General features: G+C 42.1%; 55 protein-coding genes. 52 read left to right on the forward strand and 3 right to left on the reverse strand.

All coding sequences use genetic code 11. The annotated features are described in order from the left end of the window. The first annotated feature begins 362 nt into the window (after positions 1 to 362). From rpoB to rpsL, 3 genes are all read left to right on the forward strand, one after another. Entirely contained in the window at positions 363 to 3968 is a 3606-nt protein-coding gene (gene rpoB, locus ABFX15_RS08450) for a DNA-directed RNA polymerase subunit beta (RefSeq protein WP_346025010.1), read from the forward strand. Positions 3969 to 4099: 131 nt separating this feature from the next. After that, on the forward strand, positions 4100 to 7738 hold the full coding sequence (rpoC, locus tag ABFX15_RS08455; protein WP_346025011.1) for a DNA-directed RNA polymerase subunit beta': 3639 nt from the start codon (positions 4100 to 4102) through the stop codon (positions 7736 to 7738). Between the two features lie 346 nt (positions 7739 to 8084). Next, positions 8085 to 8495 (forward strand): 30S ribosomal protein S12, encoded by a 411-nt coding sequence (gene rpsL, locus ABFX15_RS08460; RefSeq protein ID WP_034299852.1) that lies wholly within the window; start codon positions 8085 to 8087, stop codon positions 8493 to 8495. Here rpsL and ABFX15_RS08465 read toward each other — a convergent pair. Continuing rightward, on the reverse strand, positions 8488 to 8790 hold the full coding sequence (locus tag ABFX15_RS08465; protein WP_346025012.1) for a hypothetical protein: 303 nt from the start codon (positions 8788 to 8790) through the stop codon (positions 8488 to 8490). The two genes, rpsL and ABFX15_RS08465, sit on opposite strands and share 8 nt — an antisense overlap. A gap of 115 nt (positions 8791 to 8905) precedes the next feature. On the opposite strand from ABFX15_RS08465, the gene rpsG reads away from it, so the two are divergent. The 3 genes from rpsG (at position 8906) to tuf (ending at position 12962) form a co-directional block, all read left to right on the forward strand. Further along, positions 8906 to 9376, forward strand: a complete 471-nt coding sequence (gene rpsG / locus ABFX15_RS08470) for a 30S ribosomal protein S7 (protein WP_091265310.1) — start codon at positions 8906 to 8908, stop codon at positions 9374 to 9376. A gap of 129 nt (positions 9377 to 9505) precedes the next feature. After that, complete coding sequence (fusA, locus tag ABFX15_RS08475) at positions 9506 to 11593, forward strand: elongation factor G (RefSeq protein WP_346025013.1); 2088 nt, start codon at positions 9506 to 9508, stop codon at positions 11591 to 11593. Between the two features lie 184 nt (positions 11594 to 11777). Continuing rightward, on the forward strand, positions 11778 to 12962 hold the full coding sequence (gene tuf / locus ABFX15_RS08480; RefSeq protein WP_346025014.1) for an elongation factor Tu: 1185 nt from the start codon (positions 11778 to 11780) through the stop codon (positions 12960 to 12962). A gap of 835 nt (positions 12963 to 13797) precedes the next feature. Here the strand turns inward: tuf and ABFX15_RS08485 are convergent. Next, positions 13798 to 14121, reverse strand: coding sequence for a hypothetical protein (locus ABFX15_RS08485; protein ID WP_346025015.1), 324 nt, complete (start codon positions 14119 to 14121; stop codon positions 13798 to 13800). A 691-nt stretch (positions 14122 to 14812) separates the two neighbouring features. On the opposite strand from ABFX15_RS08485, the gene rpsJ reads away from it, so the two are divergent. From rpsJ to ABFX15_RS08715, 46 genes are all read left to right on the forward strand, one after another. Beyond that, complete coding sequence (gene rpsJ, locus ABFX15_RS08490; RefSeq protein ID WP_346025016.1) at positions 14813 to 15121, forward strand: 30S ribosomal protein S10; 309 nt, start codon at positions 14813 to 14815, stop codon at positions 15119 to 15121. A 54-nt stretch (positions 15122 to 15175) separates the two neighbouring features. After that, entirely contained in the window at positions 15176 to 15811 is a 636-nt protein-coding gene (rplC, locus tag ABFX15_RS08495) for a 50S ribosomal protein L3 (RefSeq protein WP_346025017.1), read from the forward strand. A 24-nt stretch (positions 15812 to 15835) separates the two neighbouring features. Beyond that, entirely contained in the window at positions 15836 to 16459 is a 624-nt protein-coding gene (gene rplD, locus ABFX15_RS08500) for a 50S ribosomal protein L4 (protein WP_346025018.1), read from the forward strand. Next, positions 16459 to 16749, forward strand: a complete 291-nt coding sequence (gene rplW / locus ABFX15_RS08505) for a 50S ribosomal protein L23 (RefSeq protein WP_346025019.1) — start codon at positions 16459 to 16461, stop codon at positions 16747 to 16749. Before rplD ends, rplW begins: the two co-directional genes overlap by 1 nt. Positions 16750 to 16806: 57 nt before the next feature. Next, positions 16807 to 17643: a 50S ribosomal protein L2 gene (rplB, locus tag ABFX15_RS08510; RefSeq protein ID WP_346025020.1), complete on the forward strand. Its 837-nt coding sequence runs from the start codon at positions 16807 to 16809 to the stop codon at positions 17641 to 17643. Between the two features lie 66 nt (positions 17644 to 17709). Then, complete coding sequence (gene rpsS, locus ABFX15_RS08515; protein ID WP_091265296.1) at positions 17710 to 17985, forward strand: 30S ribosomal protein S19; 276 nt, start codon at positions 17710 to 17712, stop codon at positions 17983 to 17985. Between the two features lie 21 nt (positions 17986 to 18006). Further along, positions 18007 to 18363 carry a 50S ribosomal protein L22 gene (rplV, locus tag ABFX15_RS08520; RefSeq protein ID WP_091265293.1) on the forward strand — a complete coding sequence of 119 codons (357 nt, stop codon included), beginning with the start codon at positions 18007 to 18009 and terminating at the stop codon, positions 18361 to 18363. A 3-nt stretch (positions 18364 to 18366) separates the two neighbouring features. Then, positions 18367 to 19023, forward strand: a complete 657-nt coding sequence (rpsC, locus tag ABFX15_RS08525) for a 30S ribosomal protein S3 (RefSeq protein ID WP_346025021.1) — start codon at positions 18367 to 18369, stop codon at positions 19021 to 19023. Positions 19024 to 19026: 3 nt separating this feature from the next. Beyond that, a complete protein-coding gene (gene rplP / locus ABFX15_RS08530) occupies positions 19027 to 19458 on the forward strand; it encodes a 50S ribosomal protein L16 (RefSeq protein WP_091265288.1) in 432 nt (143 codons plus the stop codon). Further along, positions 19448 to 19639 carry a 50S ribosomal protein L29 gene (rpmC, locus tag ABFX15_RS08535; protein WP_091481963.1) on the forward strand — a complete coding sequence of 64 codons (192 nt, stop codon included), beginning with the start codon at positions 19448 to 19450 and terminating at the stop codon, positions 19637 to 19639. Before rplP ends, rpmC begins: the two co-directional genes overlap by 11 nt. Positions 19640 to 19680: 41 nt before the next feature. Then, positions 19681 to 19944: a 30S ribosomal protein S17 gene (rpsQ, locus tag ABFX15_RS08540; protein WP_091265284.1), complete on the forward strand. Its 264-nt coding sequence runs from the start codon at positions 19681 to 19683 to the stop codon at positions 19942 to 19944. An 82-nt stretch (positions 19945 to 20026) separates the two neighbouring features. After that, positions 20027 to 20395 (forward strand): 50S ribosomal protein L14, encoded by a 369-nt coding sequence (gene rplN, locus ABFX15_RS08545; protein WP_091265283.1) that lies wholly within the window; start codon positions 20027 to 20029, stop codon positions 20393 to 20395. A gap of 34 nt (positions 20396 to 20429) precedes the next feature. After that, entirely contained in the window at positions 20430 to 20735 is a 306-nt protein-coding gene (gene rplX / locus ABFX15_RS08550; protein WP_091265279.1) for a 50S ribosomal protein L24, read from the forward strand. Between the two features lie 29 nt (positions 20736 to 20764). Beyond that, entirely contained in the window at positions 20765 to 21304 is a 540-nt protein-coding gene (gene rplE / locus ABFX15_RS08555; RefSeq protein ID WP_091265277.1) for a 50S ribosomal protein L5, read from the forward strand. 33 nt (positions 21305 to 21337) lie between these two features. Further along, on the forward strand, positions 21338 to 21523 hold the full coding sequence (locus tag ABFX15_RS08560; protein ID WP_091265274.1) for a type Z 30S ribosomal protein S14: 186 nt from the start codon (positions 21338 to 21340) through the stop codon (positions 21521 to 21523). Positions 21524 to 21662: 139 nt separating this feature from the next. Continuing rightward, positions 21663 to 22061, forward strand: a complete 399-nt coding sequence (rpsH, locus tag ABFX15_RS08565; protein WP_091481952.1) for a 30S ribosomal protein S8 — start codon at positions 21663 to 21665, stop codon at positions 22059 to 22061. A 31-nt stretch (positions 22062 to 22092) separates the two neighbouring features. After that, positions 22093 to 22629, forward strand: coding sequence for a 50S ribosomal protein L6 (rplF, locus tag ABFX15_RS08570; protein ID WP_091265269.1), 537 nt, complete (start codon positions 22093 to 22095; stop codon positions 22627 to 22629). A 101-nt stretch (positions 22630 to 22730) separates the two neighbouring features. After that, complete coding sequence (gene rplR, locus ABFX15_RS08575) at positions 22731 to 23096, forward strand: 50S ribosomal protein L18 (protein WP_091265266.1); 366 nt, start codon at positions 22731 to 22733, stop codon at positions 23094 to 23096. Positions 23097 to 23118: 22 nt separating this feature from the next. Next, positions 23119 to 23622 carry a 30S ribosomal protein S5 gene (rpsE, locus tag ABFX15_RS08580; RefSeq protein ID WP_091265264.1) on the forward strand — a complete coding sequence of 168 codons (504 nt, stop codon included), beginning with the start codon at positions 23119 to 23121 and terminating at the stop codon, positions 23620 to 23622. A 14-nt stretch (positions 23623 to 23636) separates the two neighbouring features. After that, on the forward strand, positions 23637 to 23816 hold the full coding sequence (rpmD, locus tag ABFX15_RS08585; RefSeq protein ID WP_346025022.1) for a 50S ribosomal protein L30: 180 nt from the start codon (positions 23637 to 23639) through the stop codon (positions 23814 to 23816). A gap of 37 nt (positions 23817 to 23853) precedes the next feature. Beyond that, entirely contained in the window at positions 23854 to 24294 is a 441-nt protein-coding gene (gene rplO / locus ABFX15_RS08590; protein ID WP_091265260.1) for a 50S ribosomal protein L15, read from the forward strand. Next, positions 24294 to 25592 carry a preprotein translocase subunit SecY gene (secY, locus tag ABFX15_RS08595; protein ID WP_346025023.1) on the forward strand — a complete coding sequence of 433 codons (1299 nt, stop codon included), beginning with the start codon at positions 24294 to 24296 and terminating at the stop codon, positions 25590 to 25592. The genes rplO and secY overlap by 1 nt, the downstream gene beginning before the upstream one ends. 121 nt (positions 25593 to 25713) lie before the next feature. Continuing rightward, entirely contained in the window at positions 25714 to 26358 is a 645-nt protein-coding gene (locus ABFX15_RS08600; protein ID WP_346025024.1) for an adenylate kinase, read from the forward strand. A gap of 172 nt (positions 26359 to 26530) precedes the next feature. Beyond that, the gene (gene infA, locus ABFX15_RS08605) at positions 26531 to 26749 is read left to right on the forward strand and encodes a translation initiation factor IF-1 (protein WP_346025025.1); all 219 of its coding nucleotides are present in this window, start codon (positions 26531 to 26533) and stop codon (positions 26747 to 26749) included. 35 nt (positions 26750 to 26784) lie between these two features. Continuing rightward, positions 26785 to 26898 (forward strand): 50S ribosomal protein L36, encoded by a 114-nt coding sequence (gene rpmJ, locus ABFX15_RS08610; RefSeq protein ID WP_034299928.1) that lies wholly within the window; start codon positions 26785 to 26787, stop codon positions 26896 to 26898. 24 nt (positions 26899 to 26922) lie between these two features. Beyond that, positions 26923 to 27288, forward strand: a complete 366-nt coding sequence (rpsM, locus tag ABFX15_RS08615; RefSeq protein ID WP_091265254.1) for a 30S ribosomal protein S13 — start codon at positions 26923 to 26925, stop codon at positions 27286 to 27288. A 28-nt stretch (positions 27289 to 27316) separates the two neighbouring features. Further along, positions 27317 to 27715 (forward strand): 30S ribosomal protein S11, encoded by a 399-nt coding sequence (gene rpsK, locus ABFX15_RS08620; protein WP_091265252.1) that lies wholly within the window; start codon positions 27317 to 27319, stop codon positions 27713 to 27715. Positions 27716 to 27775: 60 nt separating this feature from the next. Then, complete coding sequence (locus tag ABFX15_RS08625; RefSeq protein ID WP_091265250.1) at positions 27776 to 28720, forward strand: DNA-directed RNA polymerase subunit alpha; 945 nt, start codon at positions 27776 to 27778, stop codon at positions 28718 to 28720. Positions 28721 to 28826: 106 nt separating this feature from the next. Next, positions 28827 to 29243, forward strand: coding sequence for a 50S ribosomal protein L17 (rplQ, locus tag ABFX15_RS08630; RefSeq protein WP_091265247.1), 417 nt, complete (start codon positions 28827 to 28829; stop codon positions 29241 to 29243). A gap of 399 nt (positions 29244 to 29642) precedes the next feature. Then, positions 29643 to 30482 (forward strand): energy-coupling factor ABC transporter ATP-binding protein, encoded by an 840-nt coding sequence (locus ABFX15_RS08635; RefSeq protein WP_091265244.1) that lies wholly within the window; start codon positions 29643 to 29645, stop codon positions 30480 to 30482. Further along, positions 30458 to 31333, forward strand: a complete 876-nt coding sequence (locus ABFX15_RS08640) for an energy-coupling factor ABC transporter ATP-binding protein (RefSeq protein WP_346025026.1) — start codon at positions 30458 to 30460, stop codon at positions 31331 to 31333. The genes ABFX15_RS08635 and ABFX15_RS08640 overlap by 25 nt, the downstream gene beginning before the upstream one ends. Then, positions 31330 to 32127, forward strand: coding sequence for an energy-coupling factor transporter transmembrane component T family protein (locus tag ABFX15_RS08645; RefSeq protein WP_346025027.1), 798 nt, complete (start codon positions 31330 to 31332; stop codon positions 32125 to 32127). Before ABFX15_RS08640 ends, ABFX15_RS08645 begins: the two co-directional genes overlap by 4 nt. Before the next feature lie 676 nt (positions 32128 to 32803). After that, the gene (gene truA / locus ABFX15_RS08650) at positions 32804 to 33583 is read left to right on the forward strand and encodes a tRNA pseudouridine(38-40) synthase TruA (protein ID WP_346025028.1); all 780 of its coding nucleotides are present in this window, start codon (positions 32804 to 32806) and stop codon (positions 33581 to 33583) included. Further along, positions 33580 to 34332, forward strand: coding sequence for a nucleoside/nucleotide kinase family protein (locus tag ABFX15_RS08655; RefSeq protein WP_346025041.1), 753 nt, complete (start codon positions 33580 to 33582; stop codon positions 34330 to 34332). The genes truA and ABFX15_RS08655 overlap by 4 nt, the downstream gene beginning before the upstream one ends. A 154-nt stretch (positions 34333 to 34486) precedes the next feature. Further along, positions 34487 to 35044: a hypothetical protein gene (locus ABFX15_RS08660; RefSeq protein ID WP_346025029.1), complete on the forward strand. Its 558-nt coding sequence runs from the start codon at positions 34487 to 34489 to the stop codon at positions 35042 to 35044. Between the two features lie 110 nt (positions 35045 to 35154). Then, positions 35155 to 36477: a peptidoglycan DD-metalloendopeptidase family protein gene (locus ABFX15_RS08665; RefSeq protein ID WP_346025030.1), complete on the forward strand. Its 1323-nt coding sequence runs from the start codon at positions 35155 to 35157 to the stop codon at positions 36475 to 36477. A 30-nt stretch (positions 36478 to 36507) separates the two neighbouring features. After that, positions 36508 to 37353 carry a prolipoprotein diacylglyceryl transferase gene (gene lgt, locus ABFX15_RS08670; RefSeq protein WP_346025031.1) on the forward strand — a complete coding sequence of 282 codons (846 nt, stop codon included), beginning with the start codon at positions 36508 to 36510 and terminating at the stop codon, positions 37351 to 37353. A 270-nt stretch (positions 37354 to 37623) separates the two neighbouring features. After that, a complete protein-coding gene (locus ABFX15_RS08675; RefSeq protein WP_346025032.1) occupies positions 37624 to 37833 on the forward strand; it encodes an adhesion protein in 210 nt (69 codons plus the stop codon). An 11-nt stretch (positions 37834 to 37844) separates the two neighbouring features. After that, positions 37845 to 38525: a TIGR01906 family membrane protein gene (locus ABFX15_RS08680; protein WP_428830624.1), complete on the forward strand. Its 681-nt coding sequence runs from the start codon at positions 37845 to 37847 to the stop codon at positions 38523 to 38525. 234 nt (positions 38526 to 38759) lie between these two features. Continuing rightward, entirely contained in the window at positions 38760 to 39209 is a 450-nt protein-coding gene (locus tag ABFX15_RS08685; protein WP_346025033.1) for a CopY/TcrY family copper transport repressor, read from the forward strand. A gap of 18 nt (positions 39210 to 39227) precedes the next feature. Continuing rightward, entirely contained in the window at positions 39228 to 41729 is a 2502-nt protein-coding gene (locus ABFX15_RS08690; RefSeq protein ID WP_346025034.1) for a heavy metal translocating P-type ATPase, read from the forward strand. An 87-nt stretch (positions 41730 to 41816) separates the two neighbouring features. Beyond that, a complete protein-coding gene (locus ABFX15_RS08695) occupies positions 41817 to 42440 on the forward strand; it encodes a class I SAM-dependent methyltransferase (protein ID WP_346025035.1) in 624 nt (207 codons plus the stop codon). Positions 42441 to 42519: 79 nt separating this feature from the next. Continuing rightward, on the forward strand, positions 42520 to 42843 hold the full coding sequence (locus ABFX15_RS08700) for a hypothetical protein (RefSeq protein WP_346025036.1): 324 nt from the start codon (positions 42520 to 42522) through the stop codon (positions 42841 to 42843). 198 nt (positions 42844 to 43041) lie between these two features. Then, the gene (locus ABFX15_RS08705) at positions 43042 to 43746 is read left to right on the forward strand and encodes a response regulator transcription factor (protein ID WP_346025037.1); all 705 of its coding nucleotides are present in this window, start codon (positions 43042 to 43044) and stop codon (positions 43744 to 43746) included. Then, a complete protein-coding gene (locus ABFX15_RS08710) occupies positions 43727 to 45097 on the forward strand; it encodes a sensor histidine kinase (protein ID WP_346025038.1) in 1371 nt (456 codons plus the stop codon). The genes ABFX15_RS08705 and ABFX15_RS08710 overlap by 20 nt, the downstream gene beginning before the upstream one ends. Positions 45098 to 45121: 24 nt before the next feature. Beyond that, positions 45122 to 45694: a YdhK family protein gene (locus tag ABFX15_RS08715; protein WP_346025039.1), complete on the forward strand. Its 573-nt coding sequence runs from the start codon at positions 45122 to 45124 to the stop codon at positions 45692 to 45694. An 83-nt stretch (positions 45695 to 45777) separates the two neighbouring features. On the opposite strand, the gene ABFX15_RS08720 is transcribed toward ABFX15_RS08715, so the two are convergent. Next, positions 45778 to 46968 (reverse strand): coenzyme F420-0:L-glutamate ligase, encoded by a 1191-nt coding sequence (locus ABFX15_RS08720; protein WP_346025040.1) that lies wholly within the window; start codon positions 46966 to 46968, stop codon positions 45778 to 45780. Positions 46969 to 47307 lie beyond the last annotated feature (339 nt).

The following is a 47307-nucleotide window of genomic DNA, read 5'->3' on the forward strand; positions in this document are numbered from 1 at the left end:
CAGTGTTCCATTGCCTTCCTCCTACATGCTCGATTTAGAGGCTGCCCTGACGTAAAAAGGGCAAATTCAAACTTGACAACCACTTGCTTTTTGTGTAAACTTAATAGACGCTAAACAAAGTATGAAAATAAAACCCGTACGAAATATTGTCCGGACGCGGTTTTTGGAGCAAAACAAAAGAATGTGTGATGATTCAGGATGATTCTTTCACGACTCTTTTGTATTTTTTTTGGTCAAAAACAGGGTAAACGCCTTGTTTTTAAACGTTTGTTAACAATTGTAACGCAATTGTAATATAAGAAGCGGATGATCAAATACAGCAATTGCTTTTGATTATGACGGCTAGTGATTATTTATGAGGGGTGAAGAGGTTGGCAGGCCAAGATGTGAAATACGGCAAGCACCGTACACGTAGAAGTTACTCACGAATTAAAGAAGTATTGGAATTACCGAACCTAATCGAAATTCAGACAAACTCTTATGACTGGTTTCTTGAAGAAGGATTGAGAGACATGTTCAAGGACATTTCTCCTATCGAAGACTTTTCAGGTAATCTGTCACTTGAATTTACAGACTATCAGCTGCAGGAACCTAAATATTCAGTAGATGAAGCGAGACAGCATGATTCTAACTATTCAGCTCCACTGTACGTCAAACTGCGCCTGATCAATAAAGAAACAGGCGAAGTAAAAGAGCAGGAAGTATTCTTCGGAGACTTCCCACTGATGACCCAACAGGGAACATTCATCATCAACGGAGCGGAACGTGTTATCGTTTCTCAGCTAGTCCGTTCACCTGGCGTTTATTTCAGCCCTAAAGTTGAAAAGAACGGCATGGAAGGATTCGGATCTACTGTCATTCCTAACCGTGGCGCATGGCTGGAGTATGAAACGGATTCTAAAGGCTTGTCCAATGTCCGTATCGACCGTACCCGTAAAATCCCTCTAAGTGTACTTGTTCGTGCACTGGGATTCGGATCGGATGATGAAATTCTGGATATTTTCGGCTCGAACGAAAGTCTGGTAGCTACTCTAGAAAAAGATATTCACAAAAACACTTCGGATTCCCGAGTGGAAGAAGCACTGAAAGATGTTTACGAACGTCTGCGTCCAGGAGAGCCTAAAACGGCTGACTCTTCAAGAAGTCTCCTGACTACACGCTTCTTCGACCCTAAGCGTTATGACCTGGCTCGTGTCGGACGCTATAAAATGAACAAGAAACTGGATCTTAAAATCCGCCTGATGGGTCTGACATTGGCTGAATCACTGGTTGACAGTGAAACAGGCGAACTGCTGGCTAAAGAAGGTACACTGATCAACCGTGAAGTCATGGACCAGCTCGGACCACATCTGGATAACGGACTGAACGCAGTGACGCTTTATCCATCCGATGAAGGTGTCGTGCCTGAACCGATCGATCTTCAGATCGTTAAAGTCTACTCTCCGAATGACAATGACCGTGTTGTCAATGTCATCGGAAATGCGAATCCTGACCGTGAAGTGAAATACATTCTTCCGGCGGACATGATCGCATCCATGAGTTACTTCTTCAACTTACAGGAAGGCATCGGCGAAACAGACGATATCGACCACTTAGGAAACAGACGTATCCGTTCAGTTGGGGAACTGCTTCAGAATCAGTTCCGTATCGGTCTGTCTCGTATGGAACGTGTGGTTCGTGAGCGTATGTCCATTCAGGACACATCTACGACAACACCACAGCAATTGGTCAACATTCGTCCAGTTGTTGCGTCCATCAAAGAGTTCTTCGGTTCTTCACAGCTGTCTCAGTTCATGGATCAGACGAACCCGCTTGGCGAGCTGACACACAAAAGACGCCTGTCTGCGTTAGGACCTGGTGGACTGACGCGTGACCGTGCCGGATATGAAGTCCGAGACGTTCACTACTCCCACTATGGACGTATGTGCCCGATCGAAACACCTGAGGGACCAAACATCGGGCTGATCAACAGCTTGTCCACATACGCTAAGATCAACGAGTTCGGATTTATCGAAACACCTTACCGTCGAGTGGATAAAGAAACTGGACGCGTAACTGGTGAAATCGACTATTTGACTGCAGACGAAGAGGATCTTTATGTTGTTGCTCAGGCCAATGCGCCGCTTAACGACGACGGATCATTCGTCAACGATCTGGTTCTGGCTCGTACGAAGAACAACAACGAAGAACTGGAAGCCTCTCTTGTCGACTATATGGACGTATCACCTAAGCAGGTTGTGTCTGTTGCGACAGCAAGTATTCCATTCCTTGAAAACGATGACTCCAACCGTGCCCTGATGGGTGCGAACATGCAGCGTCAGGCCGTGCCTCTGATCGATCCGGAAGCACCGCTTGTTGGAACAGGAATCGAGCACACAGCAGCGCGTGACTCTGGAGCAGCAGTCATTGCAAGACATTCAGGTACTGTTGAATACGTTGATGCGAAACAGATTCGTGTCAGACGTGAAGATGGTGCACTGGATAGTTACTATGTAGCTAAATTTAAACGTTCCAATGCGGGAACATCCTACAACCAGCGTTCACTGGTACGTCATGGTGAACAGGTTGACAAAGGAGATATTCTTGCGGACGGACCTTCTATGGAAAATGGTGAAATGGCGCTGGGACGCAATCCGCTTATTGCCTTCACGACATTCGACGGCTATAACTTTGAAGATGCGGTCATCATGAGTGAGCGCCTGGTCAAAGATGACATCTATACATCGATCCATATTGAAGAATATGAATCTGAAGCCCGCGATACGAAACTAGGCCCTGAAGAAATCACCCGTGAACTGCCTAACGTTGGCGACGACGCACTGAAAAATCTTGATGATCGTGGAATCATCAGAATTGGTGCAGAAGTCCATGATGGAGACATCCTTGTAGGTAAAGTCACACCAAAAGGGGTATCTGAGTTATCTGCGGAAGAAAAACTATTACATGCGATCTTTGGAGAAAAAGCACGTGAAGTAAGAGATACATCACTAAGAGTGCCTCACGGTGGTGGAGGGATCGTTCACGACGTGAAGATCTTTACTCGTGAAGCTGGAGACGAACTATCTCCTGGCGTCAACTATCTTGTTCGTGTCTTTATCGTTCAGAAACGTAAAATCAACGTCGGAGATAAAATGGCCGGTCGTCACGGAAACAAGGGTGTTGTATCCCTTATTCTTCCAGAAGAAGACATGCCGTTCATGCCGGACGGTACACCTGTCGATATCATGCTTAACCCGCTTGGGGTACCATCACGTATGAATATCGGTCAGGTCATCGAACTGCACATGGGAATGGCCGCACGCAAGATGGGCATTCACATTGCAACGCCGGTATTTGATGGAGCCAATGAAAATGAAGTCTGGGAAACGATCAAAGAAGCCGGTATGGATGACGATGCCAAAACGGTACTGATCGATGGACGTACAGGGGAGCCGTTCGACAACAAGGTCTCTGTCGGAGTCATGTACTTCGTCAAACTGGCCCACATGGTCGACGACAAACTGCACGCCCGTTCAACTGGACCATACTCTCTAGTTACGCAGCAGCCGCTTGGTGGTAAAGCCCAGTTCGGTGGACAGCGTTTCGGAGAGATGGAGGTATGGGCACTGGAAGCATACGGTGCGGCTTATACCCTTCAGGAAATCCTGACATACAAATCAGATGATGTTGTCGGACGTGTGAAAACGTACGAAGCCATCGTCAAAGGTGAAACCATTCCAAAACCTGGTGTACCGGAATCATTCCGAGTACTTGTCAAAGAGCTTCAGTCATTGGGACTGGATCTTAAAGTACTGGACATCAACGAAGAAGCCATCGATCTTCAGGATTCAGATGAAGACGATGAATTCGGAAATGTCGATTCACTTGAAAAGATGAAAAAAGAACAGGACGAAAAGCGTGCTGAAGAAGCAAGACTGAAAGAACAGGAAGAAGCCCTTGCTGAGTCACAAGAGCAGGAGCAGGAGTAAGTCAGAAACACATTAAAAGATAGAAGTGAGAGGACAGAAGATTATACAGCATTCTTTCCTCTCCTTCATCTTTTCGCATGTAAGAGGAGCACTAGGGCAGCTCTATAATCTACTAAAGGGAGGTAGCCCCTTTGATCGATGTAAATAAATTTGAAAGTATACAAATAGGTCTGGCTTCACCGGACAAGATCCGCAGCTGGTCTTACGGAGAAGTTAAGAAACCTGAAACAATCAATTACCGCACACTGAAACCTGAAAAAGACGGACTGTTCTGTGAAAGAATATTTGGACCGTCAAAAGATTATGAATGTTCATGCGGGAAATACAAACGTGTCCATTATAAAGGGATCGTCTGTGACCGTTGTGGCGTAGAAGTCACTAAATCTAAAGTTCGCCGTGAACGTATGGGTCACCTTGAACTGGCAGCACCTGTAACACACATCTGGTACTTTAAAGGTATCCCGAGTCGTATGGGACTTGTACTGGATATGTCGCCACGTGCGCTTGAAGAAATCATTTATTTCGCTTCATATGTTGTCACTGATGCTGGTGACACACCACTTGAGAAGAAACAGCTGATGACTGAACGCGAATACCGCGAACGCCGTGCACAGTACGGAAACAGTTTCCAGGCTGAAATCGGTGCGGAAGCGATCAAGACATTATTGAACGACGTAAATCTTGTGGAAGAAGTCGAAGAGCTGAAAGAACTGCTTCAGACGGCTACAGGACAAAAACGTACTCGTGCGATCCGTCGTCTGGATATTCTGGAAGCTTTCAGAAATTCAGGAAACGATCCGGCATGGATGGTCATGAACGTTGTACCAGTCATTCCACCTGAACTGCGTCCGATGGTTCAGCTTGAAGGTGGACGTTTTGCAACAAGTGACTTGAACGACTTGTACCGTCGTGTCATCAACCGTAACAACCGTCTGAAACGCCTTCTGGACCTGAATGCTCCGCATATCATCGTTCAGAATGAGAAACGTATGCTTCAGGAAGCTGTCGATGCACTAGTTGACAACGGCCGTCGCGGACGTGCAGTGACTGGACCGGGTAACCGTCCACTTAAATCTCTTTCTCATATGCTGAAAGGGAAACAGGGACGTTTCCGTCAGAACTTGCTGGGTAAACGTGTCGACTATTCTGGTCGTTCCGTTATCGTTGTTGGACCAAGTCTTAAAATGTACCAGTGTGGTCTGCCTAAAGAAATGGCAATTGAGCTGTTCAAGCCTTTTGTTATGAGAGAGCTGGTCGCAAGAGAAATTGCAAACAACATCAAGAATGCGAAACGTAAAGTTGAACGCATGGACGAAGAAGTCTGGGCTGTACTTGAAGATGTCATCAGAGAACACCCTGTTCTTCTTAACCGGGCGCCTACGCTTCACCGTCTGGGTATCCAGGCTTTCGAACCTGTACTTGTTGAAGGAAAAGCAATCCGTCTTCACCCATTAGTGTGTGAAGCATACAATGCCGACTTCGATGGAGACCAGATGGCTGTTCACGTTCCATTAAGTGACGAAGCTCAGGCTGAAGCCCGTATTCTGATGCTTGGTGCTCAGAACATCCTGAACCCTAAAGATGGGAAACCCGTTGTAACACCTTCACAGGATATGGTACTGGGTAACTACTACCTGACTATGGAAGATGCGGGTAAAATTGGAGAAGGCATGATCTTCTCAAGTCAGTCTGAAGCAATTCAAGCATACCAGACCGGCTATGTTCACCTTCACTCAAGAGTAGCGGTTCATGCATCCGCGCTGCCTGAAAAGCCGTTTACTGAATGGCAGAAGGACAAGTACCTTGTTACAACGGTCGGAAAACTGATTTTCAATGAAATCATGCCGAAAGAGTTCCCGTACTTGAATGAACCTTCTCAGGACAACCTGGAGAAACAGACTCCGGATAAATACTTTGTCCCTTATGGAACGGACATCAGAGAGCACATCAAGAATGCTGAACTCGTGTCACCGTTCAAGAAGAAAAACTTAAGTAACGTCATTGCTGAAGTCTTCAAACGATTCCAGGTCACTGAAACATCAAAAATGCTGGATAAAATGAAGAACCTTGGCTACAAACACTCAACTAAATCAGGAATCACTGTCGGAATCGCCGACATTTCTCACCTGGAAGAAAAAGGTGAGATCCTGGATCAGGCACACAAACAGGTGGACCGCATCAACGCGTCTCACCGTCGTGGTCTGATAACTGAAGAAGAGCGCTATACTGCAGTCATCGATGTCTGGACGAAAACAAAAGATACCATCCAGGAACACTTGATGCGCTCATTGGATAACCACAATAACATCTTCATGATGAGTGATTCCGGTGCCCGTGGTAACATCTCCAACTTTACCCAGCTTGCTGGAATGCGTGGACTGATGGCGGCTCCGAGTGGTCGTATCATGGAACTGCCGATCACATCAAACTTCCGTGAAGGGCTGTCCGTTCTCGAGATGTTCATCTCTACACACGGTGCCCGTAAAGGAATGACCGATACGGCGCTTAAGACAGCTGACTCCGGTTACCTGACTCGTCGTCTGGTAGATGTAGCTCAAGACGTCATTATCCGTGAAGAAGACTGTGGCACGAAACGTGGATTGGACGCTGAAACACTGAAAGACGGCAACGAAGAAATCGAGCCGCTTGAAGAACGTATCATCGGACGTTATGCACGTAAGACAGTGAGACATCCGGAAACAGATGCCGTACTCGTTAAAGAAAATGACCTGATCACTGAAGATATCGCTAAAGTAATCATCGAATCAGGAATTGAAAAAGTAACAATCCGTTCCGTCTTTACATGTAACACTAATCATGGGGTATGTAAGAAATGTTACGGACGTAACCTGGCAACTGGCCGTGAAGTCGAAGTAGGAGAAGCAGTTGGTACAATTGCTGCTCAATCTATCGGTGAACCGGGTACTCAGCTGACCATGCGTACGTTCCACACAGGTGGGGTTGCCGGAGACGATATCACTCAGGGTCTCCCTCGTGTTCAGGAAATCTTTGAAGCAAGAAACCCTAAAGGTCTTGCAACAATCACTGAAGTAACTGGGGAAGTCGTGTCTATAGAAGAAAACCCTAGCGAAAGAACTAAAGAAGTGACGGTTAAGGGTGCAACAGATACCCGCAGCTACACTCTGGCAATCAATGCCCGACTCCGAGTGAAAGTCGGCAGCTTTATCGAACGTGGGGATGCATTGAGTGAAGGATCAATCGAACCTAAACAGCTCCTTGCAGTAAGTAACGTCATTAAGCTTCAGAACTACATGCTTAAAGAAGTACAGTACGCTTACCGCAGTCAAGGGGTTGAAATCGGTGATAAGCACATCGAGGTAATGGTCAGACAGATGCTTCAGAAAGTTAGAGTGATGGATCCAGGTGATACGAGCATCCTGCCAGGTAGCCTGGTAGATGTTGCAGACTTCAAGGAAGCCAACAGATCGACCTTATTATCTGGTGGACTTCCAGCAACAGCACGCCCAGTTCTTCTGGGTATCACCAAAGCGTCACTTGAAACAAACAGTTTCTTATCTGCTGCATCATTCCAGGAAACAACTCGTGTCCTGACCGATGCTGCGATAAGAGGTAAGAACGATAAACTGATTGGTCTGAAGGAAAATGTCATCATTGGTAAATCTATTCCAGCCGGAACAGGTATGAAGGTGTACAACGACATGAAACCTAAAGAAGTAGGCGTCGTCAGCGAAAATGTCTATAGCATTAATGAAGACGTTCAACCTGCAGATCAGACTACAACAGAGTAATTAAACTGGAAGGAAGTCGGGGCAGCTTCGGGCTGCTCTGATATACCTTTTGGGTAAATAAATTAATTTCCAACAGGTTATTGACATAACCGTCCCTGCGTGGTACTATGCTAGAGGTGCTTTTGTGTTCCGATTCTTGTGCTGGAGTGATCTGGCCTGATTGAGTTAACAGTCGTGCTGACTGGTACGCAAGAGACAAAAACAAGCCATATATCAAGAAGGTTTCTGGCAATGGAAGGCCGTCGCATTAAGCGATTATTCTTTTTTGCCCAAAAAGGAACCGCCTGGATGTGTGGACCTAGAAAAGCAAGTATTACACAGTAAAAATGGAAGGAGGAAACACAATATGCCTACAATGAATCAACTGATCCGTAAGCCTCGTAAATCTAAAACAAGTAAATCAGAGTCACCTGCGTTGAATAGAGGGTACAACACTCAGAAGCGCAAACAGACGACAGTATACTCTCCACAAAAACGTGGTGTTTGTACTCGTGTGGGAACAATGACTCCTAAAAAACCTAACTCAGCTTTACGTAAATATGCTCGTGTACGTCTATCTAACATGATCGAAGTAACAGCATACATCCCAGGTGAAGGTCACAACCTTCAGGAACACAGCGTGGTACTTATCCGTGGAGGTCGAGTAAAAGACTTACCGGGTGTACGTTATCACATCGTTCGTGGAGCGCTTGATACGGCCGGAGTAACAGACCGTAAACAAGGTCGTTCTAAATACGGAACTAAGCGTCCTAAATAAGTAAAATAAAAGTGGAGTGAAGCGTTAAGTTCAGCCTGACATCCACCTGGAAAATTATAGCGAGCAAGTCGAAGACTGCACAGCGAATTTTCAAGGTGAATGGCACGGGGAGCTGCTGAACGAAACTGGATAAGTAAAAGTGGAGTGAGGCGTTAAGCTCAGCCTGACATCCACCTAGAAAATAGCAATAGATGAAGGTCGCATAAGCCTTGCTTATCGACATAACTAATCTGTAAACGGCTAAAGCCGAAACAGCTTCGTCAAGCAAGTCGAAGACTGCACAGCGAATTTTCAAGGTGAATGGCACGGAGAGCTGCTGAACGAAACTGGATAAATAAAAGTGGAGTGAGGCGTTAAGCTCAGCTTCATAAAATAACTCGAAATTAATATTCCCGAAAGGAGGAATTTGAATGCCTCGTAAAGGTCCTGTAGCAAAACGTGATGTATTACCAGATCCAATGTACAACTCTAAACTGGTTTCCCGTCTGATCAACCGTTTGATGGTTGACGGTAAGCGTGGAAAAGCATCAACGATTTTGTATGATGCATTTGATCAGATTAAAGAAACAACAGGAAATGATCCTATGGAAGTGTATGAACAAGCACTGAAAAATATCATGCCTGTATTAGAAGTTAAAGCTCGTCGTGTAGGAGGGTCTAACTACCAGGTTCCTGTAGAAGTACGTCCTGATCGTCGTACGACTCTGGCACTTCGCTGGTTAGTAAACTATGCTCGTCTACGTGGAGAAAACACCATGGAAGACAGACTGGCTAAAGAAATCATGGATGCAGCAAACAACACTGGTGCTGCTGTCCGTAAACGTGAAGAAACTCACCGTATGGCAGAAGCGAACAAAGCGTTTGCTCACTACCGCTGGTAAGATAATCAGAGCAGTCTTCGATCGCATGGAGTCGATTCGTGCGACGGAAAAACTCTGTATCTTCATTGACAGTTATCCGAGGATCATGTCAGAATGATCCAAATTTACTAAAGAGAGGTGTAATGATTAGTGGCCAAAAGAGAATTTCCTCTAAAGAGAACCCGTAATATCGGAATCATGGCGCACATCGATGCTGGTAAAACAACCACGACTGAGCGTATCCTTTATTACACTGGCCGAATCCACAAGATTGGTGAAACGCACGAAGGTGCTTCACAGATGGACTGGATGGAGCAGGAGCAGGAGCGTGGAATCACAATCACTTCCGCTGCAACAACTGCTCAGTGGAACAACCACCGTGTACACATCATCGACACTCCTGGACACGTGGACTTTACCGTTGAGGTAGAACGTTCACTACGTGTACTTGATGGAGCGGTTGCTGTACTGGATGCACAATCAGGTGTTGAACCACAAACAGAAACAGTATGGCGTCAGGCAACTACTTACGGCGTACCTCGTGTTGTTTTTGTAAACAAAATGGACAAACTGGGAGCTGACTTCCTGCACGCGAATGAAACCCTTCATGACCGTCTACAGGCTAACGCTCACCCAATCCAACTACCGATTGGTGCTGAAGATGACTTCAAAGGTATCATCGACCTAGTTAAAATGAAAGCATTCATGTACGGTAACGACCTTGGAACTGAAATAACTGAAGAAGATATTCCAGCTGACATGGTTGAACTGGCTGAAGAATGGCGTACTAAACTAGTTGAAGCTGTTGCTGATCTAGATGAAGAGATGATGATGCGTTACCTTGAAGGAGAAGAAATCTCTGAAGAGCAATTAAAAGAAGGTATTCGTAAAGCAACTCTAAGCGTTGAATTCTATCCAGTACTAGTTGGGTCTGCTTTCAAAAACAAAGGGGTTCAGTTACTTCTGGACGCTGTAGTAGATTACCTGCCTTCACCACTTGATGTACGTGCCATTGTTGGTCACAAACAAGGAGATGAGACTGCAGAAGTCAAAGTAGAAGCTGGCGATGATCAGCCGTTTTCTGCATTGGCATTTAAAGTTATGACTGACCCATATGTTGGTCGTCTGACTTTCTTCCGTGTCTACTCAGGTACTCTTGAATCTGGATCTTATATCCTGAATGCGACGAAAGATTCTCGTGAACGTGTGGGACGTATCCTTCAAATGCACGCGAACTCTCGTGAAGAGATTTCAGAAGTATTCTCTGGAGATATCGCTGCTGCTGTTGGTCTTAAAGATACAACAACTGGTGACACACTGTGTGACCTTGAGAATCCGGTAATCCTTGAATCAATGGAATTCCCTGAACCAGTTATCCAGGTTGCTATTGAACCTAAAACAAAAGCTGACCAGGATAAAATGGGTCTTGCACTACAGAAACTAGCTGAAGAAGATCCAACTTTCCGTGCTGAAACTGATCACGAAACAGGCGAAACGATTATTTCCGGTATGGGTGAACTTCACCTGGACGTTATCGTTGACCGTATGAAGCGTGAATTCAAAGTTGAAGCTAACGTTGGAGCACCTCAGGTTTCTTACCGTGAAACATTCACTAAACAAGTACAAGCAGAAGGTAAATTTGTTCGTCAGTCTGGTGGTAAAGGACAATTCGGTCACGTATGGATCGAGTTCACACCAAACGAAGAAGGCGCAGGTTTCGAATTTGAAGATGCTATCGTTGGTGGAGTTGTTCCACGTGAATACATTCCTGCAGTTAAAGCTGGTCTTGAAGCGTCACTGGAAAACGGTGTTCTTGCTGGATACCCTCTAGTTGACGTTAAAGCTAAACTTTACGATGGATCTTACCACGATGTCGACTCAAACGAGACTGCATTTAAAGTTGCTGCATCACTGGCACTTAAAAATGCTGCTCAAAAAGCAGGCGCAGTTATTCTTGAGCCAATGATGGCTGTTGAAATCACTGTACCTGAAGAATACATGGGAGACATAATGGGTCACATTTCTGCTCGTCGCGGAAATATCGAAGGATCTGAACAGCGTGGAAACGCAACTGTTGTTAAAGGACAGATACCGCTAGCTGAGATGTTCGGATACGCAACAACGCTACGTTCTGCTACTCAAGGACGTGGAACATTCACAATGCAGTTCGATCACTACGAACAAGTGCCTAAGAGCATTGCGGAAGAAATCATCAAGAAAAACGGTGGAGAAGCTTAATCAGCTCTTTCTGAGGCAGACGCTGCTGCGCCTAGTCGTAACTTGACTGGACAGCAGGTCTGATCTGCCAAATCGATTGATTTTATACCGGCCTACCGGTATAATAAACTAGAGTAAATAGGAATAGAAAATACTATTTTCTATTTAAAAAAAAGAAGATAATCCTAAGGAGGAAATGTTTAAAATGGCTAAAGAAAAATTTGACCGTTCCAAGCAGCATATGAATATTGGAACAATCGGACACGTTGACCACGGTAAAACAACTCTAACAGCTGCAATCACTACAGTACTATCTAAAAAAGGTTATGCAGAAGCTCAAGCATACGATTCAATTGATGGTGCTGCAGAAGAAAAAGAACGTGGAATCACAATCTCTACTTCACACGTTGAGTACGAAACTGATACACGTCACTATGCACACGTTGACTGCCCAGGACACGCGGACTACGTTAAGAACATGATCACTGGTGCTGCTCAAATGGACGGAGCTATCTTGGTAGTTTCTGCTGCTGACGGACCAATGCCTCAAACTCGTGAGCACATCCTGCTTTCACGTCAGGTTGGTGTTCCTTACATCGTTGTATTCCTGAACAAAGTTGACATGGTCGACGATGAAGAATTACTAGAATTAGTTGAAATGGAAGTTCGTGACCTATTAAGCGAATACGACTTCCCAGGCGACGACATTCCTGTAGTTGCTGGTTCTGCACTTAAAGCTCTTGAAGGCGATGCAGAATACGAAGAAAAAATCCTTGAACTTATGGACGCTGTAGATAACTACATCCCTGCTCCAGAACGTGACTCTGCTAAACCATTCATGATGCCAGTTGAGGACGTATTCTCAATCACTGGTCGTGGTACAGTTGCAACTGGTCGTGTTGAAACTGGTGAAGTTCGCGTCGGTGACGAAGTTGAAGTTGTCGGAATTAAAGACACTGCTAAAACAACTGTTACAGGTGTTGAAATGTTCCGTAAATTACTAGACTACGCTGAAGCTGGAGACAACATCGGTGCGTTACTACGTGGTATGTCACGTGACGATGTCGAGCGTGGACAAGTTTTAGCTAAGCCTGGTTCAATTACTCCGCATACTAAATTTGATGCAGAAGTATATGTTCTTTCAAAAGAAGAGGGTGGACGTCACACTCCATTCTTCACTAACTACCGCCCACAGTTCTTCTTCCGTACAACAGACGTAACTGGTGTTGTTGAACTTCCAGAAGGAACTGAAATGGTTATGCCTGGCGATAACACTAACATGAGCGTTTCTCTAATCGCTCCAATCGCTGTTGAAGATAGTACTAAATTCACTATCCGTGAAGGTGGACGTACTGTTGGAGCTGGCGTAGTAACTAAAATTGTTGAATAATATTTTTCAATGAGCTAGTTCAAGAGAGCTTAGAAGATTTTTCTTCTAAGCTCTCTTTTTTTGCCTTTAAATACTATATTGCGGAAATAGTTAAAGAAGTTCAGGTTTTAAGGCAAGCTCGGGTGGTCGAAATGAGAAACATGATGAGCTCCGGAGCAATTCAGTTAGAACCGGAACTCAAATGTGAAATGGATCTGAGTTAAGGAGCAATCGAGATAGAACCGGAACTCAAATGGAAAATGGATTTGAGTTAAGGAGCAATCGAGATAGAACCGGAACTCAAATGGAAAATGGATTTGAGTTAAGGAGCAAATGAGATAGAACCGGAACTCAAATGGGAAATGGACCTGAGTTCCGGAGCAATTGGGATAGAACCAGAACTCAAACGGAAAATGGATCTGAGTTAAGGAGCAATCGAGATAGAACCGGAACTCAAACGGAAAATGGATCTGAGTTCCGGAGCAAATGAGATAGTACCGGAACTCAAATGGAAAATGGATCTGAGTTCCGGAGCAAATGAGATAGAACCGGAACTCAAACGGGAAAAGCATCTGAGCTAAGGAGAAATCGAGCCAGGACAGACACTCGGGAAGAAATAGCCGGTGGACAATGCTGGAACCGAGGCAGTACCATGCATTATGTAAAAGAAAAAGCCGAGATCATCGGCTTTTATCATCATGAATGTTTATATGGGATGTTTTCGCCCAGCGAAAACAGTCTTCTTAAATTAAAGAAAATACCGACCGTACTGACCACATTTTCAGGTCAGTACAGTCGGTCCAGTTTTTATTCTGAATTGTTAATTCATCGAAAAGAATATTACAATTCCAGCGGCTTACTGAATGAGTTTTCCACTTAAAGGGTGTGGTTCCCTTGGGTGACGCTTCAGGTCCGGAAGATCTTCAAGCAAATCAATCATACCGTTAACTGTCTCTTTCTGCTCAGGAGTCCAGCTAGAATCGGATCGCTCTGGGCCGTAGAAGAGGCTGTCAGTCAGTGCAGTGAAGTCAGCGACGGTATGAGATTTCTTAGGAATGAACGGGGTCCACTGGTTGAGGTAGCGGCCGACCGTCTGCCCGAGCTCCCATTTTAATTTGAAGCGGAACAGGTTAAGAACGCCTGAGCAGGAACGTTCCACAGTGATCCATTCTTGTTTCACTATCGTTTTAAAGAGACTAGCCGATATCTTCCAACTGAATATCACCAATAAAGTACTGGCCAGAACAAAGAATATACCAGAGAGATGCGGAGGGACTGAAAAAAATGATTAGAAATCAGTTTCTTCAATATAAGACTCAAGTCTGGTGAGGGGAATCTAAGTTAAACGTTGCGGAGATTTTCTAAAAGTGCCAAGCCTCTCTAAAATCCTAACCCCTCCAGAAGTACCGAAGATCACTCTATACTAAATAAGAAGTGAAAGAAATAAAAGAAGAACATTAGCTTGAAGCAGCATGCAGCTCAAATGTGGCAGAATAGTGAAACCTGATGAAAAAGGCTGAAATGCCGAGTGAAAAAGGGTGCAGGGAGTGGCAGGAACCCTTATAATACAAGAAGTGTTGTTTAATACAGGACATACAGGAAAAAACTGGCAATTAATCAATAAAAAGCCTAAAAACACTTGATTCTAGTCCGTGTTGTCTGTATACTTGTATAGGTGTCTGTGAGAGACGTTTATTTCGGCGGGATCTATTGAACCTGTGTATAAATAGAAATCGCTGGTAGGCATCAATCATAGAACCGCGGCTAGGAAGCGAGAGGTTACGACACACCCGGATGCATTGCCATGGAGGGTGGCCGAAAATTTTCGTGGAGCTAGGTTTATTTCTTAAATAAGCGAAGGAGGGAAAAACATGGCAAATCAAAAAATTCGTATTCGTCTAAAAGCTTACGAGCATCGAGTACTTGATCAATCAGCTGACAAAATCGTGGAAACGGCAAAAAGAACTGGGGCAAACGTATCTGGTCCAATCCCATTGCCAACTGAACGTAAATTGTACACAATCATCCGTTCACCACATAAACACAAAGATTCACGTGAGCAGTTTGAAATGCGTACACACAAACGTCTTGTGGATATCTTGAATCCAACACCAAAGACCGTTGATGCGTTGACTAAACTTGACTTACCGTCAGGCGTAAACATCGAAATCAAATTATAATTAATCAGCAACACAACTTAAACTATAAAAAACTAACATAACGGAGGTGTACTCATGACCAAGGGAATCTTAGGAAAAAAAGTCGGAATGACTCAAATCTTCAGCGAATCAGGTGAATTAGTACCTGTAACAGTTGTTGAAGTGAAACCTAACGTTGTACTGCAGGTTAAAACTGTTGAAACAGACGGTTATAACTCAGTTCAGTTAGGAATCGAAGATAAACGTGAAGTTTTATCTAATAAACCGGCACAAGGTCATGTTAAAAAAGCTAACACGGCTCCTAAGCGCTTCATTCGAGAATTCAGAGATGTAGAGCTAGGTGACGTAGAAGTTGGAAACGAAGTATTAGTAGACACATTTGCAGAAGGCGATATCGTCGATGTAACAGGAACGTCTAAAGGTAAAGGATTCCAGGGTGTTATCAAACGTCACGGCCAAAGCCGCGGACCTGAAACGCACGGTTCTCGTTACCACCGTCGTCCTGGATCAATGGGTATGGCTACTCACCCTGCAAGAGTATTCAAAGGTAAAAAACTAGCTGGACGTATGGGTGGCGACCGTGTCACTGTACAGAATCTAGAAATCGTTCGTGTTGATACTGAACGCAACGTTTTACTGATCAAAGGTAATGTGCCTGGAGCTAAAAAATCACTTGTACAAATTAGAACTGCAGAAAAAGCAGACAAGTAATATCAGGAAGGGAGGACTAGCAGAATGCCAACTGTAACGTTATTTAAACAAGACGGAACGCAAAATGGCGATGTAACATTAAATGATGCAATCTTTGGTATCGAACCAAACGAAAGTGTCGTTTTTGATGCGATCACTATGCAGCGTGCGTCATTAAGACAAGGAACACATGCAGTAAAAAACCGTAGCGCAGTGCGCGGTGGAGGACGCAAACCATGGCGTCAGAAAGGAACTGGACGAGCTCGTCAAGGCTCAATCCGTTCGCCACAATGGCGTGGAGGAGGTACCGTATTCGGACCTACACCTCGTTCATACAGCTACAAACTACCTAAGAAAGTTCGTCGCCTAGCGATCAAATCTGTTCTTTCTACTAAAGTAATAGATGAAGAAATCGTAATCGTAGATGGACTGAACTTCGATGCACCAAAAACAAAAGAGTTCAGAGCGGTACTCAATAACCTTGATGTCAACAGAAAAGCTCTGGTTGTCTTAGAGGATGACAATGAATTCGCAAAACTTTCTGCACGCAACATTCCAGGAGTTAAAATTGTAGCTCCTAACAATGTATCAGTGCTAGATGTTGTTGCGCATGACAAACTCATCTTGACGAAGGCTGCTCTGGAAAAAGTAGAGGAGGCTCTTCAATAATGAATGCACGTGACGTAATCTTACGCCCGATCATCACAGAAGCTTCTATGTATGCTATGGACGAAAAAAAGTATACCTTCGAAGTTGATGTTCGTGCTAAAAAACCAACAATCAAAAAAGCTGTTGAAGAAATTTTCGACGTAAAAGTTGATAAAGTAAACGTAGTAAACACTGCGCCTAAACCTAAGCGCATGGGACGTTATGAAGGATATACTAAAAAACGTCGTAAAGCGATCGTTACCTTATCTGCTGATTCGAATGACATTGCATTGTTCGGAGACGAAGAATAATAATAATTGAAAATTAAATGCTATTCACGAAACTAGTTTAACAAGGAGGGGAATCACGTGGCGATTAAGAAATATAAACCAACCACAAACGGACGTCGTAACATGACTGGGTCAGATTTTGCTGAAATCACAACAAGCACACCAGAAAAAAGCTTGCTGAGACCAAACCCAAAACGTGCTGGACGTAACAACGCTGGTAAAATCACTGTCCGTCATCAAGGCGGAGGCCACAAGCATAAATACCGTGTGATCGACTTCAAACGTCAGAAAGATGGCGTTCGCGGTATCGTTAAAACGATTGAATATGATCCAAACCGTTCTGCTAACATCTCATTGATCCAATATGAGGATGGAACAAAAACATACATTCTTGCACCTAAAGGACTTAAAGTAGGAACAGACATCTACTCTGGCGTAGATGCAGACATCCAAGTAGGTAATGCACTGCCATTGGCAAACATTCCTGTTGGTACGTCCGTACACAACGTTGAGTTAAAACCTGGTAAAGGCGGACAGCTTGTTCGTTCAGCTGGTACTTCTGCTCAAGTTCTTGGTAAAGAAGGTAAATACGCACTGGTTCGTTTAAGCTCTGGTGAAAGCCGTCTGATCCTTCAAAGCTGCCGTGCAACAATCGGTACTGTAGGAAACGAACAGCATGAACTGATCAACATTGGTAAAGCTGGACGCAGCCGCTGGTTAGGCAAACGCCCAACTGTCCGTGGATCTGTAATGAACCCGAACGATCACCCACACGGTGGTGGTGAAGGTAAAGCACCAATCGGACGTCCAAGTCCAATGTCACCTTGGGGTAAACCTACTCTTGGTAAGAAAACCCGTAAAGGTAAGAACCGTTCAGATAAACTTATCGTTCGTCGTCGTAAAGCTAAAAAATAAACGATAACGGACTGACTGAAAAACGCAACGATTATAAGGGGAAGAACCCCAAAAGGAGGGCAATACATGAGCCGTAGTTTGAAAAAGGGACCTTTCGTCGATGATCATCTGATGAAAAAAGTTCGCGAAATGGATGACGATAACAAACGTGTCATTAAAACATGGTCACGTCGCTCAACAATCTTTCCGAACTTTGTAGGTCATACCATTGCCGTATATGATGGAAGAAAACACGTGCCCGTCTATGTTCAAGAAGACATGGTAGGACACAAACTAGGTGAATTTGCACCAACAAGAACGTACCGCGGACACGGAAAAGACGACCGCACGACTAAACGTTAATAGCGAAGGGAGGATACATTCATGGCAGAAACAGTAACAGCAGCAAAAGCAACAGCTCGCATGGTACGCATTGCACCACGTAAAGCACGTCTGGTCGTTGACACCATTAGAGGAAAAAGTGCTGCAGAAGCTATTTCTATCCTTCGCTTCACTAACAGAGGAGCAGCGGAAGCGGTAGAAAAAGTCTTGATGTCAGCAATTGCAAATGCTGAACACAACTACGATATGGATATCGAAGAATTAGTCGTAAGTGAAGCCTATGTCAATGAAGGAGCAACCCTAAAAAGGTTCCGCCCTCGTGCAAAAGGTGCAGCTTCAAGAATCAACAAAAGAACAAGCCACATTACAGTAGTGGTATCAGAGAAGAAGGAGGGGTAATCAATGGGACAAAAAGTAAATCCTCATGGACTGCGTGTTGGCGTCATCAAAGATTGGGATGCTAAGTGGTACGCAGAAAAAGATTTTGCAGATAAATTACATGAAGATATTGCTGTTCGTGAGTACATTGCTAAGAAATTAAGCGATGCTTCCATTTCTCGCGTAGAAATCGAACGTGCAGCAAACAGAATCAATGTATCGATTCACACTGCTAAACCAGGAATGGTCATTGGTAAAGGTGGATCAGAAGTTGATGCATTGAGAAATGGCTTGAACAACTTGACTAACAAGAGAGTACACGTGAACATCGTGGAAATCAAAAAAGCAGACCTTGATGCTACACTAGTAGCTAAAAGTATCGCTGACCAGCTTGAAAACCGTATTTCATTCCGTCGTGCGCAGAAACAGGCGATCCAACGTGCTATGCGTATGGGAGCTAAAGGTATCCGCACAATGGTAGCCGGTCGACTAAACGGAGCAGATATTGCCCGCAGCGAAAGCTTTTCAGAAGGAACTGTTCCTTTGCATACACTTCGTGCAGACATCGATTATGCTAACGAAGAAGCTGACACTACTTACGGTAAACTAGGTGTTAAAGTATGGATCTATAAAGGAGAAGTTCTTCCTGAAAAAATCGAAGACAAGAAAGGAGGGAAATAATCAATGTTAGTACCAAAACGTGTGAAACACCGTCGTGAGTTTCGTGGGAAAATGAGAGGCGAAGCTAAAGGTGGTAAAGAAATAGCATATGGACAATATGGTCTGCAAGCTGTTGATTCAGTATGGATCACAAGCAGACAGATCGAATCAGCTCGTATAGCGATGACTCGTTATATGAAACGTGGTGGGAAAGTATGGATTAAAATTTTCCCTCACAAACCAGTGACAGCTAAAGCAATCGGCGTACGTATGGGTTCTGGTAAAGGAGCTCCTGAAAGCTGGGTAGCACCTGTTAAACGTGGGAAAATCATGTTTGAAATCGGTGGCGTATCTGACGAAGTCGCTCGAGAAGCATTGCGTTTAGCTTCACACAAACTACCTGTGAAAACTAGGATAGTAACTCGTGAAGAAAGTGGTGACTCAAATGAAGGCTAATGAATTAAAAGGCTTATCCACTACTGAATTAATTGAAAAAGAAGCAGAATTTAAAGAAGAGCTATTCAACTTACGCTTTCAATTAGCTACTGGACAATTGGAAAACACCGCTCGCATTAAAGAGGTCCGTAAAAGTATCGCTCGTGTAAAAACTGTTCTGCGTCAGACTGAAGCAGTATAAGTAATACTGAGTGTAATAGCTTAATCAAAGGAGGCTAAACAATGGCTGAACGTAACGACCGTAAAGTGTATCAGGGAAGAGTCGTTTCTGACAAGATGGATAAAACCATCGTAGTTGAAATCGCAACTCGCAAGTCACACCCTAAATACAAAAAACAAATGAAATACTCAACTAAATTCAAAGCTCATGACGAAAACAACACAGCTAAAACTGGCGACATTGTTACAATCATGGAAACTCGTCCATTGTCTAAAGACAAAAGATTCCGTCTATTAGAAGTGGTAGAAGAGGCTATCGTTCTTTAATCAGAACACAATACCGCCAGGCGGTAGGTACACAACGAAAAGCTATAAAGCTTTATCGTGAGTTTGAAAGGAGGATCCTAACGTGATTCAAACAGAAAGTCGAATGAAAGTCGCTGACAACTCTGGTGCACGTGAAGTGCTGGTCATTAAAGTTCTAGGTGGCTCAGGCGCTAAAACGGCTAACATCGGTGATGAAGTAGTTGTAACTGTTAAACAGGCAACACCAGGCGGCGTTGTTAAAAAGGGAGACGTTGCTCGTGCAGTAATCGTCCGCTCAAAATCTGGTGCGAGACGCCCAGACGGTTCATATATCAAATTTGACGAAAATGCATGTGTAATTATTCGTGAAGACAAAGCACCACGTGGAACACGTATCTTCGGACCAGTTGCTCGTGAATTACGTGAGAATGACTTTATGAGAATTGTTTCGTTAGCTCCGGAAGTTCTATAATTCCGATAAACGTCATAAGGAGGTGCGCTAGAGAATGTTTGTTAAATCAGGAGATAAAGTTAGAGTTTTAGCTGGTAAGGACAAAGGTAAAGAAGGAACAGTCCTATCTGCTATGCCTAAACAGAACAAAGTGATCGTTGAAGGGATCAACATCATGAAAAAACATACCCGTCCTACAGGTATGGGACAAGAAGGCGGAATTGTTGAAACAGAAGCACCAATTCACGTATCTAATGTTCAGTTGATCGATCCTAAAACAGGAGAATCTACACGTGTAGGTTATAAGATCGAAGATGGCAAGAAAGTTCGTTACGCTAAAAAATCTGGCGAAGCACTTTAATAAAAAGTAGGAAAGGAGGGCATTCATAAATGACACGCCTTAAAGAAAAATATAACAATGATGTACGTCCATCATTAGTTGAAAAATTTGAATACAGCTCTGTTATGCAGGCACCAGAAGTTGACAAGATCGTTATCAACATGGGTGTAGGTGACGCTGTTTCAAACACGAAAAACTTAGACAAAGCAGTAGAAGAATTAACAAAAATTTCTGGACAAAAACCAGTTGTCACTCGTGCGAAAAAATCTATCGCAGGTTTCCGTCTACGTGAAGGTATGCCGATCGGTACGAAAGTTACCCTGCGTGGAGCTCGCATGTATGATTTCCTGGATAAATTAGTTTCTGTTTCATTACCTCGTGTACGTGATTTCCGTGGAGTGAGCAAAAATGCATTTGACGGCCGTGGTAACTACACGCTGGGAATCAAAGAGCAACTAATTTTCCCTGAAATCGACTACGATGATGTAGATAAGGTTCGCGGAATGGATATCGTCATTGTTACAACAGCTGACACAGACGAAGAAGCTCGTGAGTTACTCGGACAATTGGGAATGCCGTTCCAGAAATAACCTAAACTACCTATTAGGAGGGTAATATTAGAAATGGCTAAAAAAGCAATGATCGAAAAAAACAAAAAACCAGCCAAGTTTTCGACTCGTGAGTATACCCGCTGTGAACGTTGCGGACGCCCACACTCCGTGTACAAAAAATTCAAATTATGCCGTATCTGCTTGCGTGAGCTAGCATATAAAGGTCAAATTCCTGGCTTGAAAAAAGCAAGCTGGTAAACAACAAGGGACAGCACGGTAAATGGACTTCACATTTTGAACAGATCATTCGGTATCAGTACTGCATGATAATAAGAAATGATGGAGCCAACCGAGCGGGACTGAATTAGAAAACTTGCCGTAAAGGAGGCTACAACGAATGGTCATGACAGATCCAATCGCAGACTTTTTAACTCGTATTCGTAACGCCAACAACGCGCGTCATACGAAAGTGGAAATTCCTGCTTCTAACTTAAAAAGAGCTATGGCCGATATCCTGAAATCAGAAGGTTTCGTCAAGGATGTTGAATTCGTGGAAGATGACAAACAAGGAATCGTCCGCATTTTCTTAAAATATGGTCAGAACAACGAACGTGTAATCACTGGTGTTAGACGTATCTCTAAACCAGGCCTACGCGTTTATGTTAACGCAGAAGAGATGCCTAAAGTACTGAACGGACTGGGTATCGCCCTAGTATCGACTTCAGAAGGCGTCGTTACAGATAAAGTAGCACGTGCTAAAAATATCGGGGGAGAAGTCCTCGCATACGTTTGGTAATCATTAAGAAAGGTGAAGGAGGTGCCGGACTTTGAGCCGTATCGGAAATAAGCCTATCACTATTCCTGAAGGTGTAGATGTAAACATCGACGGAAACGTGGTAACAGTTAAAGGGAAAAACGGAGAATTATCCCGTGAAGTCAGCCCTGTTATTGATATTAAAATCGAAGATAATGAAATGACGTTCACTCGTCCAAACGATTCTAAAGCTAACCGTACGATCCACGGAACTACTCGCGCTATCGTGAACAACATGGTAGAAGGTGTATCTGTCGGATTCGAAAAAGTTCTAGAACTGAATGGTGTTGGTTACCGTGCACAGTTGCAGGGAACTAAACTTGTATTGAACGTAGGTCTTTCTCACCAAGTTGAATTCGAACAAGTTGAAGGATTGACAGTTGAAGTACCATCTAATACTGTTATATCTGTTAAAGGTGCAAGCAAAGAAAAAGTTGGCGCATTAGCTGCTAACATCCGCGCTGTACGTCCACCTGAGCCATACAAAGGTAAAGGAATTCGCTACAGAGGCGAACACGTACGTCGTAAAGAAGGTAAAACAGGTAAATAACGAGTATAAGTGGAACCTGATCCATCAGCGTATCGTGTTCTGCTTCTCTATTTGCCAGTTGACCCGACGATCTCTGTAACAGGAGAATTCTATATAAAGAGGTGACAATTGTGATTTCAAAACCAGATAAAAACAAATTACGCAAGAAAAGACAAAAACGTATTCGCAGAAACCTTTCTGGTACTGCTGAGCGCCCACGTTTGAACATTTTCCGTTCGAATAAAAACATCTACGCTCAAGTAATTGATGATGTAGAGGGTGTAACGCTCGCAAGTGCATCTTCCTTGGATACTGATGTTTCAGGTGATTCAAAAGTTGAAGAAGCTGCTGCAGTAGGCGCACTAGTTGCTAAACGCGCAGTAGACAAAGACATTACTGAAGTAGTCTTTGATCGTGGAGGATATCAATACCACGGACGCGTACAAGCACTAGCTGACGCAGCACGTGAAAACGGACTTAAATTCTAAAGAAAAGGAGGAGTTACAGTACATGACAACTCATATTGATGCATCTAAATTAGATATTGAAGATCGCGTAGTAGAAATAAACCGTGTTACTAAAGTTGTTAAAGGTGGACGTCGTATGCGTTTCGCTGCTTTAGTGGTTGTTGGAGACAGAAACGGACATGTCGGTTTTGGTACCGGTAAAGCTCAGGAAGTACCTGAAGCGATCCGTAAAGCGATCGATGACGCTAAAAACAATCTTGTGGAAGTACCTATGGTTGGAACTACTCTTCCACACCAGATTATCGGACGCCATGGTGGCGGTAAGATTATTCTTAAACCAGCTGTTGCCGGTTCTGGAGTATCTGCTGGTGGACCTGTACGTGCGGTACTGGAATTGGCTGGAGTACAAGACGTATCTTCTAAATCAGTTGGATCCAGCTCGCCAATCAACATGATCCGTGCAACAATCGACGGAATCAGCAACTTGAAACGTGCTGAAGATGTAGCTAAACTACGCGGGAAATCCGTAGAAGAATTACTTGGATAAGGAGAGATGACTCAATGGCAAACTTGGAAATTACTTTAAAACGCAGTTTGATTGGTCGTTCTCAGAAACAGATCCAGGCAGTTCAGACTTTAGGTCTTAAAAAGCTAAACCACACAGTGGTAAGACCTGACAATGAATATGTTCGAGGAGCAATCAAACATATCACTCATTTAGTCGATGTTAAAGAAGCCTAATGAGTACAGAGACTAACTAAAGGAGGTGCCAGAATTTATGAAACTTCATGAATTAAAACCTGCAGAAGGATCTCGTAAAACACGTAACCGTGTAGGTCGCGGATCATCTTCTGGTAACGGAAAAACATCCGGCCGTGGACAAAAAGGGCAGAAAGCTCGTTCAGGCGGAGGAACACGTTTAGGTTTTGAGGGTGGACAGACACCATTGTTCCAGACTCTACCAAAACGCGGATTTACTAACTACAACCGTAAAGAATTTGCTATTGTTAACTTAGACACACTTAACCGATTCGAAGAAGGTACAGAAGTTACTCCAGAACTACTTGTAGAAACAGGAGTAATCAAAAACGAAAAATCCGGTGTGAAAGTTTTGGCGAAAGGAAACGTCGATCACAAACTAACTGTGAAAGCACACAAGTTTTCTGCTTCTGCTAAAGAAGCGATCGAAGCTGCCGGTGGATCAGTAGAGGTGATCTAATGATCGAACTGATAAAGGGCGCTATCAAAGAAAAAGATGTTCGTACTCGTGTATTATTCACCTTAGGTATCCTGATTGTGTTCCGTCTCGGAACGCATATTACGGTACCAGGTGTAAATGCACAGGCATTAACAGAATTATCAGATACCGGCTTGTTCAACTTGCTTGATACCTTTGGTGGTGGAGCTCTGGGGAGTTACTCAGTTTTCGCTCTAGGTGTATCTCCATACATTACGGCATCGATCGTCGTACAGCTCCTGCAGATGGACGTCCTTCCAAAGTTCAAGGAATGGTCCGAACAGGGTGAAGTGGGACGTAAAAAGCTGAACCAGGCCACGCGCTATTTAACAATCGTTCTGGCATTCTTCCAGGCGATTGGTATCTCTTATGGATTCAATGCGCTGACTGGACTGGGACTCGTAAGAAATCCTGGACCGGCGACGTATATTATCATCGCAATCATCCTTACAGCAGGAACGATGCTTGTTATGTGGTTAGGTGAAATGATCACCGTTCACGGATTCGGTAACGGAACATCATTCATCATCTTCTCAGGGATCATTGCTCGTATTCCACAAGATGTACAGCAGTTCTATAACACGCAGATCCGTAATGCAGGAGATGAAATCGTCAGTGCCTGGGCATTAGCTGCAGGAATCATCGTCGTATTCATTCTGCTCGTTATTCTCGTAACGTTTATGGAAAATGCAAAACGTAATATACCTGTCCGTTATTCAAAACGTGCCAGCACGTCCAAGGACAGTGCTGTATTGCCACTTAAAGTTAACTCAGCTGGAGTTATTCCAGTTATCTTCGCCAGTTCGTTTCTTATGACTCCGCAGATCATTTTAGGTTACTTTGCTCAAGGTAATCAGAATGCTGCATGGTTCCAGACACTGAATAACATTTTCAATCTTCAGGAACCGCTTGGAGCAGCTCTGTACACGATCCTTATTGTTCTCTTCACGTACTTCTACGCCTTTATTCAGGTCAACCCTGAAAAAGCCGCGGAAAACCTGCAGAAACAAAATGGATATATACCTAGTGTCAGACCTGGACGAGCTACAGAAGAATACATTGGCTATATGCTTATTCGTTTAAGCACAGTTGGAGCGATTTATCTAGGAACGATCTCATTGCTTCCGATTGTGGCTTCTGCTTTGTTCAATCTACCCAGTTCGATTGCTTTAGGAGGAACAAGCCTGCTCATCGTTGTCGGTGTGGCACTTGACTCCATGCGTCAGCTTGAAGGATTGCTGAGCAAGAAGAGTTACCAAGGTTTCATTCAGCGCTCATAATGGTAGCCCATTGAAAATAGACGATTTGCCCCTTAGTCTTTACTGCCTGCCAGTAGAGGGTGAATCGGTCTTTTTTCCGTTAATGCTGAAGAAATTCTTACCAACTTAAGGAGGAAGCAAGATGAATTTGATCCTGTTAGGTCTTCCCGGAGCAGGGAAAGGGACTCAGGCTGCACGTATATCTGATAAATTCAATATACCGCATATTTCTACCGGAGATATGTTCAGGGCAGCTATGAAGAACAAGACTCCACTGGGTTTGGAAGCAAAAAAATACATGGACGAGGGAAATCTCGTGCCAGATGAAGTAACAAATGGAATTGTCAAAGAACGTCTCGAACAAGACGATGCCAAAAGAGGGTTTTTACTGGATGGCTACCCTCGCACGTTGAATCAGGCACAGGCTTTACAGAAAGCTTTGGCTTCGAAGAACAGAAGACTGCAGCATGTTCTGTACATTAAGGTACCTAAAGACATTTTAATGGAACGTCTGACCGGCCGATTCATGTGTTCAAACTGTGGTGCTACGTATCACAAGACAATGAATCCACCTAAAGTGGAGGGCACTTGTGATAAATGCGGCGCACACGATTTTTATCAGCGTGAAGACGATAAGCCTGAAACAGTTAAGAATCGTATTGATGTGAATGAAGAACAGACAGAAGTACTTGTCAAGCATTATGCTGACTACGATCTGGTTCGTGAAATTGACGGCGAACAGGATCCGAAAAAAGTATTTCAGGACATTGTGGACCAGTTAAACTAAGAAGTCCGATGTTTTATAATGAATCCTTGCAATGATTGTGTGCGCATGATATAATAGTACGAGCGTCAAAAAGCTGGCGTTTTACATTATTATAGTAGATAATCAAGTGAGAATACTTTGTTCTCACTATTTCATGTGTACAGAAGTGAGATATCAAAGGAGGAAACCAGGCGTGGCAAAAGATGATGTTATAGAGATTGAAGGAACCGTCCTAGAAACTTTGCCTAATGCAATGTTCAAAGTTGAATTGGAGAACGGGCACGAAATTCTAGCACACGTTTCTGGCAAAATTCGTATGAATTACATCCGGATTCTGCCTGGGGATAAGGTAACGGTAGAAATGTCTCCATATGATTTAACTCTTGGACGCATTACGTATCGATTTAAATAAACTTAGGACTCCGAAGACTCAAGGAGGGAAAGTTCATGAAAGTAAGACCATCAGTCAAAAAAATGTGTGACAAGTGTAAAGTGATTCGTCGTAACGGCCGTGTAATGGTTATTTGCGAAAATCCTAAGCACAAACAACGTCAAGGATAATATAATAACAGGAGGTGCTCATACATGGCTCGTGTAGCAGGTGTAGATATTCCACGTGACAAACATGTGGTAATTTCATTAACATATATCTATGGTATCGGTAAGACAACAGCTCAGAAGATTCTTGAAGCTGCAGGCGTACCAGAGGAAACTCGTGTACGTGAACTGACAAACGATCAATTAGATGCAATCCGTGCTGAAGTCGATAAACTGAAAGTTGAAGGAGATCTTCGTCGTGAAGTGAACCAAAACATCAAACGTTTAATCGAAATCGGATCATACCGTGGCATTCGTCACCGTCGTGGTCTTCCAGTACGTGGTCAGAACACTAAAAACAATGCGCGTACGCGTAAAGGCAGAGCAATCGCTATTGCCGGCAAGAAAAAATAATCACCTAAGTTAGGAGGTCAATCTACGAATGGCTAAAGCAAAAAGACCCGCTCGTAATCGTAAACGTCGAGTGAAAAAGAATATTGAACACGGAGTAGCACATATCCGTTCAACATTCAACAACACTATTGTAATGATAACTGATGTACATGGAAACGCGATTTCATGGTCATCTGCTGGATCATTAGGATTCAGAGGTTCTCGTAAATCAACACCTTTCGCTGCTCAAATGGCTGCTGAAGCTGCTGCTAAAGGCGGAATGGAAAATGGCATGAAGTCTGTCGAGGTTACTGTTAAAGGACCTGGGTCAGGCCGTGAAGCTGCAATCCGTTCTCTACAAGCAACTGGTTTGGAAGTAACTGCAATTCGTGACGTAACACCGGTACCACATAACGGATGCCGTCCTCCAAAACGTCGTCGCGTTTAATAATAGATGTCGTTTTAGGATAGCGTGGACTAAACGTTTTGAAAGGGGTAAACGGACTATATGATCGAAATTGAGAAACCGGTAATAGATACAGTTGAGATCAGTGAAGATGGAAAATTCGGCAAGTTTGTCGTAGAACCGCTTGAGCGAGGATACGGAACTACTCTGGGTAACTCCCTGCGTCGAATCTTACTATCATCTTTGCCAGGTGCTGCCGTCACAAATATTCAAATTGATGGCGTTTTGCATGAATTCACTGCGATCGATGGAGTAGTAGAAGATGTTACTGCCATCATTTTAAACTTAAAAAAACTCGCGCTTAAGTTGTATTCTGATGAAACTAAAACAATTGAAATAGATGTCGAGGGACCGGCAACTGTCACAGCTGCTGATATTATTTTTGACAGTGATGTTGAAATAATGAACCCGGATCTATATATTTGTACAGTCTCTGAGGGTGGACACTTACACGCCCGAATGGAAGCACAAAAAGGCAGAGGGTATGTACGCGCTGAACACAACAAACACGATGATATGCCGATTGGTGTATTGCCGGTTGATTCGATTTATACCCCAATCAGCCGAGTGAACTACCATGTCGAAAATACACGTGTTGGAGAAAAAGAACAGTACGACAAGCTGACGCTTGATGTATGGACAGATGGTTCGATCTCTCCTGAAGACGGTGTAAGTTTAGCAGCTAAAATCATGACCGAACACCTAAATATATTTGTCAACTTGACAGAAGAAGCCCGCGAAGCTGAAATCATGGTTGAAAAAGAAGAAACACAAATGGAAAAAATGCTTGAGATGACTATCGAAGAGCTTGATCTATCTGTACGTTCTTACAACTGTCTGAAGCGAGCTGGAATCAATACTGTTCAGGAACTGACTAATAAAACTGAACCAGAAATGATGAAAGTCCGTAACTTGGGACGTAAATCACTGGAAGAAGTTAAACTTAAATTAGGCGAGCTCGATCTGGGCCTGCGTGATGAAGAGTAATTACTCATACTAACTGATATACCTAAACAGGTATGTTATAAAAAACTGACCGGCATGTCTGACATGACGGAATTGTAATCTTGTAGTTAAGGGAGGATTTCGACGAATGGGTTATCGTAAATTAGGACGTACTAGTTCACAGCGTAAAGCAATGCTTCGTGATCTGACATCAGATCTTTTCATCAACGAGCGTATTGTAACTACTGTGACTCGTGCGAAAGAAGTATCTAAACTTGCCGATAAAATGATCACATTAGGTAAGCGTGGAGACTTGCACGCTCGTCGTCAAGCTGCTGCATTTGTTCGTAACGAACTGGCAACTGTATCAGAAACTGAAGACGAAATCGTAGTACAAACTGTACTTCAAAAACTGTTTGATGATATCGCACCTCGTTTCGCTGAGCGTAACGGTGGATACACACGCGTACTGAAAACAGAACCTCGTCGCGGAGACGGTGCACCAATGGCTGTACTTGAGCTTGTTGAAGGATCTGCAGCTTCTGCTGACGAAGATGCTGAGTAATCAGTAATCGATATAATGATTTGACCAAATCACTTTTGGATGTATGATGAGCGTTACGATGATGGACTAGTTTCCAAGTGTCTAGCTCAGTTTCCCCCGGAGGATTCCTTCGGGGGGAGCACCATATATCGCAAAGTGTTTTTTTATATGTTTACATAGTGAATGACTTAATCAAGTTTCGGGATCATACCTTTAGCAGGAATATCTGCATAAAGAATCGTACCCCAGCATAGCGAGAATGGCAGTAAGATAACCTTAAAAGCATTTAATGTAAAGGGATACATAAGGCTTTAGCTATTGTTATCTCAGACTGTTTTTGGTAATCTTGTAATGTTGAGTTGCTGTCTTGACACCTAAGACGCTGCACTTAAAGACTGAATCAAAAAGTTGAGGTAAATCATGTCTGAAATTATAAACGTTAAAAACGTCACTTACACATATGATGATGAAGATCAGCGTCCGGCTCTTAAGGGTGTATCTTTTTCGATCAATAAAGGCGAATGGGTTGCAATCATCGGACCCAACGGCTCTGGTAAGTCCACTTTGGCCAAGACGGTCAACGGGCTGATCGAACCCGATAGTGGAGAAGTCGCTGTCGGCGGTCTTGAGCTGAATGAAAAGAATGTCTGGTCCATTCGTGAGATGGTCGGTATGGTCTTTCAGAATCCTGATAATCAGTTTGTCGGATCGACTGTGCAGGACGATGTAGCCTTTGGACTCGAGAATCTGGGAATTCCCAGAGAAGAGATGCTTGAACGGGTCCGAACAGCTCTGGAAAAAGTGAACATGCTCGAGTTTGCCGAACGTGAACCAGCCCGTCTATCCGGAGGTCAGAAGCAGCGTGTAGCTATTGCAGGAATCGTTGCACTGAGACCGGACATCATGATCCTTGATGAAGCAACCAGTATGCTGGATCCTCAGGGAAGAGAAGAAGTTCTGCGCACGGTCAAGGAAGTGAAGGAGCAGGAGAACTTATCTGTCTTGTCCATCACACATGATATTGACGAAGCGGCAGCTGCCAACCGGGTACTGGTCATGAGAGACGGCCAGATGATCCAGGAAGGGACTCCGGAAACGATATTTTCATATGGAGAAAAACTTGTCGAAATGGGACTGGATCTGCCCTTCCCTGAAAGACTGAAGGCATCACTTAAGAAAGAGGGCATTGATGTGCCCAAGGATTATCTGACTGAAGAAGGGATGGTTGACTGGCTATGGACATACGTTTCGAAGAAGTAGGCTACACCTATCAGCCGGGGACACCCTTCCAGAGTAGAGCGCTTCATGATATCAATCTGACGATCAAAGACAGTTCATTTACTGCCATCGTCGGTCATACCGGAAGTGGAAAGTCGACTGTACTTCAGCATCTGAATGCGCTGAAAAAGCCAACTAGTGGTCAAGTGACTATCGGAGACCGTGTCATTACAAACTTTTCTGAGAATAAGGGACTAAAATCTCTGCGTAAAAAAGTCGGGATCGTTTTCCAGTTTCCGGAAGCTCAGCTGTTTGAAGAGACGGTTGGCAAAGATATTGCATTCGGACCGAAGAACTTCGGCCTGTCCGAAGAAGAAGGCCTCGAGAAAGCCAGAGAACTCCTGCCGCTCGTTGGACTGGACGAATCCTTTATGGAACGGTCACCTTTTGACTTGTCCGGGGGCCAGATGCGCCGCGTGGCTATAGCTGGAGTGCTGGCTCTCGAACCGGAAGTTCTGGTTCTGGATGAGCCGACAGCAGGTCTGGATCCTCAGGGACGCAAGGAGATCATGGATATGTTCTATAATCTCTACAAGGAACAGGGGCTGACTGTTGTACTGGTCACCCACCAGATGGATGATGTGGCAACATACGCTGATCACATGATTGTTCTCGAAAAAGGGACGGTCATGAAAGAAGGGCACCCGAGAGAACTGTTTAAGGAAGCCGGGTGGTTATCCAGCATGCAGCTGGGTGTGCCGTCAACCGTCCGTTTTGCTCATGAGCTGGAAGAAAAGTTCGAGTGGATATTTGATCCGCTACCTTTGACAACAGATGAGCTGGCCCAGCAGATGAAAGATAAGTTAGCGAGCAAAGCAGGTGAAGGATTATGATGGAAAAACTGATATTCGGACGCTATATCCCGGGTAACTCATTTATTCACCGGTTGGATCCTCGTGCGAAGCTGATGGGAGCCATCTGGTTCATTATTATCATCTTTCTTGCTAATAACTGGCTGACCTATGTTCTCCTGACCGTTTTTGTTCTGACGGCTGTCAAACTGTCTGAGATTAGCCCGAAATTCTTTATCAATGGTGTGAAGCCCCTGATCTGGCTGATTCTCTTTACAGTAATTCTGCAGATTCTGTTTACGAGCGGATCGACGATCTGGTTCAGATTCGGGCCAGTCATTATTTCACAGGAAGGGCTCCTTAATGGGGTATTCATCTTCATGCGATTCGTCCTGATCATTTTCATGTCGACGATCCTGACATTGACGACTATGCCGCTGTCTCTGACAGATGCTATCGAATACCTGCTGCGTCCGCTTGCAGCAGTAAAAGTTCCCGTTCACGAAATTGCCTTGATGCTCTCGATTGCCTTGCGGTTTGTGCCGACGTTAATGGATGAAACGGAGAAAATCATGAATGCTCAGCGAGCAAGGGGGATTGACTTTGGTGAAGGCAATATTTACCAGCAGATGAAAGCTATTGTGCCTCTGCTGATTCCCTTGTTCGTCAGCTCATTTAACCGTGCTGAGGAACTGGCAACCGCCATGGAAGCGCGCGGCTATAAAGGGGGCGAAGGCCGAACGAAATACCGCAAACTATCCTGGGAATCACGTGATACCCTGGTGATTGCAGCGTTCGGGATTTTATCTGTCAGCCTGTTTTTCTTAAGAACCTAATGCGGAAGGATAAAGATGCGAATCTTTATCCTTTTTCTTTTTTTTTTAAGAAGGAAAATACTCGTCAGCGGACGAGTATTAACTGAACTTGTTGAAGTGGGTGGCTTTGGGTTAAAATTGAAGCGAAACGGGTTGGCCTGGGGCGTGTGATCAGCTTGAGGTTGCGGAAATTGAGGCAAGTTAGGTAGACTGGAAGAGGAGACTTAGCTGAGTTTGCCAAAGTTGGGTAGTCTTTGGCAGACTCGTGAGGGGTGAGAACCCCGGTTAACCGAAGTAGCCTGCTTTTCAGCTGACTCAGAATTAAATCTATTTGAGTCTGCTAAAGAACAAGAAAATTCAGCAATCTCAGTAAGATTTTCCGGTGACTTTACCCAAGTTTGGTAAAGTTCGGTAAGGTGGGAAGAATTTTCAGCTGGGTTTACCCAAACAGGCCGTAGTTCGGCAAATTCAAACGGTTTTTATATCTGAGTTTACCGAACCGGCATCAACTTCGGGAAACTGAAGGCAGTCGCTCTTGTGAGTTAACCGAAAACCCACCAACTTCGGTAAAGTGAGTAATAAATTCTATTGAGTTAACCAAAGACAGCTCAACCGTAAAAAAAGCAATCAGATACGACACTTTACCTCGCCAACGGCACACATACATATTACTCAACTACAGAAAAGGAAGAACAAGATGACAACCTACCGATACAAGGCGCTTATTACCTACGATGGAACAGATTTTGCCGGCTTTCAAATTCAGTCTAATGCACGAACAATCCAGGGTGAGCTGGAAGCATCATTAAAAAAGCTGGCTAAAGGGGAAAAAATTCGAATCCATGGCGCCGGTCGAACGGATGCAGGTGTTCATGCCAGGGGCCAAGTTGTTCATTTCGACTTTCCATTTTTTATTGAACTGGAAGGGATGCAGAAAGCATTGAATGCAATGACGAGCTCTGAAATAGCTGTGACTCATATCGAGCTGACGGACAAAGACTTTCATTCTCGCTTCCAGGCAAAGGGGAAAATGTACCGCTATACAGTAGACAACAATCGCTTCCGGGATCCTTTTTTGAGACGCTTTGCCAGTCATCACCGCTACCCGATGGCTGTCGAGCCGGTTGAAGAAGCCTTGCAGCACTTACTGGGAACGCATGATTTCACTAGTTTTGCCTCTACACACGGAGAAACATCTCACAACACACGAACTATCTACCAGGCAAGCGTCGAGGTAAATGAAGCAGAAAATAAATGGGTCTTTACTTTTATAGGGAACGGTTTTTTATATAACATGATTCGCATCATCATGGGAACCTTACTGGAAGTGGCGGACGGCAGACGTCCGGCTTCAGATATCCCTGTTATTCTTGAAGCAAAAGATCGCGAAGCAGCTGGAAAAACAGCGGCACCTGAAGGCTTATGTATGGAACGGGTCTATTATGATGAGGAAGACATTCCAGGCAGGCAAAAATAAGGAGGAAACGTGATGATAAAAAAACCTATACAGTAAGCGGATTACCTGTTGAAGCGTGTTATTCAGAGGAGGAAATTGAAGACTTATTTCTTCCACTTTTAAAAACGCTTATCAAAAAACGCGAGGAAACTGGAAAAAGAGTCGTTGCTTATTTAGCCGCACCACCTGGAGCCGGCAAAACGACACTCTCATTATTTCTAGAAGATTTATTTAAAGAAATCAACACGACCTATACATTTCAGTCTGTCTCGATGGACGGTTTTCACCATTATAATTGCTATTTAGATAGTCATACGGTGAACAGGAATAATCAGATCGTACCGTTGAGACGATTTAAAGGAATTCCCGAATCCTTTGATGTAAACCTTTTGATAGAAACAATCCAGAAACTGCATTCCCAAAAAAATGTGAGCTGGCCAACTTATGATCGCCTGCTTCATGACGTGTCAGATGAAAAGAAGGAAGTTGAGGCCGATATAATATTAATTGAAGGAAACTATCTGCTTTTGGATAAAACGGTCTGGAATAAACTACAAAAGTTAAGTCACTATACAATAGCTATAAAAACAACAATGGCTGAACTCGAAAATCGGTTAATTGAACGAAAGCAAAAAGGAGGCGCTTCTCTAGAAGAAGCGAAGCAGCACGTCATGCGAACTGATAAACCAAACGCAGAGCTGGTTCTTAAGCACTCTCATCCGGCTGATTTTAATCTTATTTTAAACCGTGGGAAATGTCTAAAAGATTGATCCTAGGAAACCTAGTGAGTAAATAATGAATAGTCTGTGAAAAGACTGTCCAATTATTTACTGACTAGGTTTTTTTAAATTTATTATTAAATCCATTTTTTCTCCATAAGTGGTTTATATACTAAAGGTACAAAGAAGTAGGAGGATGGAAGAAATGAAAAAATTACTAATCAGTTCTTTAGTTATTGGAGGATTAGCGGGATCGACTCTTGTTTACGGTCAGTTCAACTCTGTGTCTGCAGAAGAAACAGAAGACCAGTCACCTTTTTGGAATAGGGACAATCATAGTGACATGATGAGAAGCCATATGAGCTCTCAGAATAGACGACGCACTGAAAACAGTGAAAGAAGCGACTCTCGGGCTTTTGAAGAAAGAAACGAAAGCTATGAACTGGATGAAGAGGAATTCATTGAAAGCATGGAAGAACGACACAATCAAATGTGGAATTTCCGAGAAGAGAATCTATCCGAAACAGAAAGAGATCAGCTGGAAGAGTCCGAATCATTTTTCGGGAATATGAGAAACCATATGCGAGGATTTGACAATGAGTCTCTTGATTTCATGTTCGAATGGATGGAAGAGATGCATGGTACCTTTAATTCCAGAAGAGGCATGATGAACTGGAATCAGGATGATGCTGACTACGAGCAACCGGGAAATCGAAATAACAGAGAATTTATGAATCGCTTTAACTTTTTTAATTCAAATTAGATATTTAAACAGTAACTGATTAAAAGATGAATATAACTAGACAAAACTTCACTCTTTTTATATTCATCTTTTTTTAATTTTATTGATTAAATGAATAAGGAGAATCAGAAGTGACCCAGAATAAAAAATACATTTTGTTAAGTATCATTTTATTAAGCTTTTTAAATAGTACATTTCCTGTATTAGGACAGGCAAATAGTAGTAGGGTAGACTTAATAGAAAAAGAAAGGGACGAATTAGAACAAGACAAAGAGAAATTAAAAATAGTTATAGAGGAAGAAGAAAAAAAGTTAGAAGAACTGGGTGAAAATAAAGAAAGTTTAGAAGAAAAAGTTAAAACTATACATAAATCTATTGAAGAATTAAATCAGTCGATGGATAAACAAAAATCACAACTTTTGGAGATTAATAATGAGATAGGTGACATTAAATCAGAAATTAAGACTAAAGAGAAAATAATTAAGCAGAGAATCGGACAGTTAGAATCTCAAGCTCGAATGGTTCAGAAAAATACAAACCCTCAAGAGATTGTATCGATGTTATTATCGTCTGAATCGTTGTCAGATTTGATTGGAAAAGTGAGCGTAATTTCTCAACTAATTAGTACCCACCAGAACAACTTGATTATACAAGAAACCGATATGGATTTATTAAGTGAGTTAGAAATAGCACTAGAAGAAGAGCAAATAAATAAAGTAAAAGAGAAAGAGAAGTTAGAGGAAGATAGTAATCAATTGGCTATTGAAAGACAGAAATTAGAGGAAACTATTATTACCATCGCAAATCAATATCAAATAAAAACAGAAGAAAAGGAAGACTATTTATTTGAATACACAAAACTATCTGAAAAAACTGATGCACTCACAGAAGAATTGATTGTTGAAGAAAATAGAAAAAACGCTCAACAGCAGGAAGAATTAAATAAAGTAGAATTAAAAACAATAAAAGATACCAACCAACTAAATGACGGTAGTGTTGAAATCGCCACTTCATCAGCTGAAAACACAGACGATTTTAGTGGCAGTGAGAGTAATTTAGTAGAAAAAAGAAATGAATGGATTAGACCAGCTCAAGGAAGAGTGACCTCTCCTTATGGCTGGAGAATCCATCCAGTCTATGGGGACAGACGGTTTCATTATGGGATTGATATTGCAGGTAGTGGCCCCATTATAGCAGCTAAATCAGGAAGAATAATAAAAGCGGAGTATCATCCGTCATTAGGATATTTTGTGGAGATTGATCATAAAGACGGGTATAAGTCAATATACTCACATATGCAACCGAATTTGACTGTTTCAGTGGGTCAGAATGTTTCACAGGGGCAACAGTTAGGTATTATGGGAACTACAGGCACATCAACAGGTGTTCATCTCGATTTTCAAATATTGAAAAATGATACAAATGTTGATCCAGGACCTTATATAGGTTTATAACACAAAAAATAAAATAAAGGAGTTAAAAAAATGGTAGAACTATTTAGTATCGGACATTTTAGTATTCACCTGTTGAGTGTAACTAGCGCAATCGGTATGATTATTGGCTTATTACTGATTCAAAAAGAAGGCGAACGCAAACTGCTGGATAAAGATAAGCTGATGGATTTAGGGATTTTTACTGTCTTATTTGGCATAATCGGTGCCCGACTTGGCTACATACTTTTTTTTAATTTTGATTATTACTTGAACAACCCTTCTGAGATCTTCAGATTTTCTCAGGGAGGACTCTCTATCCAAGGAGCAATACTAGCTGGGGGCGCAGCTGCATTCTTAATTATGAGAAGGAAAAATCTACCGGTCTGGAAAACAGCAGATGCGATTGTACCAGGAGTTATTTTAGGTCAGGCCATTGGACGAGTCGGCTGCGACGTGTTTGGTGTACCAATGAGCCGAAACTGGCCATGGGGCGTTATGGTGAATGGCGAACTACTTCACCCGGCTCAGCTCTATGAGGTTGCATTGAACTTTATCTTGTTCCTGTTTATATGGAGAAAAAGAAAAACAGCGAAATTTGATGGAGAATTATTCTTCATATATATTATAGGGTTTGCTATTAACCGCTTTATTGTCGAATTCTTTAGAACGAACCCCCAAGGTTTAGGACCCTTGAGTATTGCACATGTCCTCAGTTTAGTGATTATAGCTTTGGGAATAATGGGACTTATATTTATGAAAAATAGAAGCTACGGAACTACAGTTTCCATTAACGAAGGAATCAGTTTAAGTAATTCGTTAGTTTATGGGCTAGTAGTCACTGGGTTCATTATATCGGTTGTCTTTTACTATGGAATACATTTTATATACAGTCGATAGTACTTCAGATAAGAAGGAACGAGTTGGCAAAACAGAGTATATTACTTTTTATAATCTCGATGTATATCATTACTCTTGATGAGCTAGATGATTATTTAAAATATGATTCAAAAAATCTTCAGTAGGGACTGTAAAAACTATAAATGAAAAAGGTAATATTTACATGATTCTATACAGGGAGGGCTAATTAAATTGTGTGTACTATAATCTGTCCTATACAAATTTATGTAGTGATTAATTATAGTAATAATGAAAAAAGGAGTAAAGCGAATGGACATCTTTATATATTTCATTCTAATGATGCTTGGCCATCTAGTGTTTATGTTTTTCATGCCGGGCATGCACAGCGGTAAATCTTCAGAGAAACAGGGTGATACAACTAACCATGATAAGGAAAAATTAGAATGTCAAAAAGAAAACAAGAAATTAAAAGAAGAAGTTTATGCATTACAATCAAAATTAAAGCGTAACAAACGGTGAGGAGTGTCAATTTGAAACAGCGACTTGTTAAAGTGTTAGGATTCATCTTAATTTCATTATTTATTTTGTCACTATCAATAGCGATTACAATTAATTTTACCCCATTGTATTCGTTTGATATCAATTACTTGAATATTTCAGAGAACATAAATATGTCAAAAGAACAAATATTAGTTAATTATCGGATTCTGATTGCTTACTTAAATTATCCTTGGATTTCAGAACTGACTATGCCGGACTTTTCTAGTTCTGAAAGTGGGCTATTTCACTTTTATGAAGTGAAGAGGTTATTTCTAATCAATTATTCTATTCTATTAATTTCAGGAATGGGATCGCTCGGTTTTCTATTATATTCAAGAGGTAAAAAACTTCAAAAAAGTTTTTTATTATTCTTTAAAACAGGTATTTTAGTCTTACTGTCTATAATAGTTGCAGTACTAATTAGTTTTGATGCAATTTTTTTACTATTCCATCAGACATTTTTCAATAATGATGCATGGCTGTTTAACCCGGCCACTGACCCGATAATTGAGGCTCTGCCTGCTGAGTTTTTTATGCATAACTTCCTACTGGTGTTTGGCCTAAGTTTTAGTTTTTTAACTATTGGATTAATTGTAACTAAGTATAAAAAAATAAAAGAAGTACCAGTTCTCAATAGTTCCAGCAGTAGAAACATTAAGAGTAAAAAGTAATAACATCATATTCTCAGGAAAACAAGCTCAATCTTACTGTATTCAGATGAGTTGAGTCATGGGAGATCAGAAGCCGTCTAGTTAATAAAATCAAGTAAATCATAAAGTGAGCATCAATCATTTCGATGGATGCTCACATTCTATAAAATAATTTTTTTTTAGAATTAATGATTACAAATGTAGTTACAAATAGCACGTTATTTGAATCACCAATGAAGGGAGGAGAGTTATCAGATGAAGAAAAACCAGATATCTCCATCTGAATGGGAAATAATGAGAGTGATTTGGACTAACTATCCCATAACAAGTAAAGAAATAAATGAAATGTTAAAAGAAAAAACAACGTGGGAAATATCAACGACTAAAACTTTAATTGGGCGATTAGTTAATAAAGGAATGATTGACTATGAACTGAAAGGTCGCATGTATGTATATTATCCCACTTTGTCAGAAAAAGAATGTATAAGAAATAAAATTACTGAATTGTTTAATCAAGTGTGTGGTACAGAAAACAAGGTCATACTCAAAATGATTTTAGAAGATATTCCGTTAAGCTTAACTGATATAGAAAGTGTAGAAGCCGTTATTGAAGAAAAGAAAAAAACAGCACCAGCTGAAGTAGTATGTGAATGTGTTAAGGGGCAATGTCATTGCAGTTTAAACCGAGATTTAAAATCACTATAACTAAAAGGAGAGGTCAAGATGAAAAACAATACTACAGTTAAAGAAGCTATCTTATTGCTGGACGGAATGTCATGTGTTACTTGTGCATCTAATATTGAAAAAAAACTGAAAGACATTGAAGGAGTAAAAAATGCAAATGTAAATTTTGCTACTGAGAAAGCAAAAGTAGAACACTCTAACAGTGTTAGCATAGATTCTTTAACTGAGGCAGTTAGTGAACTAGGATACAAAGCTGTACTTGAACAAAATAAAGAAACTGAAGAAAAGGTAACATTGAAAATTGAGGGGATGACATGCACAACCTGTGCTAATACGGTAGAAAAGGGTATTCTCACTCTGGATGGGGTTAGTTCAGCAACTGTAAATTTTGCCGCGGAGAAAGCAACTGTCGCCTACAGCTCCGAATCAGTAAGAGTGCTGGACATGCAGAAAAAGATAAGTGATTTAGGGTATAAACTGATATTGGAAGAGGATCAGGAAAATGAAATAGACGAAGATTTAGTGAAAATTAAAAAAGCCGAAAAGAGAGTAAAGCTATCTGCAACGTTATCTAGTATTATCATGATTCTTATGGTGCTGCATATGTTCATATTCCCAATTCCTGGATACTTGTTAATTATTAGTCTCTTAGGAGCACCAATCATATTTGGTGTAGGTAGACATGTGCACATAAGCAGTTGGAAGGCTCTTAAAAATAAGACCCCTAACATGGATGTATTGGTATCCTTCGGTTCTTTACCTCCGTATATTATTGGGTTAATGGGATTGTTCTTTCCCTTACAAAGTTTCATTGAGATGGCAACGACAATTATGACTTTCCATTTAATAGGTAAATACCTTGAAATCCGTGCTAAAGGAAAAGCATCACAAGCGATAAAGAAATTACTTCAGATGGGTGCTAAAACAGCTAATATAATGGTTGATGGTGAAGAAAGAGAGGTACCGGTTAAAGAATTGCAAGTCGGAGATTTAATGGTTATTCGCCCAGGGGAAAAAGTACCTACAGATGGTTTAATAATTGCAGGGAATGGCTTGTTAGATGAGTCAATGGCAACAGGGGAGTCAATGCCAGTTAAACGACAAAATGGAGAAGAAGTCATTGGTGCCACTATTAACAAACAAGGCATGTTAAAGGTAGAAGTAACTAAGGTTGGTAAAGATACATTCCTATCACAAGTTGCAAAAATGATGGAAGAATGTCAAGGATCTAAAGTGCCCATTCAAGAATTTGCTGATCGCGTTACCGGATATTTTGTTCCTGCTATCCTGTTAATAACGCTGCTTACTTTTACATCGTTCCTCATTTTCCCAGATTTTCACTTAAGTATTATTCAGTGGGGCGCAACTTTTCTACCGTGGGTTAACCCAGATTTAACTCCTCTGACTCTTGCATTCATCACAGCTACAGCTGTACTGGTAATTTCCTGTCCATGTGCATTGGGATTAGGAACCCCGACAGCTTTGATGGTCGGTAGTGGAATGGGTGCAGAAAATGGTATACTAATACGGAATGGTGAAGCAGTCCAGACGTTTAAAGAAGTTAATACAATTGCATTTGATAAAACAGGAACAATTACAAAAGGCAAGCCGGAAGTAACAGATATTGTATGTGCAGAAAATATTCTGGAATCAGACTTTTTGTATTATGCCGGAACGATTGAAAAAGGATCGGAACATCCATTAGGGCATGCGATTATTGAAAAAGCCAAAATAGATAAGATGAGACTAGGAGATGTAGTGAACTTTAATGCTGTAACCGGTAAAGGAGTTACAGGATATGTTGATGATGAAAAAATACTTCTGGGAAACAGGAAGTTGATGGAAGAAAACGGCATTGCTTTTGAACCTTTTGAAAATGAAATGATCAGGATAGAAGAGGAAGCAAAAACAGCTATGTTGCTTGCTAAAGATAATCAATTTCTAGGTATCATTGCAGTAGCTGATCCTATAAAAGAAGATTCAGCAAAAACAATTGCTGCATTAGAAAAATTAGGGATTAGAACAGCGATGATTACAGGGGATAACCAACGTACCGCTAAGGCAATTGGACAGAAAGTAGGCATCAGCCATGTAATTGCTGAAGTACTTCCAGATGGGAAAGTTGATGAAATAAGAAAATTACAAGAAAAATATGGTACTGTTGCCATGGTTGGGGATGGTATTAATGATGCACCAGCTTTAAAACAAGCTAACGTAGGTATTGCAATTGGAACGGGAACAGATATAGCAATTGAAGCAGCAGATGTTACGTTAGTAAAAGGGGAACTCAGCGGAATAATCTCAGCAATAAAATTATCTAAGGCAATTTTTAAAAAAATCAAGCAAAATTATTTTTGGGCTTGGTTCTACAATGCTCTGTTTATTCCGGTGGCAGTATTTGGGCTACTCCATCCTATGATTGGCGCAGCAGCTATGGCTTTAAGCTCTTTAAATGTGGTGTATAATTCCCTAAGATTAAAGAAGAGTGATATAGGTTCGACTACTCAAGAGAGCACCAAAAGTAGACCTCAGATCAGTTAGTATTTAGATTAAATGAAAACACTCGCAAGCATAGTGAGGATAACTATAAACAGGAGCAAAAATTCATATTGTTCAGGAGGATCAGGAATGACAGAGAACACTAATAAAACGATAAAAAAGCGTTACAATAGAGTATCTTTTTTATATGATTCGATGGATCGGATGATGAAAGATAAATGGCGGAAAGATCTTCTCAAAGATGTTAAAGGAACGGTTCTGGAAGTGGGAATAGGTACAGGAAAAAATCTGTCATTTTACCCGGAAGGTATCCAGCTGACAGGAGTCGATTTCAGTCCAAAGATGCTGGAAAAAGCGGTTGAGAAAGTTAAATCGCTTGACCTGCCTTTTCCAGTCACCCTCAAGGAAATGGACATACAGCAAATGGACTTTCCAGATGACTCCTTCGATTACGTTATATCCACCTGTGTTTTCTGTTCAGTTCCCGATCCGGTAAAAGGATTGAAAGAACTTAAAAGAGTCTGCAGGCCAGATGGGAAAATTATTATGCTCGAACATATGAGAAGTGAAAATGAACTATTAGGGAAATTAATGGACATAGCTAATCCTGTACCGGTATCCATTTGGGGAGCGAATATCAACCGTAAAACTCTTGAAAACATTGAAAAAGCAGGCTTGACGATAGAAGAGAATGAAGAATTATTCCATACTATTGTAAGAAAGTTAAAATTAAGTCCGAGAAAAAATCCATAATTAATCCATAATCAAAAGGTAGTATTTAGCTAGAAACATACTAGAATGTTTCAATAGACTAAATAGGAGCTTGAGTAAAATGAATTTAATTAATGGCGTTTTAACTGGTTTAGTGGCATTGACGGGTGGGCTAGGATTAGCACGGTTTGACGATAGTCAACAGCCTGATAAAGACACAATCAATCAGGAAGAAAGTATTTATATGAATCATATGGGAAATAGTGAATCCATGCATATGGAAATGGATGGCTCTGTGATTAACTTTGGTCAGATGAAGTCTCATATACGTGAAAGTCACCCTGAGCTTAACAACAGAGAACTGAGAGAGCATTATAAAGAAATGCATGGCACTGGGGGCTCTTCTCGAAGCAATAATTTTGAAGGAATGGGAAGCATGCACTAAAGGGATTAACACGCTACAAAAGTAATTATCCTTCCGAAAAGCCGCATGATTTCGGTCATCGGCTTTTTGAATTTATCCGGTCATTCAGTTAACGTTGCTTGCAGTGACAATGTGTTAAGTCTGTGCTTTCGGTTTATGGTAGTATTAAGCCATAAAAGTTAAACCAATAGTCACTGTATGTAAAGGAGTTTAAGAAAAATGAATATTTTAGTTGTTGATGATGAGCAGTCAATTCTGGAGATTATACAGGCGTACCTGACTGCAGATGGCCATACGGTGTATCTGGCAAAAAACGGCAAACAGGCCCTTCAGCTATTTAATGATAACCCTGTAGATTTTATTGTGCTTGACATCATGCTGCCTGATTTTTCTGGCTGGGAAATTTGTGAAGACATTCGCCAGACATCATCCGTGCCGATTATCCTGCTCACCGCCCGATCGAATGAAAAGGATGTATTAAAAGGCCTGCAGTTAGGAGCCGATGACTATATCAAGAAGCCTTTTAGTCCAAAAGAACTGCTGGCCAGAATCGCTACCGTTAGTCGACGATTTTCAAAAGATGATGAAGATGATAGAGATAAATGGGTCTTTAATAAGGGTAACCTCATTATCTATCCGGATAGAATGGAAGTTACCGTTCAGGGGAACGAAATTATATTAACTCATACAGAGTTTGACCTGTTGTTAATCATGGCAAGTGATCCCAAGCACGTGTTTTCACGAGAGCAGCTTTTGGAAAAGGTCAAAGGGCTTGAAGCAACAGCCATGGACAGAGTTATCGACTCTCATATCAAAAATTTAAGAGCCAAAATTGAAGAAAATCCAAGAAAACCGCTCTATATTGAAACGGTTCATGGTGCAGGCTATCGTTTCGGGGTGACACATGAAAAAAACACTGTTTAGCCATCTATTCATCTATATACTAGGCGGCAGTATAACTATTATTGCTCTATTCAGTTTTCTCACTTTTCAAATTACAGGAGACCGGTTTGATGATTATTTGAGTCAACGTTTCATAGCGGAAAGAGAAAATGTGGTTGAAACAATCGAAACAGCTTATATCGAAGAAGGAGTTTGGGACGAGGACGTTCTTTCTGCGACTATTCAGAATGCCATGCATTCACATATTCTGGTCAGCGTTGAGGATTCAGATGGGAATGAAATCATCAGTCAGACGACTCCAATGAGACAGCATATGCAAAGGATGCGGAGAACGGAACTGGTACCCGATGATAACTGGCTTGAAGAAGAAGTAGAGTTGTTTTCTGATGGAATTCACATAGGAACGGCATTCATTACCTACCCGGGCATACAAGATTATACTGCTGAAGAAGAAGAGTTTCTTCAGGATTTAACCCTGCTGATTTTTCTGATGGGGATATTAACTATAGTCATAGCGGGTATTGTAGCCTATATGATTTCTAAACGCTTAAGCAAGCCAATTGCCGATACGAGCAAAATGACCCAGAAAATTGCTCGAGGAGAAAATCTGGGTGCAGTCAAAGTAAATGAAAAAATAAGTGAACTTTATCATCTTCAGGAAAGTGTGAATACCTTAGCTGCACAGTTGGCTGAACAGAAACTGATACGGAATCAGATTGTCTCAGATTTAGCCCATGAGGTAAGAACACCATTGACTACTCTTCAAGGCAATATTGAAGCAATGATTGATGGGGTCTGGGAAGTCACACCTGAGCGCTTAACCAGTCTTGATAGACAGGTGAAGCGGTTAGCTCATCTCGTCCAGATGATTGACCAGCTTGAAGATGCAGAGGCAAGTCATTCAAAAATTGAATGGGAAGACGTGGATATCAAAGCCCTTCTTTCTTCAGTAATCATGGCGTTTGAACATCAGGCAGATGAGAAAGGTATTTCTCTGATTCTGAAAGCAGAGCCGGCAACTATTACTGCCGATCGGAACAAGCTGGATCAGGTATTTTCTAATCTTCTGTCGAATGCCTTGAAATTTACCCCTGAAGGTGGAGAAATTATTTTCTGGGCGAGACGGGTTAAAGACAAGGTCATCATCAAAATTAAGGATAATGGCCAGGGGATTCCTCAAGATAAAGCAGTGTACGTTTTTGAGCGGTTTTATCAAGTGGAAGCTTCACGGAACAGTGAACTTCAGGGCCAGGGCATTGGCCTTGCTGTCGTGAAAAGCCTTGTAGAAGCACATAAAGGAACTGTTGAAGTGGAAAGTGAAGAGAATGAAGGAACGACTTTCACTGTCACTCTCCCCATTAAAAACGATTAAAATTATGGAAAAGAAGGGTTTAAATTGAAAAAATTACTATTTGTAGGACTAAGCACGGCCTTTATACTCGCTGGCTGTACCGATACAGAAGAACAGGAAACAGAAACTGACACGCAGACAGAAATGGAAAGTGTCGATGAAGAAGCAGGCCATGAGGAAATGATGGACATGGATCATGATGGAGAAATACCGGAAGGACTAGAGGAAGCAGAGAATCCGACATACCCTGTTGGAAGCAACGTCATTATCACTGCTGACCACATGCCCGGTATGGAAGGGGCGGAAGCAACCATTTCTGGAGCCTTTGATACAGTGATTTATGAAGTGAGCTATACCCCTACAGATGGCGGAGAAAGAGTTCTGGACCACAAGTGGGTTATTCATGAAGACTTGGAAGAAGGAGCCGAAGTTGCTGAAGCGGGAGATGAAGTCGTTTTAGAAGCTGATCATATGGACGGCATGCATGGAGCAACTGCTTTTGTTGAAGATGCGATTCATGGAACTGTCTATGCAGTTGATTTTGATTCTACAATTGATGGCGAAAGAGTTACGAATCATATGTGGATGACGGAAGACGAACTGGAAGAAGTAGAATAATATAATAAGAGACTGACTGACGCAAATGTATCGGCGTCAGTCAGTCTCTTTTAATATTCTCTATTCAGTTAGAATGCAACAGTTTAGTGGGTGTAATTATCAAAATAGCCTTGAATGTAAATAATTGGCGTTCCTTTGTCTCCACTTCCGGAGGTCAAATCTGACAATGATCCAATTAAATCAGTCAGACGTCTTGGTGTCGTTCCCTGAGCTTCCATCTGTCCAACTAGATCCGCCCCTTTATTTACGATGTGTTCTGAAATAGCTGCTTTCAGTTCGTTTCCTCTTAAATGAGCAAAGTTGTTGTCCGCAAGGTATTTCAGTTTCACTTCGTTGGGAGTACCGTCCAGACCGCTTGTATAAGCAGGAGATACCACAGGATCCGCCAGTTCCCAGATTTTTCCGACCGGGTCTTTAAACGCGCCATCGCCATAAATCATGACTTCAACTGTCTTCCCGGTTTCTTTTTTCAGACGAGCCTGAATCGCTTCCACTAGAGGCTGACCATTATTAGGGAAAAGTTTGACGGTTTCCTCAGTTGCCTTGTTAGAACCTAATAGACCGTATTCAGAATTATAGCCGCTGCCGTCCAATGATTCAGACAGGATATCATCCAGACCGAATACTTTTTCAGCACCTTCAGCTTTGACCAGACGCTTCGTGCGGAAACGGCTGTGGATGTCGCAGGCCAGTACATTTTTAGTATAGTTAACAATAGTCTTCGCATCATTAGAAAAAATGACTTCACATTCTGCGCCTTCATTTTCTACCAGTGATTTGTAGTAATCGATATAGTCGACGCCAGTAAATGGATGAGCTTTGTATCCGAAGTAATGACGGAATTCCGATTCGCTCAAGACATCTGACCATGGATTGATGCCGTGGTCGTCTAATTCATCCAGCGAGACCAGGTGATTACCCACTTCATCAGAAGGATAACTCAGCAGAAGAACAACTTTGCCAGTTCCTCGGGCGATACCTCTTAAAATGTTTGAGAAACGATTACGACTGAGGATCGGGAAAACAACTCCGACCGGTTCGCCATCAAATTTTCTTCCGACGTCTGTTGCAATGTGATCCAAAGTAGCATAGTTACCCTGAGCACGGGCTACGATCGATTCAGTAATCGTTACGATATCCTGATCCATGATTTCATAGCCTTCTGCCTTAGCAGAGTTAAGTACCGTCTCTACAACAATCGATTCCATATTGTCGCCTTCATTGATGATCGGACTGCGTAGCCCGCGGACAACTGTCCCAACTGTTCTTTGCAAAATAATCTCTCCTGTAAATCGTATTTGGTAAAAAATAGAAAAAGGCCACAAAAACCCCTATATAGTATACATAAAATAAAGACAAATTTAAATCCTGTTTTAAAGATATCCTTGTCAGATCGGGGTATATCCTGTCACAGAATGTGCTGAAAGATAAGAATGAAAAAAATCGCCTGAGCGATTTTACATTATAAAGGTATTTGTATAGTAAGTAAGGATATTACTCGATGAAAAAGTAAAAGCTTGCTATTTTTTTGGTAATATAAGTAACTCAAGTTTTGCAGTTAAAAAATAGCCTTTGACCCTTGGTGTCATTGACTTGGTACCGATTATTATGCC

It is taken from the genome of Alkalibacterium indicireducens, assembly GCF_039522005.1.
Taxonomy (GTDB): domain Bacteria; phylum Bacillota; class Bacilli; order Lactobacillales; family Carnobacteriaceae_A; genus Alkalibacterium; species Alkalibacterium indicireducens.

Excerpts from the sequence above, each read along its gene's own strand:
- rpsL (WP_034299852.1), top strand. The coding sequence starts at position 8,085 with ATGCCTACAATGAATCAACTGATCCGTAAGCCTCGTAAATCTAAAACA.
- rpsG (WP_091265310.1), top strand. The coding sequence starts at position 8,906 with ATGCCTCGTAAAGGTCCTGTAGCAAAACGTGATGTATTACCAGATCCA.
- tuf (WP_346025014.1), top strand. The coding sequence starts at position 11,778 with ATGGCTAAAGAAAAATTTGACCGTTCCAAGCAGCATATGAATATTGGA.
- rpsJ (WP_346025016.1), top strand. The coding sequence starts at position 14,813 with ATGGCAAATCAAAAAATTCGTATTCGTCTAAAAGCTTACGAGCATCGA.
- rplC (WP_346025017.1), top strand. The coding sequence starts at position 15,176 with ATGACCAAGGGAATCTTAGGAAAAAAAGTCGGAATGACTCAAATCTTC.
- rplD (WP_346025018.1), top strand. The coding sequence starts at position 15,836 with ATGCCAACTGTAACGTTATTTAAACAAGACGGAACGCAAAATGGCGAT.
- rplW (WP_346025019.1), top strand. The coding sequence starts at position 16,459 with ATGAATGCACGTGACGTAATCTTACGCCCGATCATCACAGAAGCTTCT.
- rpsS (WP_091265296.1), top strand. The coding sequence starts at position 17,710 with ATGAGCCGTAGTTTGAAAAAGGGACCTTTCGTCGATGATCATCTGATG.
- rplV (WP_091265293.1), top strand. The coding sequence starts at position 18,007 with ATGGCAGAAACAGTAACAGCAGCAAAAGCAACAGCTCGCATGGTACGC.
- rpsC (WP_346025021.1), top strand. The coding sequence starts at position 18,367 with ATGGGACAAAAAGTAAATCCTCATGGACTGCGTGTTGGCGTCATCAAA.
- rplP (WP_091265288.1), top strand. The coding sequence starts at position 19,027 with ATGTTAGTACCAAAACGTGTGAAACACCGTCGTGAGTTTCGTGGGAAA.
- rpmC (WP_091481963.1), top strand. The coding sequence starts at position 19,448 with ATGAAGGCTAATGAATTAAAAGGCTTATCCACTACTGAATTAATTGAA.
- rpsQ (WP_091265284.1), top strand. The coding sequence starts at position 19,681 with ATGGCTGAACGTAACGACCGTAAAGTGTATCAGGGAAGAGTCGTTTCT.
- rplX (WP_091265279.1), top strand. The coding sequence starts at position 20,430 with ATGTTTGTTAAATCAGGAGATAAAGTTAGAGTTTTAGCTGGTAAGGAC.
- rplE (WP_091265277.1), top strand. The coding sequence starts at position 20,765 with ATGACACGCCTTAAAGAAAAATATAACAATGATGTACGTCCATCATTA.
- ABFX15_RS08560 (WP_091265274.1), top strand. The coding sequence starts at position 21,338 with ATGGCTAAAAAAGCAATGATCGAAAAAAACAAAAAACCAGCCAAGTTT.
- rpsH (WP_091481952.1), top strand. The coding sequence starts at position 21,663 with ATGGTCATGACAGATCCAATCGCAGACTTTTTAACTCGTATTCGTAAC.
- rpsE (WP_091265264.1), top strand. The coding sequence starts at position 23,119 with ATGACAACTCATATTGATGCATCTAAATTAGATATTGAAGATCGCGTA.
- rpmD (WP_346025022.1), top strand. The coding sequence starts at position 23,637 with ATGGCAAACTTGGAAATTACTTTAAAACGCAGTTTGATTGGTCGTTCT.
- rplO (WP_091265260.1), top strand. The coding sequence starts at position 23,854 with ATGAAACTTCATGAATTAAAACCTGCAGAAGGATCTCGTAAAACACGT.
- secY (WP_346025023.1), top strand. The coding sequence starts at position 24,294 with ATGATCGAACTGATAAAGGGCGCTATCAAAGAAAAAGATGTTCGTACT.
- ABFX15_RS08600 (WP_346025024.1), top strand. The coding sequence starts at position 25,714 with ATGAATTTGATCCTGTTAGGTCTTCCCGGAGCAGGGAAAGGGACTCAG.
- rpmJ (WP_034299928.1), top strand. The coding sequence starts at position 26,785 with ATGAAAGTAAGACCATCAGTCAAAAAAATGTGTGACAAGTGTAAAGTG.
- rpsM (WP_091265254.1), top strand. The coding sequence starts at position 26,923 with ATGGCTCGTGTAGCAGGTGTAGATATTCCACGTGACAAACATGTGGTA.
- rpsK (WP_091265252.1), top strand. The coding sequence starts at position 27,317 with ATGGCTAAAGCAAAAAGACCCGCTCGTAATCGTAAACGTCGAGTGAAA.
- ABFX15_RS08625 (WP_091265250.1), top strand. The coding sequence starts at position 27,776 with ATGATCGAAATTGAGAAACCGGTAATAGATACAGTTGAGATCAGTGAA.
- rplQ (WP_091265247.1), top strand. The coding sequence starts at position 28,827 with ATGGGTTATCGTAAATTAGGACGTACTAGTTCACAGCGTAAAGCAATG.
- ABFX15_RS08635 (WP_091265244.1), top strand. The coding sequence starts at position 29,643 with ATGTCTGAAATTATAAACGTTAAAAACGTCACTTACACATATGATGAT.
- ABFX15_RS08640 (WP_346025026.1), top strand. The coding sequence starts at position 30,458 with ATGGACATACGTTTCGAAGAAGTAGGCTACACCTATCAGCCGGGGACA.
- ABFX15_RS08645 (WP_346025027.1), top strand. The coding sequence starts at position 31,330 with ATGATGGAAAAACTGATATTCGGACGCTATATCCCGGGTAACTCATTT.
- truA (WP_346025028.1), top strand. The coding sequence starts at position 32,804 with ATGACAACCTACCGATACAAGGCGCTTATTACCTACGATGGAACAGAT.
- ABFX15_RS08660 (WP_346025029.1), top strand. The coding sequence starts at position 34,487 with ATGAAAAAATTACTAATCAGTTCTTTAGTTATTGGAGGATTAGCGGGA.
- lgt (WP_346025031.1), top strand. The coding sequence starts at position 36,508 with ATGGTAGAACTATTTAGTATCGGACATTTTAGTATTCACCTGTTGAGT.
- ABFX15_RS08675 (WP_346025032.1), top strand. The coding sequence starts at position 37,624 with ATGGACATCTTTATATATTTCATTCTAATGATGCTTGGCCATCTAGTG.
- ABFX15_RS08685 (WP_346025033.1), top strand. The coding sequence starts at position 38,760 with ATGAAGAAAAACCAGATATCTCCATCTGAATGGGAAATAATGAGAGTG.
- ABFX15_RS08690 (WP_346025034.1), top strand. The coding sequence starts at position 39,228 with ATGAAAAACAATACTACAGTTAAAGAAGCTATCTTATTGCTGGACGGA.
- ABFX15_RS08695 (WP_346025035.1), top strand. The coding sequence starts at position 41,817 with ATGACAGAGAACACTAATAAAACGATAAAAAAGCGTTACAATAGAGTA.
- ABFX15_RS08700 (WP_346025036.1), top strand. The coding sequence starts at position 42,520 with ATGAATTTAATTAATGGCGTTTTAACTGGTTTAGTGGCATTGACGGGT.
- ABFX15_RS08705 (WP_346025037.1), top strand. The coding sequence starts at position 43,042 with ATGAATATTTTAGTTGTTGATGATGAGCAGTCAATTCTGGAGATTATA.
- ABFX15_RS08710 (WP_346025038.1), top strand. The coding sequence starts at position 43,727 with ATGAAAAAAACACTGTTTAGCCATCTATTCATCTATATACTAGGCGGC.